Origin of the sequence: Rhizobium sp. BK112, assembly GCF_014193215.1 — a bacterium.
In the GTDB taxonomy this organism is placed as follows: domain Bacteria; phylum Pseudomonadota; class Alphaproteobacteria; order Rhizobiales; family Rhizobiaceae; genus Rhizobium; species Rhizobium anhuiense.
This window is the reverse complement of sequence record NZ_JACHYZ010000005.1, coordinates 334,026-389,206: the sequence shown is the minus strand read 5'-3', so window position 1 is coordinate 389,206 and position 55,181 is coordinate 334,026. Positions and strand designations below refer to the sequence as shown.

57 protein-coding genes, 1 tRNA gene and 1 pseudogene (2 of these 59 cut by a window edge) are annotated in these 55,181 nt (G+C 61.0%); 25 read left to right on the top strand and 34 right to left on the bottom strand.

Going from position 1 to position 55,181, the window contains the following annotated elements; genetic code table 11:
* Window positions 1-236 carry the start of a vitamin B12-dependent ribonucleotide reductase gene (locus FHT75_RS17400; RefSeq protein WP_183845020.1) on the bottom strand. The gene continues 3,583 nt to the left of window position 1, outside the view, so the window shows 236 of its 3,819 coding nt (coding positions 1-236); it begins with the start codon at window positions 234-236; its stop codon lies beyond the left edge, outside the window.
* Between the two features lie 122 nt (window positions 237-358).
* Between FHT75_RS17400 and FHT75_RS17395 the strand changes: the two genes are divergently transcribed.
* Window positions 359-640 (top strand): hypothetical protein, encoded by a 282-nt coding sequence (locus tag FHT75_RS17395; protein ID WP_029867964.1) that lies wholly within the window; start codon window positions 359-361, stop codon window positions 638-640.
* Window positions 641-826: 186 nt separating this feature from the next.
* Here the strand turns inward: FHT75_RS17395 and FHT75_RS17390 are convergent, their stop codons facing one another.
* The 4 genes from FHT75_RS17390 to FHT75_RS17375 all read right to left on the bottom strand — a co-directional run bounded on the left by FHT75_RS17390 (window position 827) and on the right by FHT75_RS17375 (window position 4,075).
* On the bottom strand, window positions 827-1,417 hold the full coding sequence (locus FHT75_RS17390) for a hypothetical protein (protein WP_029867965.1): 591 nt from the start codon (window positions 1,415-1,417) through the stop codon (window positions 827-829).
* Between the two features lie 193 nt (window positions 1,418-1,610).
* Window positions 1,611-2,105, bottom strand: a complete 495-nt coding sequence (gpt, locus tag FHT75_RS17385; protein ID WP_029867966.1) for a xanthine phosphoribosyltransferase — start codon at window positions 2,103-2,105, stop codon at window positions 1,611-1,613.
* Between the two features lie 243 nt (window positions 2,106-2,348).
* Window positions 2,349-3,191, bottom strand: a complete 843-nt coding sequence (locus tag FHT75_RS17380; RefSeq protein ID WP_029867968.1) for a universal stress protein — start codon at window positions 3,189-3,191, stop codon at window positions 2,349-2,351.
* A 107-nt stretch (window positions 3,192-3,298) separates the two neighbouring features.
* Window positions 3,299-4,075, bottom strand: coding sequence for a competence/damage-inducible protein A (locus FHT75_RS17375; protein ID WP_029867969.1), 777 nt, complete (start codon window positions 4,073-4,075; stop codon window positions 3,299-3,301).
* Window positions 4,076-4,334: 259 nt separating this feature from the next.
* On the opposite strand from FHT75_RS17375, the gene wrbA reads away from it, so the two are divergent.
* Window positions 4,335-4,931, top strand: a complete 597-nt coding sequence (gene wrbA, locus FHT75_RS17370) for an NAD(P)H:quinone oxidoreductase type IV (protein ID WP_029867970.1) — start codon at window positions 4,335-4,337, stop codon at window positions 4,929-4,931.
* 149 nt (window positions 4,932-5,080) lie between these two features.
* Window positions 5,081-5,165, top strand: a tRNA-Leu gene (locus FHT75_RS17365).
* 271 nt (window positions 5,166-5,436) lie between these two features.
* Here FHT75_RS17365 and FHT75_RS17360 read toward each other — a convergent pair.
* Complete coding sequence (locus FHT75_RS17360) at window positions 5,437-5,811, bottom strand: VanZ family protein (protein WP_097594657.1); 375 nt, start codon at window positions 5,809-5,811, stop codon at window positions 5,437-5,439.
* 180 nt (window positions 5,812-5,991) lie between these two features.
* On the opposite strand from FHT75_RS17360, the gene ilvA reads away from it, so the two are divergent.
* From ilvA to FHT75_RS17340, 4 genes are all read left to right on the top strand, one after another.
* Entirely contained in the window at window positions 5,992-7,242 is a 1,251-nt protein-coding gene (gene ilvA / locus FHT75_RS17355) for a threonine ammonia-lyase (RefSeq protein WP_183845021.1), read from the top strand.
* Window positions 7,243-7,279: 37 nt separating this feature from the next.
* Window positions 7,280-7,606, top strand: a complete 327-nt coding sequence (locus FHT75_RS17350; RefSeq protein WP_029867973.1) for an HlyU family transcriptional regulator — start codon at window positions 7,280-7,282, stop codon at window positions 7,604-7,606.
* A gap of 254 nt (window positions 7,607-7,860) precedes the next feature.
* Window positions 7,861-9,132, top strand: coding sequence for a sensor domain-containing diguanylate cyclase (locus FHT75_RS17345; protein ID WP_183845022.1), 1,272 nt, complete (start codon window positions 7,861-7,863; stop codon window positions 9,130-9,132).
* A 203-nt stretch (window positions 9,133-9,335) separates the two neighbouring features.
* A complete protein-coding gene (locus tag FHT75_RS17340; protein ID WP_183845023.1) occupies window positions 9,336-10,553 on the top strand; it encodes an MFS transporter in 1,218 nt (405 codons plus the stop codon).
* An 81-nt stretch (window positions 10,554-10,634) separates the two neighbouring features.
* Here FHT75_RS17340 and FHT75_RS17335 read toward each other — a convergent pair whose 3' ends face one another.
* Window positions 10,635-11,411, bottom strand: coding sequence for an SDR family oxidoreductase (locus FHT75_RS17335; protein WP_183845024.1), 777 nt, complete (start codon window positions 11,409-11,411; stop codon window positions 10,635-10,637).
* A 108-nt stretch (window positions 11,412-11,519) separates the two neighbouring features.
* On the opposite strand from FHT75_RS17335, the gene FHT75_RS17330 reads away from it, so the two are divergent.
* Window positions 11,520-12,095, top strand: a complete 576-nt coding sequence (locus FHT75_RS17330; protein WP_063475410.1) for a TetR/AcrR family transcriptional regulator — start codon at window positions 11,520-11,522, stop codon at window positions 12,093-12,095.
* A gap of 48 nt (window positions 12,096-12,143) precedes the next feature.
* Here FHT75_RS17330 and FHT75_RS17325 read toward each other — a convergent pair whose 3' ends face one another.
* A complete protein-coding gene (locus FHT75_RS17325; protein WP_183845025.1) occupies window positions 12,144-12,758 on the bottom strand; it encodes an FMN-dependent NADH-azoreductase in 615 nt (204 codons plus the stop codon).
* Window positions 12,759-12,897: 139 nt separating this feature from the next.
* Here FHT75_RS17325 and FHT75_RS17320 point away from each other — a divergent pair, with 139 nt between their 5' ends.
* The gene (locus tag FHT75_RS17320; RefSeq protein ID WP_183845026.1) at window positions 12,898-13,866 is read left to right on the top strand and encodes a LysR family transcriptional regulator; all 969 of its coding nucleotides are present in this window, start codon (window positions 12,898-12,900) and stop codon (window positions 13,864-13,866) included.
* Between the two features lie 98 nt (window positions 13,867-13,964).
* Here the strand turns inward: FHT75_RS17320 and FHT75_RS17315 are convergent, their stop codons facing one another.
* From FHT75_RS17315 to FHT75_RS17300, 4 genes are all read right to left on the bottom strand, one after another.
* Window positions 13,965-15,953: a bifunctional 2',3'-cyclic-nucleotide 2'-phosphodiesterase/3'-nucleotidase gene (locus FHT75_RS17315; RefSeq protein ID WP_183845027.1), complete on the bottom strand. Its 1,989-nt coding sequence runs from the start codon at window positions 15,951-15,953 to the stop codon at window positions 13,965-13,967.
* A gap of 341 nt (window positions 15,954-16,294) precedes the next feature.
* Complete coding sequence (locus FHT75_RS17310; RefSeq protein ID WP_028757386.1) at window positions 16,295-16,699, bottom strand: PilZ domain-containing protein; 405 nt, start codon at window positions 16,697-16,699, stop codon at window positions 16,295-16,297.
* A gap of 84 nt (window positions 16,700-16,783) precedes the next feature.
* Entirely contained in the window at window positions 16,784-17,665 is an 882-nt protein-coding gene (locus FHT75_RS17305; protein WP_029867983.1) for a DMT family transporter, read from the bottom strand.
* 72 nt (window positions 17,666-17,737) lie between these two features.
* Window positions 17,738-18,199 (bottom strand): Lrp/AsnC family transcriptional regulator, encoded by a 462-nt coding sequence (locus tag FHT75_RS17300; RefSeq protein ID WP_028757384.1) that lies wholly within the window; start codon window positions 18,197-18,199, stop codon window positions 17,738-17,740.
* Between the two features lie 155 nt (window positions 18,200-18,354).
* Between FHT75_RS17300 and ald the strand changes: the two genes are divergently transcribed.
* The 5 genes from ald (at window position 18,355) to FHT75_RS17275 (ending at window position 22,592) form a co-directional block, all read left to right on the top strand.
* Complete coding sequence (gene ald, locus FHT75_RS17295) at window positions 18,355-19,473, top strand: alanine dehydrogenase (RefSeq protein WP_028757383.1); 1,119 nt, start codon at window positions 18,355-18,357, stop codon at window positions 19,471-19,473.
* A 227-nt stretch (window positions 19,474-19,700) separates the two neighbouring features.
* Entirely contained in the window at window positions 19,701-20,630 is a 930-nt protein-coding gene (locus tag FHT75_RS17290; protein ID WP_183845028.1) for a helix-turn-helix domain-containing protein, read from the top strand.
* Between the two features lie 250 nt (window positions 20,631-20,880).
* Window positions 20,881-21,630 (top strand): SDR family oxidoreductase, encoded by a 750-nt coding sequence (locus FHT75_RS17285; protein WP_183845029.1) that lies wholly within the window; start codon window positions 20,881-20,883, stop codon window positions 21,628-21,630.
* A 67-nt stretch (window positions 21,631-21,697) separates the two neighbouring features.
* Window positions 21,698-22,246: a flavin reductase family protein gene (locus tag FHT75_RS17280; RefSeq protein ID WP_183845030.1), complete on the top strand. Its 549-nt coding sequence runs from the start codon at window positions 21,698-21,700 to the stop codon at window positions 22,244-22,246.
* 61 nt (window positions 22,247-22,307) lie between these two features.
* A complete protein-coding gene (locus FHT75_RS17275; RefSeq protein WP_028757378.1) occupies window positions 22,308-22,592 on the top strand; it encodes a DUF1330 domain-containing protein in 285 nt (94 codons plus the stop codon).
* A 122-nt stretch (window positions 22,593-22,714) separates the two neighbouring features.
* Here the strand turns inward: FHT75_RS17275 and FHT75_RS17270 are convergent, their stop codons facing one another.
* Window positions 22,715-23,218 (bottom strand): DUF1203 domain-containing protein, encoded by a 504-nt coding sequence (locus FHT75_RS17270; RefSeq protein ID WP_183845031.1) that lies wholly within the window; start codon window positions 23,216-23,218, stop codon window positions 22,715-22,717.
* 280 nt (window positions 23,219-23,498) lie between these two features.
* Between FHT75_RS17270 and FHT75_RS17265 the strand changes: the two genes are divergently transcribed.
* Together FHT75_RS17265 and FHT75_RS17260 are read left to right on the top strand one after the other, a co-directional pair.
* Window positions 23,499-24,287, top strand: coding sequence for a class I SAM-dependent methyltransferase (locus FHT75_RS17265; protein WP_183845054.1), 789 nt, complete (start codon window positions 23,499-23,501; stop codon window positions 24,285-24,287).
* A 48-nt stretch (window positions 24,288-24,335) separates the two neighbouring features.
* Entirely contained in the window at window positions 24,336-24,503 is a 168-nt protein-coding gene (locus tag FHT75_RS17260) for a hypothetical protein (protein ID WP_179869553.1), read from the top strand.
* Between the two features lie 30 nt (window positions 24,504-24,533).
* Here FHT75_RS17260 and FHT75_RS17255 read toward each other — a convergent pair whose 3' ends face one another.
* The 4 genes from FHT75_RS17255 to FHT75_RS17240 are packed head-to-tail and all read right to left on the bottom strand — an operon-like array spanning window position 24,534 to window position 27,769.
* Window positions 24,534-25,094 carry a GNAT family N-acetyltransferase gene (locus FHT75_RS17255; RefSeq protein ID WP_029867988.1) on the bottom strand — a complete coding sequence of 187 codons (561 nt, stop codon included), beginning with the start codon at window positions 25,092-25,094 and terminating at the stop codon, window positions 24,534-24,536.
* A 5-nt stretch (window positions 25,095-25,099) separates the two neighbouring features.
* Entirely contained in the window at window positions 25,100-25,969 is an 870-nt protein-coding gene (sseA, locus tag FHT75_RS17250; protein ID WP_183845032.1) for a 3-mercaptopyruvate sulfurtransferase, read from the bottom strand.
* Window positions 25,970-25,987: 18 nt separating this feature from the next.
* Window positions 25,988-26,725 carry an alanyl-tRNA editing protein gene (locus FHT75_RS17245; RefSeq protein WP_097631432.1) on the bottom strand — a complete coding sequence of 246 codons (738 nt, stop codon included), beginning with the start codon at window positions 26,723-26,725 and terminating at the stop codon, window positions 25,988-25,990.
* Window positions 26,726-26,731: 6 nt separating this feature from the next.
* Window positions 26,732-27,769, bottom strand: a complete 1,038-nt coding sequence (locus FHT75_RS17240) for a cysteine synthase A (protein ID WP_029867991.1) — start codon at window positions 27,767-27,769, stop codon at window positions 26,732-26,734.
* Between the two features lie 223 nt (window positions 27,770-27,992).
* On the opposite strand from FHT75_RS17240, the gene FHT75_RS17235 reads away from it, so the two are divergent.
* Together FHT75_RS17235 and FHT75_RS17230 are read left to right on the top strand one after the other, a co-directional pair.
* Complete coding sequence (locus FHT75_RS17235; protein ID WP_176707380.1) at window positions 27,993-28,652, top strand: ChrR family anti-sigma-E factor; 660 nt, start codon at window positions 27,993-27,995, stop codon at window positions 28,650-28,652.
* A gap of 98 nt (window positions 28,653-28,750) precedes the next feature.
* The gene (locus FHT75_RS17230; protein ID WP_063475421.1) at window positions 28,751-29,584 is read left to right on the top strand and encodes an SDR family NAD(P)-dependent oxidoreductase; all 834 of its coding nucleotides are present in this window, start codon (window positions 28,751-28,753) and stop codon (window positions 29,582-29,584) included.
* On the opposite strand, the gene FHT75_RS17225 is transcribed toward FHT75_RS17230, so the two are convergent.
* The 5 genes from FHT75_RS17225 to FHT75_RS17205 form a co-directional block, all read right to left on the bottom strand.
* Window positions 29,585-30,844: an SAM-dependent methyltransferase gene (locus FHT75_RS17225; protein ID WP_047614699.1), complete on the bottom strand. Its 1,260-nt coding sequence runs from the start codon at window positions 30,842-30,844 to the stop codon at window positions 29,585-29,587.
* Window positions 30,845-31,020: 176 nt separating this feature from the next.
* Window positions 31,021-31,872, bottom strand: a complete 852-nt coding sequence (locus FHT75_RS17220) for a DUF1365 domain-containing protein (protein ID WP_063475422.1) — start codon at window positions 31,870-31,872, stop codon at window positions 31,021-31,023.
* On the bottom strand, window positions 31,869-33,206 hold the full coding sequence (locus FHT75_RS17215; protein WP_063475423.1) for an NAD(P)/FAD-dependent oxidoreductase: 1,338 nt from the start codon (window positions 33,204-33,206) through the stop codon (window positions 31,869-31,871). Before FHT75_RS17215 ends, FHT75_RS17220 begins: the two co-directional genes overlap by 4 nt.
* The gene (locus tag FHT75_RS17210; protein ID WP_063475653.1) at window positions 33,203-34,654 is read right to left on the bottom strand and encodes a cryptochrome/photolyase family protein; all 1,452 of its coding nucleotides are present in this window, start codon (window positions 34,652-34,654) and stop codon (window positions 33,203-33,205) included. The genes FHT75_RS17215 and FHT75_RS17210 overlap by 4 nt, the downstream gene beginning before the upstream one ends.
* Before the next feature lie 177 nt (window positions 34,655-34,831).
* On the bottom strand, window positions 34,832-35,158 hold the full coding sequence (locus tag FHT75_RS17205; RefSeq protein ID WP_028757671.1) for a hypothetical protein: 327 nt from the start codon (window positions 35,156-35,158) through the stop codon (window positions 34,832-34,834).
* Window positions 35,159-35,371: 213 nt separating this feature from the next.
* Here FHT75_RS17205 and FHT75_RS17200 point away from each other — a divergent pair, with 213 nt between their 5' ends.
* Window positions 35,372-35,689: a hypothetical protein gene (locus FHT75_RS17200; protein WP_063475424.1), complete on the top strand. Its 318-nt coding sequence runs from the start codon at window positions 35,372-35,374 to the stop codon at window positions 35,687-35,689.
* Between the two features lie 58 nt (window positions 35,690-35,747).
* Here FHT75_RS17200 and FHT75_RS17195 read toward each other — a convergent pair whose 3' ends face one another.
* The gene (locus FHT75_RS17195; protein ID WP_028757669.1) at window positions 35,748-36,233 is read right to left on the bottom strand and encodes an Lrp/AsnC family transcriptional regulator; all 486 of its coding nucleotides are present in this window, start codon (window positions 36,231-36,233) and stop codon (window positions 35,748-35,750) included.
* A 136-nt stretch (window positions 36,234-36,369) separates the two neighbouring features.
* On the opposite strand from FHT75_RS17195, the gene FHT75_RS17190 reads away from it, so the two are divergent.
* Both FHT75_RS17190 and FHT75_RS17185 read left to right on the top strand, forming a co-directional pair.
* Window positions 36,370-36,789, top strand: coding sequence for a DUF2000 domain-containing protein (locus FHT75_RS17190; RefSeq protein ID WP_028757668.1), 420 nt, complete (start codon window positions 36,370-36,372; stop codon window positions 36,787-36,789).
* 119 nt (window positions 36,790-36,908) lie between these two features.
* The gene (locus tag FHT75_RS17185; RefSeq protein ID WP_047614706.1) at window positions 36,909-37,586 is read left to right on the top strand and encodes an HAD family hydrolase; all 678 of its coding nucleotides are present in this window, start codon (window positions 36,909-36,911) and stop codon (window positions 37,584-37,586) included.
* 36 nt (window positions 37,587-37,622) lie between these two features.
* Here the strand turns inward: FHT75_RS17185 and FHT75_RS17180 are convergent, their stop codons facing one another.
* The 6 genes from FHT75_RS17180 to FHT75_RS17155 form a co-directional block, all read right to left on the bottom strand.
* A complete protein-coding gene (locus FHT75_RS17180; RefSeq protein ID WP_063475425.1) occupies window positions 37,623-40,280 on the bottom strand; it encodes a nitrate reductase in 2,658 nt (885 codons plus the stop codon).
* A complete protein-coding gene (nirD, locus tag FHT75_RS17175) occupies window positions 40,281-40,631 on the bottom strand; it encodes a nitrite reductase small subunit NirD (RefSeq protein ID WP_047614709.1) in 351 nt (116 codons plus the stop codon). It lies immediately after the preceding gene.
* Between the two features lie 4 nt (window positions 40,632-40,635).
* Entirely contained in the window at window positions 40,636-43,086 is a 2,451-nt protein-coding gene (gene nirB / locus FHT75_RS17170; RefSeq protein ID WP_063475426.1) for a nitrite reductase large subunit NirB, read from the bottom strand.
* Window positions 43,087-43,103: 17 nt separating this feature from the next.
* Complete coding sequence (locus tag FHT75_RS17165; RefSeq protein WP_063475427.1) at window positions 43,104-44,345, bottom strand: MFS transporter; 1,242 nt, start codon at window positions 44,343-44,345, stop codon at window positions 43,104-43,106.
* Between the two features lie 488 nt (window positions 44,346-44,833).
* Window positions 44,834-46,114 carry a CmpA/NrtA family ABC transporter substrate-binding protein gene (locus FHT75_RS17160; protein ID WP_174824492.1) on the bottom strand — a complete coding sequence of 427 codons (1,281 nt, stop codon included), beginning with the start codon at window positions 46,112-46,114 and terminating at the stop codon, window positions 44,834-44,836.
* A 34-nt stretch (window positions 46,115-46,148) separates the two neighbouring features.
* Window positions 46,149-46,736 (bottom strand): ANTAR domain-containing response regulator, encoded by a 588-nt coding sequence (locus FHT75_RS17155; RefSeq protein WP_047614717.1) that lies wholly within the window; start codon window positions 46,734-46,736, stop codon window positions 46,149-46,151.
* Window positions 46,737-46,884: 148 nt separating this feature from the next.
* Between FHT75_RS17155 and FHT75_RS17150 the strand changes: the two are divergent.
* Window positions 46,885-47,102 (top strand): annotated as a pseudogene (locus tag FHT75_RS17150) (TRAP transporter substrate-binding protein); the annotation flags it as partial.
* Window positions 47,103-47,397: 295 nt separating this feature from the next.
* Window positions 47,398-48,057 (top strand): peroxiredoxin, encoded by a 660-nt coding sequence (locus FHT75_RS17145; RefSeq protein ID WP_017964008.1) that lies wholly within the window; start codon window positions 47,398-47,400, stop codon window positions 48,055-48,057.
* Window positions 48,058-48,157: 100 nt separating this feature from the next.
* Here the strand turns inward: FHT75_RS17145 and FHT75_RS17140 are convergent, their stop codons facing one another.
* Together FHT75_RS17140 and FHT75_RS17135 are read right to left on the bottom strand one after the other, a co-directional pair.
* Window positions 48,158-48,928: a gamma-glutamyl-gamma-aminobutyrate hydrolase family protein gene (locus FHT75_RS17140; RefSeq protein ID WP_047614721.1), complete on the bottom strand. Its 771-nt coding sequence runs from the start codon at window positions 48,926-48,928 to the stop codon at window positions 48,158-48,160.
* A gap of 160 nt (window positions 48,929-49,088) precedes the next feature.
* A complete protein-coding gene (locus FHT75_RS17135; protein WP_047615359.1) occupies window positions 49,089-49,811 on the bottom strand; it encodes a glutathione binding-like protein in 723 nt (240 codons plus the stop codon).
* A gap of 171 nt (window positions 49,812-49,982) precedes the next feature.
* On the opposite strand from FHT75_RS17135, the gene FHT75_RS17130 reads away from it, so the two are divergent.
* Both FHT75_RS17130 and FHT75_RS17125 read left to right on the top strand, forming a co-directional pair.
* Window positions 49,983-50,966 carry a lytic transglycosylase domain-containing protein gene (locus FHT75_RS17130; protein ID WP_174824493.1) on the top strand — a complete coding sequence of 328 codons (984 nt, stop codon included), beginning with the start codon at window positions 49,983-49,985 and terminating at the stop codon, window positions 50,964-50,966.
* Window positions 50,967-51,062: 96 nt separating this feature from the next.
* Window positions 51,063-52,016, top strand: a complete 954-nt coding sequence (locus tag FHT75_RS17125; protein WP_183845033.1) for an NAD-dependent epimerase/dehydratase family protein — start codon at window positions 51,063-51,065, stop codon at window positions 52,014-52,016.
* Window positions 52,017-52,030: 14 nt separating this feature from the next.
* Here the strand turns inward: FHT75_RS17125 and FHT75_RS17120 are convergent, their stop codons facing one another.
* The 3 genes from FHT75_RS17120 to FHT75_RS17110 all read right to left on the bottom strand — a co-directional run.
* Complete coding sequence (locus FHT75_RS17120) at window positions 52,031-53,296, bottom strand: glycerate kinase (protein WP_063475655.1); 1,266 nt, start codon at window positions 53,294-53,296, stop codon at window positions 52,031-52,033.
* 117 nt (window positions 53,297-53,413) lie between these two features.
* Window positions 53,414-54,811: a dipeptidase gene (locus tag FHT75_RS17115; protein ID WP_183845034.1), complete on the bottom strand. Its 1,398-nt coding sequence runs from the start codon at window positions 54,809-54,811 to the stop codon at window positions 53,414-53,416.
* A gap of 17 nt (window positions 54,812-54,828) precedes the next feature.
* Window positions 54,829-55,181, bottom strand: partial view of an ABC transporter ATP-binding protein gene (locus tag FHT75_RS17110; RefSeq protein WP_063475429.1) — the final stretch only. It continues 706 nt past the right edge of the window; the window shows 353 of its 1,059 coding nt (coding positions 707-1,059); its start codon lies beyond the right edge, outside the window; the stop codon is at window positions 54,829-54,831.

The following is a 55,181-nucleotide window of genomic DNA, read 5'->3' as shown; positions in this document are numbered from 1 at the left end:
GAGGGAACGTCGTTTTCCTCGACCTTCTTCAGGCGGGTGGGGACGCCAGCCTTGCGGAAATACTTCTGCGCCAGAACGTCGGTCGCGACCTGGGAGAACTGCGCGGGAACGTCGATATTCTCGAGGCGGAACACGATCGAACCGTCGGGGTTCTTGATCTCGCTCGTCGCCTTGCGGAATTCGATATCCGCATAGGCGCCTTGGCCGGCCTTCGTGAAACGACGTTCGATGCGCATGGTCTTGACCTCGTGTTGGCGCCCGATCCCCAGCGACCGGGGCGCAAAATTCCTATCCGGCGGCACTTTGTCGTCGTGCAGCCAGCCTCGTTTCCGTATCGTGACAGGGGTGTCATCCGGAGATGTCCTTCCTGTATCTTGTGGTGATGGTGGCTGCAAACGCTAAATATAGTATTAACAGCTTATTATCGCCAGTCCCGACGTCACTTTTTTTGGAGGCTGAAAACCGCGCAGAGAACCTGTCGGGCCTGAACCGCTCCCGGCGCATCACCCTGATTCTGCGTCCTGATTTTCAAAAGGGAACCGGGCTCGTTACCTCCGGTCCTGTCGCCGCCGCAACATCAAAAACAGTAAAGTTTGAAACAGCTGATTCCGTCAAGGGCTGGCTTTTAATTGATTGCTAACCACAACATGTTGTGGATGCGCCTGTGGAGATTGGGGAAAGCCGGGGAGCGCTGAAATTACAATGGCTTGCAGGCGTTGCCGGCTAAGGAAAAGGCCGGAACGATAAAAAAGCGCCCTGCGGCAAATCTTATGATGGAATTTCCGGCGCAAATGCGCATGGCGATTCGGCGAGAAAACGAGCGGTCTTAAAGCGCGTCGATGGCGATGGTAACGGTGGCCACGCCGATCGGCCTGTTCTCTTCGTCCATGACCACGAAGCTCGCCTGCGTCTCGAGTATCTGAGTGGATTCGTTGCGCTCGGCCCGGTCGATGAAGACCTCTCGCGAGCCGTTGGCGAAGGTTCTGAGATATTTCTCTTCGTCGCCCTGCCAGTAGTCGGCGGTAATGATGCTCTGCCCGACATTCAGTCCATGACTATCGGTGACGAAAAATTCGACGATCGCTCCCTGCGAGGCGTCCTGCCTGGCTTTCAGGTAATGCGACACGGATCTGTCGAGCAGCAGCTTGACCATATGCAGGTGATGCTGATCGACCTCAGATCGGTAAGTGTCATCGAGCACCCGCATATCCATTTCGCTGACGTTGCCGAACTCCGCGTTCTGCTCGGCAATGGCCTTCAGCACCAATGGCGTTTCCACCATTGGCCGGATCTGCTTCTCGACATAGTCGCGCACAAGGGGGATATAGGCAGGCTCGGCGCGGACAGGCGTGAGGGAAAACAGACATGCCGCCAGCCCGACGGTCACAACCGCTGCTCTACGCCCCCACCGCGCCATCTTGTTTCCCTATATCACATCGTTTGCTGCACGCTTTAAGCGCAATTTGATGCGATTCGCAGCTGTCGAGTTTATGCGAACACGATAAAATAGATGTGCTGCTCCCGATAGCGGATTCAGGAAACCCCGCAGACAAAAACTGGAACAATTTCAAGTGGTAAATACGAAGGCCGCGCGCTGTGATCGGTGGCGATCAGCCTGCGCCTTTGGCGATCGGCTCCTGATAGGTGAAGCCCATGTCCCAGGGGAAGTAGATCCAGGTGTCCTGGCTCACCTCGGTGACGAAGGTGTCGACCGTCGGCACGCCCTTCGGCTTGGCATAGACGCAAGCAAAATGCGCCCTCGGCAGCATGGCGCGCACCTGGGCGGCGGTCTTGCCGGTATCCGTCAGGTCGTCGACAACGAGCACGCCTTCGCCGCCATTTTCCTGAAGTTCGGGCGCGATCCCCTTGAGCAGCACCATGTCGCCCTGGTTGACATAATCATGATAGGAGGCGACGCAGACGGTCTCGATCAGCCGGATGTTCAGCTCGCGTGAGATGATCGCCGCCGGAACGAGGCCGCCGCGGGTGATGCAGACGATCGCCTTGAACGCCTGATTGAGGCCGGCTAGCCGCCAGGCAAGGGCGCGTGCATCGCGGTGGAACTGATCCCAGGAAACGGGAAAGGCTTTATCGGGAAGGGACATTCGGGCTGCTCCGCGGCATGAAAAACGATACGCCGTTTGCCGGCGACCGGATGGGCTTAGAACGGCGATCGGCAAAACGAGAAATCGCGTAGCCGAAACTGCGCGAAATCGCGAGCTGCAGCTGCGCGAGATCGCGAGCGGCACTGCGCGAGTTGTGGCCGAGGCTCGAAGCTCTCATCGGTCGCTGCAATTAGCGGGATTTGCCGGCAAAACGCAAGAGCAGCAATGATTGCGGCAAGAGGATCATCGCGACAACAGGGTCAGCGCCGTCATCGATTGCAGCAAGCTCTTCGTCGTGCCGCCGAAGATCATCTGCCAGAGCCAGGAATGCGTATAGGCGCCCATGACGAGAAGATCGATGCTGCTGTCCGAAAGCCGGTTCTCGATGACATGCGACGCGTTCTTGTCCACACTTTGGGCCGTCGAAAGCGTCGTCTTCACGCCATGACGGGCGAGTGTGGCGGCAATCTCGGCGCCGGCGGTGAGCGGCGATTGCAGCGCCGTGTCGGCCGGATCGACCGAAAAGATCTCCACCTCCTCGGCGGCTTTGAGGATCGGCAACGCGTCGAAGGTCGCGCGCGCCACCTCCTTCGAGCCGTTCCAGGCGATCAGCACGCGTTTGATCGGCTTCGGCTGGCGGATGATATAGGGGATCATCAGCACCGGCCGGCCGGTTTCGAAAAGGAAGCTGTCGACGTCGACTTGGCTGTCGGAAGGTTTGGCCGGATCGGCCTGCGAGGCGATCAGAAGGTCGGCGCTGCGTGCACTTTCGATCAGCGGCGCGGAGCCGTAGCCGGTTGAGGTCGCAAAGCTGCGCCACTCGTAGGAGGCGCCTGTCGCAGCCGCTTTTGCCCGGAAGATGCGCTCAACCGCGAGCGTTTCGCTATGCGCCATGTCCTGCAGCGCCTGCACGGCGACGGGATCGGGGATTTCCATCGGCGCCACCAGCGGCACGGCGGAGATGATTTCGGCATGCAGGCCGATCACATGGGCACCGCTTTCAGCGGCGATGGCAAAGGCGAAATCGGCAACCGCAGCACTATTATCGGATGTATCGAGTATGGCGAGAATGGTTTTGTAAGACATATCAATTCTCCTTGCGCTGAAATGGCGTGCGCGAGGGAAGGAATGCACCGGCCCCTTCTGCTGTTCCTTGACAGGGATCAAGGATGACCCCCGTTCCGGCGTTTCCTTCAAGCCTCGGCAGAATGGTTTTCTGTGATGTCCTTCCTCCGGCGGATGGCTTCGATCATCGCCTGCACCTCGGCGCCGGCCGCATCGATCACTGCCTGCGAGCGGCCGCGCACGACGATCTCGGTCGAGAATTTCTGGCCGATATAGCGCGGGTAGGAGCCGATGCTGGTTTCCGGATGCGCTTTCTGGATCGCGGTCAAGGGCGTGCCGATTTCACCTTCGCCGTAAGGGCAGGCGATGGCGAGCGACAGCACCGGCGTGCCGGTCCGAAGCGCCGGCAGCACATTGTCGACCATTGCCTGGAAGACCTGAGGGACGCCGGCCATGACATGGACATTGCCGATGATGAAGCCAGGCGCCGTCGAGACGGGATTGGCGATATGCACGGCCCCGCGCGGCATGCGCGCCATGCGCTGGCGGGCTTCGGTGAATTCCATCTCGCGGCGCCGATACATTTCGGCCAGCAGCGTCATTGCCGTTTCGTCGTATTCGCAGGGCAGGCCGAAAGCCTTGGAGATGGCGTCGGCGGTGATGTCGTCATGCGTCGGCCCGATGCCGCCTGAAGTGAAGACGTAGTCATATTTGCCGCGAAGCGCGTTCAGCGCCTCGACGATCGCCTCCTCGTCGTCGGCGACGATGCGCACCTCCTTGAGGTCGATGCCGGAAAGCGTGAGCAGATCGGCGAGATGGCCAATATTTTTGTCCTTGGTGCGGCCGGAAAGAAGTTCGTCGCCGATGGCGAGCATGGCGGCGGTGACGACGATGTCTTGGCTCATGGGATGTTCCGTAATGTGAATGGTGAATAGGTAGCGCCGTTCGATCTCTTTGCAAACAGCCGGAGCATTATGCCGCAAGTGCAAGCGGTTATCGGACGGCAGCATCTGCGTCCATTTTGCTGAAATGAAAAGGCAAGTGAATTTTCGTCTACGTCAGTTGAACACTGAGTTCTTCAGGCCGGGGCTTTGTTCAAGCAGGCGGGCTGATAGACATCCTCCGGTCACGAAATTCAACCCGATGTTTCAAGAAAGATAGAAGATGGCGAAGGTTCTCGTCCTTTATTATTCGGCTTACGGCCATATCGAAACCATGGCCTATGCCGTCGCCGAAGGCGCGAAGTCGGCCGGTGCCGAGGTCACCGTCAAGCGCGTTCCGGAACTGGTTCCGGAAGAGGTCGCCAAGGCTTCCTATTACAAGGTCGATCAGGCAGCTCCGATCGCCACCGTCGACGAACTGGCGGATTATGACGCGATCATCGTCGGCGCCGGCACCCGCTTCGGCACGGTCGCCTCGCAGATGCGCAATTTCTGGGATCAGACGGGCGGCCTCTGGTTCGCCGGCAAGCTCGTCGGCAAGATCGGTTCGGTCTTCACCTCTTCGGCCACCCAGCATGGCGGCCAGGAATCGACCATCCTCGGCTTCATCCCGACCTTCCTGCACCAGGGCATGGTCGTTGCCGGCCTTCCTTATGCCTTCCAGGGCCAGATGGGCACCGAGGAAGTCAAGGGCGGCTCGCCCTACGGCGCGTCCACCATCACCAACGGCGACGGCTCGCGCCAGCCCTCCGAGATCGAGCTGGAAGGCGCGAAATACCAGGGCGCCCATGTTGCCAAGCTGGCCGCCAAGCTCGCCTGATCGTTGATATTGACATGATGAAGGGTGCGGCGGGCGTGAGGCTCGCCGCGCCTTATCCGTTTTCGTTGGCGCAGCCGACAAAACGAGCAGAATTTACGCTTCGCGGCTCTTCCCATCGCCAATGACGCAAGATATTGAAAACGCAGCAAGCGGGCGTGGCGAAACTGGTAGACGCAAGGGACTTAAAATCCCTCGGCCTTGGCTGTACGGGTTCGACCCCCGTCGCCCGCACCATCTTCACAATCCTGTTTGAATATGCCTGTATTTTGTGCGTAAAAGCGCGTTGTTGCTTGACAATGACATTTTCGGTGCAAGGATTGCGCCGCGGCGGTTGAGTAAGTGTTGTCTTGTGGGAGTAAGACGATGGTTTACGATTGGAGTGGGGCGAGGGTTCGGCGCATCCGAATCTTCAAGACCAGTGTCGCACTTGTTCTGGGAACTGCGATGGCTGCAATACCACTGTTCTTTTGGGCAGTGCAGTTGCGCGCTTTCTAAGCTGGGACAATCAGCGTTCCGCTAGGGGAAGCGCGTTGGGCGCTTTCGTGTCGCGCCGCCTGTTGATCACCCAGCCGGCGAGCAGCCCGACGGCGGCACCCATGGCCTTGATACCCGCGTCATGCAGGCGCGGATGCCGCGTCGGCGAGAAGTACTGCAAATATTCGATGCCAACCGCACCGGCGATCAGCAGCACCGCCACCAATTTCCACTGTTTCGGATAGGCGAGCGCAAAGGCAAGGCCGAGGAGAACATAGGCGCTTGCGCGATCGGTATTGACCGTCGTCACTGTATCCGGCCTCAGCCCGATCGGTGAAACCGTGACGACGAGGATGAAGGCGAGTAGCAGCCAGGCGAGCGGTTTTGCGAGTTTGAATGTGATCATGGCTTCATATTAGTGGCTGGCCTTTTCATTGACAGTTAAAATCAGTTCATGTGCCGCTGATTTTGCGATTGGCTTAAGAAAAGCTTCCCAGGAGCGAACTGCAAATGGTCGAAGCGGGCTTTCTTTTGCCGGCCGGCCTGTGCCATAGCGGCGCTGCAATCATGAGAATGGATCACGCCCGTGACGAGACTTGATGTCGAAAGCGCCGAAGAGGCAATGCGCAGCCTGTTTCCGGCAACGCCACTGCAGCTGAACGACCATCTGTCGGCCCGCTACGGGGCCGACATCTGGCTGAAGCGCGAGGACCTGTCGCCGGTGCGCTCCTACAAGATCCGCGGCGCCTTCAATTTCTTCCGCAAGGCGATCGGGCAGGGTGCGGCCGGCAAGACTTTCGTCTGCGCCTCGGCCGGCAATCATGCCCAGGGCTTTGCCTTCGTCTGCCGCCATTTCGGCGTGCCGGGCGTCGTCTTCATGCCGGTGACGACACCGCAGCAGAAGATCGACAAGACCCGCATGTTCGGCGCCGAATTCATCACCATCCGGCTGTTCGGCGACTTCTTCGACCAGTGCTACCAGGCCGCCCGCGAACATGTCGAGGCGGTCGGCGGCGTCATGGTGCCGCCCTTCGACCATGAGGACATCATCGAGGGCCAGGCGACGGTCGCCGCGGAAATCATGCAGCAGCTGCCGGAAGGAACGGTGCCCGACATGGTCGTCCTGCCGGTCGGCGGCGGCGGGCTTGCCGCCGGCATCACCGGTTATCTCGACGGCACCGTGCCGAAATCGGCCTTCGTCTTCACTGAACCCGCCGGCGCACCGAGCCTCAGGCGCAGCATCGAGGCGGGCAAGGTGACGACGCTGGCCAAGGTCGACAATTTCGTCGATGGCGCCGCCGTCGCCCGTATCGGCGACCTGAATTTCGCCGCCCTTCGCGATTTCCCGGCGAGCCAAGTGCATCTGATGCCGGAGAACGCCATCTGCGTGACGATTCAGGAGATGCTGAATGTCGAAGGCGTCGTGCTGGAACCGGCCGGCGCCCTGTCGCTGACGGCGATCGCCGCGATGGACGGCCAAACGATCCGCGGCAAGACCGTCGTTGCCGTCGTCTCCGGCGGCAATTTCGATTTCGAGCGTCTGCCTGACGTAAAGGAAAGAGCCATGCGTTACGCGGGGCTGAAGAAATACTTCATCCTGCGGCTCGCCCAGCGCCCCGGCGCGCTCAGGGATTTCCTCAATCTGCTCGGTCCCGACGACGATATCGCCCGCTTCGAATATCTGAAGAAATCGGCGCGCAATTTCGGCTCGATCCTGATCGGCATCGAAACCAAGGCGCCTGAGAATTTCGCCCGGCTGATCGGAAATTTCGAAGCTGCCGGCATGGGTTACGAGGATATCACCGAAAACGAGATCCTCGCCAACCTGATCATTTGACTTGGCGACAGCGATGCCGTCGTGCTAAAGGCGGAGCATGGCTTCGTTCATTTCAAATATCTTTTCGATGTTCTCCGGCGGCGGCAAACCGGCCACGGAAGCGGCAGGCCCTTCCGGCGAGCCCCAGCTTTACGGCGATTGCACGATCTATGCCGAGCCGCGCAGGGAAGGCAGCCAGTATCGCCTTGCCGGCCGCATTGAAAAGAAGGTCGGCGACGAGGTTCTGGTGCGCAATTTCATTCGCGCCGATCTGTTTTCCTCCTCCGACGACGCGATCGAATGCACGGTGCGCAAGGCGCATCAGATCATCGATCAGCATGGTTCGTCACTCTTTGGCGACGGCGAAAAAATTCGCCAGGTCTGAAATCGGGATCCGCCGGATCAGCACGCGATGCCGGCCCGCAATTACTCTTGTTTATCAATCGGGTGACCCCGGGCCCCCGCCGGCGAACGCGATCTCACTCACGCAATCTTAAAGGATTGGGGTGAAAGGTATCTCCTGCAGGATTTGCAGGACGCCCTCGTGTTTGACTTTTTCCGACGATCGACCAAAGGATTCGCTGTCGCGATCGCCGCGCCGGCAGGAGACCGAGGGCGGATGTCCGGAGCCGAGCTATCGTGATGGAGACACTCAACCTCCTTCTCTTCGTCGTCGAAGCCATCGCCTATTTCGCGCTGATGGTGACGCTTCTGCATTTCCGTCATCGGCTCGGTCTCGGGGTTTTCCTGACGGCGCTCGGCGTCATGCATTTCATGGAGACCTATCTGGCGGCGGTCTTCTACGTCTCGCTGCCGTTCGGGGACGTATCGCCGGGTTCATCCGTCTTCTTCTCCGGCAAGCTGATGATGATCCTGATGCTTTATCTGCAGGAGGATGCCGCGACGGTGCGCCAGCCGATCTATGGCCTGTTCCTCGGTAACCTGCTCACCGTCGGCATCGCCGGGGTGCTGCAGCTGCACCAGCCCCTGCAGATGTCGCCGGACCACACCCCCGACGTCGATTTCCTCAAGGAGATGGGCTGGCTGATGGTCTGGGGCACGGCGCTGCTCTATGTCGATTCGCTCGGCATCATCCTGCTGTACGAAAAACTCGGCGACTTCTTCCGCCGCCGCGTCGTCCTGCGCTTCCTGATTTCAGGCTTCGTGCTGCTGACTTTCGACCAGATCGGCTTCTTTTCCGCGCTGCATTATTTCTTGGGAGTGCCGATCGCCGCCTTCTGGGGCGGCTGGAAGGCAAAGATGTTTGCCGTCTGCCTCTATGCGGCGATGTTCGCCATCTATGAGTATTACATTCGCCGCGGTCGGGCGGCCGTGTCTGCACGCTCGATCAGCGACGTGTTCGGCGACCTGACATTCCGCGAGCGCTACAACGATCTTCTGGAGCGCACCGGCCGCGATATGCTCACCGGCCTCTACGATCGGACGCGCATGGAGATGGAAGCGCCGCTGATGCTGCGCGAGGCTCTGAAGCAAGGCCTGTTCGCCACCGTCCTCATTCTCGATGCCGATCACTTCAAGGATGTCAATGACGGCTACGGCCATCTCCAGGGCGACGAAGTGCTGAAGGCGATCGCCGCCCGATTGGGCACGACGCTGCGGTCCAGCGACCGCGTCTTCCGCTTCGGCGGCGAGGAATTCGTTGCCGTCTGCCCAGGCACTGACCACGAGGAGGGGCTGCGGCTCGCCGAGCGCCTGCGTTGGACGATCGCGACCAGCGTCAAGACGCCGGATGACAGGCCGGTCACCGTCAGTATCGGCGTTGCGACCGCCGATGAGGACGGCGTCGATTTCACCGCCGTGCTGACGGCTGCCGACGGCAGGCTCTACGCGGCCAAGAAGAGCGGACGCAACTGCGTCGTCGGCCGCTCAGGCGTGGTGAAACTCAATTAGTCGGGCTGGCCTTAATTTTGAAACTCTTCCCACTTGACTGAACTCGATGTTGAGGATGTTGCTTAAACCGCAACATTTGTCATTGGATTTCAGTATTTTCAATATGTTAGTGGAAACATAAAAACGGCTTGTTCGTAAAATCCAAACGTGATCTCCATTGCCGCAATATCCCGGATGAGTTTTCCTGCGAAGGGCGTGGAGACATGAGTGATTTAATGGCACGGAAGAAAGTCGATGGCGGCGAGTTCGCCGTTTTGTGTATCGGAGGGTTTCTTCTTTCGATCGCTTATGGCGTGACCTTTCTGATCCCGGTGCTGGTGGGTCAGCGTGGCGGCGACGAGGCGCTGGCCGGTCTGATCATTTCGGCCGCCACTGTCAGCACCGTCATTCTGGTGATCCTCTCCGGCCACATCGCGGATGCCATCGGCTCGGCGCGGGCGGTGGCTGTTTCGGGACTGTTTCTTGCGGCATCGGCGCTGGCATTCGCCATCATCCCATCGGCGGGATTGAGCCTGATGATTGTCGGTTTCATCCTCGGCATCGGTTGGGGCGCGTTTTATACGCTCGGACCCATTCTGGTCGCCGCGATCGTCGAGCCCGTGCACCGCATCAGGTTTTTTGCCCTGCTTTCGGGATCGATGATGTCGGGCATCGGCGCTGGACCGATCATTGGCCGCATTGCCACCGGCTGGTCGATGCCGATCGAGACAGCCTTCGTATTTGCCTTCCTCTCCAGTCTCGCCGGCGGTGCGCTTTACTTTTTGCTCCACATCAGGCTGACCAAGGCCGGCAAGATCTTGCCGCATGTCAACAAGATCTCGTTTGGCGCGACGCGGGAGGTGATTGCTTCGCCGGCCATCTATTCCATCGTCATGGTCGGCATCGGCGGTGCGATGTTCGGCGGGCTGTCCAGCTTTCAGACCAGCTACGCGAAGGCGCACGGGTTCGACTACTCCCTGTTCTTCATCGGCTTCATGTCCGCCGCGATTCTGAGCCGGCTGTTCGTGGCGGGCTATGTGGTCAAGAAGGACCCACTCTATTCGCTCTTGATCCTGACCAGCCTGACGCTGGCATCGATCCTGCTGTTCCTGATGCTGACATCGAGTCAGCTTGCCTATCTCGGAGGCGCAGCGATGCTGGGGCTGGGCTATGGGCTGACCTATTCCGTCATCAACGGCCTGGCTGCCAATGAGGCTCCCGCCGGCCTTATGCCGCAATCACTTCTGTTGTTCTCGCTGGCCTATATCATCGGCGTCTTCGGCTTTCCGCTGATCGCCGGCAATCTGATCGTTTCCTCCGGCGTACAGACCATGCTGTACGTCGTGCTCCTGCTTGCCGTCCTGAATTTCGCACTTGTCCTGTTTCGTATTGCCCTGCGCGCGACAGGCGCAAACGAAGCAAGCGTCCTCAGGAGAAAATAGCAGCGCTCGAGGACGGCGGACCGGGTCGGCGAGGAGATTGACGGCGGGGCCGGGCAAGGTCACTTGCCCGGCCCGGCAGGTTCAGGCGGCGCGAAAAATCTTGGCGCCGGAGGGGGCGCTCGTCATGCCGCCATCGACGGTGATCTCGATGCCGGTGACGTTGGCCGAATCATCCGAAGCCAGATAGAGCGCCGCCTTGGCGATTTCGTCGGCTTCGCTCATGCGGCCGAGCGGGCTCATGCCGCCGATGCGGGCCTCGAGCGCCGACATTGCATCTTCCGTCTGGGCCATCGGCGACCAGATCGGCGTCTTCGTGCCGCCTGGCGTTACCTGATTGACGCGGATGCCGCGCGGCGCAAGTTCGGACGCCATATTGCGCGTCATGGCGCGGACCGCCGCCTTGGTCGCTGCATAGGCCGACCAGCCGGGAGCGCCGAGCACGGCATGCACCGAACCGTTGAGGATCACTGAAGCGCCGTCATTGAGATGCGGCAGGGCCGATTGCACCGTGAAGAAAACCGCCGTCAGATTGGTGCTGATGATCTGGTTGAACTGCTCCGGCGAAGTTTCGCCGAGTGGCGTCGCGCCGCCGATGCCGGCATTGGCAAAGACGATGTCGAATTTGCCGACCTTTCCGGCAGCTTCCGCAAAGGCCTTTTCGGTGGCGGCGGCATCGGTGATATCGACCTTCAGCGCCAGCACGCCTGCCCCGAGCGCTTTTTCGGCAGCGGCGAGCGTTTCCGGGTTGCGGCCGGTGATGACGACCCTGGCGCCCTCATCGATGAAGACTCGGGCGGTCGCAAGACCGATGCCGCTGTTCCCGCCGGTGATCAGGGCGATCTTGTTTCTTAGACGCATGATTCATGCTCCTCTTGGAATTGGCAACGATCTAGATTATGATCGCTATCTATCAGGATTACGACAGTAATCCATATGAGTCAAGAAGCAGTACTGGAGAGATTTCGGATGGGCCGTTCGCAGCTGGAGAAACAGAAGACGCACGAGAAGATTGTCGAGACCGCGTCGAAGCGGCTGCGCGAGGAAGGGCTTGACGGTATCGGTGTCGCCGACCTGATGAAGGAAGCCGGACTGACCGTCGGCGGCTTCTACAAGCATTTCGCCTCCCGCGACGATTTGGTCGCCGAGGCGATCCAGTCCGCTTTCGATTCATGGGGACGCAAGCTGGAGGCCGAAGGCATCAACCCCGCGGAGATGACGGCCGCCGATGTCGCCGATCGTTATGTCAGCGCCTATCACCGTGACAATCCGGGTGAGGGCTGCCCTTTTGCCGCGCTGACCTCCGACATATCCCGCAGCGGCGAGAAGGCGCGGGGGATCGCGACGGACGGGCTCCGGCGAAACTTCGCGTCATTGGCGGGCAAGGCTGCGGGAGCGGACGATGGGGAAAGGCGGCGCAAGGCGATCATGGCCTTCGCGATGATGGCCGGCGGCGTCGGCCTTGCCAGAATTTCGTCCGATGAGGAACTCTCGGCCGAAATCCTCGCGACGGTCCGGGATTTTGTCGCCGGTATCGACAAATGAAAAACGGCCGGCAAAGCCGGCCGTTCCATGGAGCGTTTTAGGCGCCGATCAGGCGGCCAGCGCGATTTCCTGGACGCGCGACTTGGCGGCGTCGATGGCCTTTTCGGCAGCTTCCGGTCCGAAGGCCAGGCCTTCGACATAGATGGTCTCGATGTCGGTGATGCCGAGGAAGCCGAGAACCGACTTCAGGTACGGCACGGCATGGTTCAGGGGAGCAGCCGGTCCCTGCGAGTAGACCCCACCGGAAGCAAGTACCACGTAAACCTTCTTACCGGTCAGGAGGCCGACCGGGCCGCTTTCCGTATACTTGAAGGTCACGCCGGCGCGAGCGACGTTGTCGATCCAGGTCTTCAGCGATGAATAGATGTTGAAGTTGATCAGGCCGGTGCTGATGACGATCGTGTCGGCGGCAAACAACTCGTTGACCAGTTCGTCGGAGGTTTTGATGGCCGCGATTTCTTCGGCGGTACGGGCTTCAGCCGGCTTGCGGATCGCGCCGGTAAAGAGGTCATCGATATGCGGCAGCGGGTTGGTGGCCAGATCGCGGCGGACGATGGCGCTGCCCGGGTTCTGGCTCTTCAGCTTTTCGGCGAGATCGACGGCGATCGGCGTCGAGAGGGATTCGGCACGCGGGCTGGACGTCAGAAGAAGGATGGACGACATGGTGCATTTCCTTTCGAATTGAATTTGACGGCCCGTTGCTGGGAGGTGAGCCGCAGTCTCGACGAGGAAAATAGGTCTGGCCTGCTATCGAAAAAACGGTGATAATGTCGATCGAAACTATCGATGGAATGGATGGAAGATGCTTCCGAACCCAACTTTGGACCAATTGCAGGTGTTTTTGACCGTTGCCGAGACCGGCAGCTTCTCGGCCGCTTCGCGGGCGCTGAACCGGGCGCAATCGGTCGTGAGCTATACGATCGCCAATCTGGAGGCGCAGCTTGAAGTGCCGCTTTTCGAGCGCTCCGGCGCGCGCCAGCCGAAGCTGACGGAGGCGGGCAAGGCGATGCTGGAGGATGCGCGGCGCATTCTCGGCGACCTGCAGGTCATGCGGGCGCGGGTCAAGAGCCTGAGGGAAGGGCTCGAAGCGGAGGTGTCCGTCGCCATCAGCGTCATGGTGCCGTCACGGGCCATGGTGGATGTCCTGCGCGAATTCCGCGAGATGTTTCCCTCCGTTTCGTTGAGCCTTAACGTCGGCGAGCTCGGAATGGTCATGGATCTCGTCCTCAGCGGCAAGGCGACGATCGGCATTGGCGGCGCAGTCGTCAAGCAGGACGATTCGATCGTTACAGAGCGGATCGGTCATTCCTTCATGTTGCCGGTTGCCGCGCGCAACCACCCGCTGGCCGGGATTGGCCGGCCGCTGACGCTGGGCGATGTTCGAGAGGAAGTGCAGCTCGTCGTTACCGATGCGTCGGGCCGGACGAAGGGCCGCGATTTCAACGTTCTGTCCTACAAGACCTGGCGCGTCAGCGATATTGCAACGAAGCACCAGCTCATCAAAGCCGGTCTTGGCTGGGGCGGCCTCCCGGCTTCCCTGATCCATGACGATCTCGTGAGCGGCACGCTCGTCCATCTCGATCTGGATGCCTATGAACAGGGGGAGTATCCGATATATTCGGTGCGCCAGCTCGCCAACCCGCCCGGACCTGCCGCCACCTGGATGATTGACGCCTTCCGCACGCGGCTTTCCCATTGCCCGAGCCAGGCCGATTTCCATGCGCAGATGGCCGAACTCCAGGAACCCGCGACACCGCTCGCGGCAGAATGACGAAGGCGCGGGTGCCGCGCCTTCGTCTACATATCCTTCGATGCGTAGATTCAAGGTGTTAGAGCGTCCTTTGTGCGTCCGAAAGGACGCACGGAGCTCTAGAGAACCAGCCTGAATTTCGAGAAACCGTCGGCGCCTTCGCCGGCATCCTCGATCTTGACGCTCTTTACCTCGCCGAGGAACTGCTTCGCCTTCGGGCCACTTTCGAAGGTCGCGGTCGTACCGGGAAGCGGTTTGAAGGTCCAGTTTGCGTCGGCCGACGGATTGATCGTGCCCTGGTCATGGATATAGCGGACGATGACGTCGCGGTTGGTATCCGGCGCCTGGAAGATCACCTTGTCTGCGGTGATCTCCGGGAAATTGCCGCCGCCGCCGGCGCGGTAATTGTTCGAGACGACGACGAACTTTTGGGCCGGATCGATCGGCTTGCCATCGAAGGCGAGGTTCTGGATGCGGTTGGCGTCTGGATTGATCGCCTTGCCGGATGAATCATATTTCGGCGGCTGCGACAGGTCGATCTGGTAGGTGACCCCGTCGATCACGTCGAAATTATAGGACGGGAAGTCGCTGTTGAGCAGCGGCGCGTCCTTCGAGCCCGCTTCGATGTGATTGAACATGCCGGCCGACATTTCGAGCCAGTTCTTCACCTGTGCGCCGGTGATGGCGACAGCCTGCACCGTGTTCGGGTAGAGATAGAGATCGGCGACGTTCTTGATGGCGATATTGCCGGCTGGAACGTCGGTATAATAGTCGGCGCCGCCACGCCCGCCGGCCTTGAAGGGAGCCGCCGCCGAAAGCACCGGCAGGTCCTTGAAAGCGGTGTCGGCGAGCATCTGCCTGATGTACCAGGTCTGCGCCTGTGAGACGACCTGCACCGAGGGGTCGTCGGCGACCAGCGCGAAGTAGGAGTAGAGCGGTGCGGACGTCTTGCCGACCGGGGTGCGGACATAGGCAAGGGTCGCTTCGTGTTCGGCCTTGGCGGCCTCGACCACTTCCTTCTTGTCGGCGTAATCGGCCACCACCTTCTTCTTGTCGTCGCGATGATAGATCGGCCGCGCTTCCGCGGTGAAATCGACGATCTTCCAGCTATTGCCGTCCTTTTCGAGCAGCAGGTCGATCAGGCCGAGATGCGAGCCCCAGAAGCCGGCCATCACGGTGGGCTTGCCATGGAGGGTGCCCTTGACCGGATCGGTATTGGCGATGCCGTCCCAGCTCTTCGGGCCGGGGAAGACGAGATGCTGGTGACCAGTGAAGATCGCGTCGATCCCGTCGACGGCGGCCAGATGCAGTGAGGCGTTTTCCATCTTTTCGGACGGTGCGCTGCCGTCGATGCCGGAATGGGAGAGTGCGATGATGATATCGGCGCCGGCCTCCTTCATGGCGGGAACCCAGGCCTTGGCGGCCTCGACGATATCGCGCGTCTGCGCCTTGCCTTCGAGGTTCTTGATGTCCCAGAGCATGATCTGCGGCGGGACGAAGCCGATGAAGCCGATCTTGACCGGGCTCTCATTGCCGGCGCCGTCCTTGATCTGTTTTTCCAAGATGACGTAGGGCTTGAAGAAGAGGTCGTCCTGCTTCGGGTCCGAGGCAAGCTGGCCCTTGGTCAGGTTGGCGCAGACGAAGGGGAAGTTCGCGCCCGAGAGTACCTTGAACATGAAGTCGAGGCCGTAGTTGAACTCGTGATTCCCGAGCGTTCCCACGGTATAGCCGAGCGTGTTCATCGCCTTGATCACCGGATGGACGTCGCCCTCCTTCATGCCGTGCTGATAGGCCATGTAGTCGCCCATCGGATTGCCCTGCAGCACGTCTCCATTGTCGATCAGCAGCGAGTTGACGGCCTCGGCGCGGATGCCGTCGATGATCGTCCCGGTGCGCGCAAGACCCATCGTGTCGTTCGGCTTGTCGGCATAATAGTCATAGGGGAAGACGTTGACGTGAATATCCGTCGTTTCCATCAGCCTCAGATGCGCCTGGTTTGCGCTGGCCCGCGCGCTGAAGGGGTGCAGCAGCACCAGGGCGGAAGTGGCGGCGAGGCCGCCGAGCAGGGAACGGCGGCTCATTACGCCAACATCGAAAATAGAAGACATGGAAACTCTCCTTCAAGGATCATGCATCGTCCGGCCCGTCAGAATTAGGACGATTTGCCGTGGAGTACACTGCGAAAATGACAGGACGTCAAAACAATCCGCCGGGAAAGCAGCGTGGCTCCGAAATACAATTTATGGTGCAGTGGCCCGGCTGAAATTTCATCGGGGACGGATCATCGGCAGGATCGATCCTGCTCCGCCGTCAACGCCAAGAGCGCCCCCATCGACTTCGGGGGCGTCAGGCTGTCGTAGACGCAAGGGGCGGTCACCCTCGACGTCAACGTCAACCGCAGCTACTGGAACGATCTTAGCCGCTCCTTCAGGGCAAAGGCGGTGCAGCCTTACGATTTCAGTGTCGATGCCGCCAAGTGAGGCGTCCGATCGCCATTGGCGCCTGATATGGTCAACGGGCGGGTCGCCAATACCGGCCGCAGTTCCTTATGGAAGAAGCGGAAATAGGAGGAGACCTGTGCCCGCGCATTCGAATTCACGTCGAACTGGATGCCGACGCGGCCGTTGTGCTTCCAGCGGATGACGCCTTCGAGCAGCCCGAGGTTTTCGGCCTCGATCCGCACCTTGCTGCCGGAGGCGGCATGGAACGGCCCTTTCATCTCCAGGGCGGCGCCGGTTACCGATAGGTTGAGAATGCGGGCATCCACCTGGCTGTTCAGATATTTGACATGGCCGAAAACGCGGCAGCTTTTCCGGTCGGCCTTTCGGGCCGTGATTTTCAAATTACGAGTCATACTGTCTCCCTTCTACAGCGAGGGAACATAGCGCCCGAAAATTGAAATGGTTTTAGGGGCTTGGCTAAAATTGCAGTGAAACCGTCAGTTTGCCGCGGCGGCTCTGCGTCCCACCACATGTTCGCGCCAGACCGTGAAGATGCCGGCGGCGACCACGATCGCCGAGCCGACGATCATGTTGATGCTGAGCGTTTCGTCATAGATCACCATGCCGATGATCGAGGCGTAGACAAGTGACAGATAGGTCAGCGGCTGGACGGCGGCAGCATCGAGAATATCGTAGGCGCGAATGAGGAAATAATGGCTGGAGATGCTGGTCATGCAGACGAGCGCCATCCAGCCCCAGTCGCCCGGCGACATCCAACTCCAGTAGAATGGTCCGACCAGCGTCATCGTGACGCCGCCGACGACGCCGGTATAGAAGAAGCTGGTCATCGACGAATCGTCGCGGCTGACCAGGCGGGTGGCGATGACATAGAAGGCGAAGTTGAAGCAGGAAATGACGGCCAGAAGCAGCTTGAGGTCGAAAAATTCGCCTTCCGGCTTCAGGATCAGCAACACCCCGAATAGTCCGGCGCCGATCGCCGCCCACCGCCGCCACCCGACCCGCTCGCCGAGGATCGGCATTGCCAGCAGCGCGATCAGGATCGGCGTCGCGGAAAAGATCGCCTGTGAACGGGCAAGGCCGATCATGGCAAAACAGGTGATGGCGAGAACCACCTGAATCGCAAGCAGAACGCCGCGCGTCACCTGCAAGAAAGGCCGTTTGGTGCGGGCCGTCGCCTTGAGACCGCCGCGCATCTTCGAGGCGAGAATGATCGTGAAGAGCGCGAAAGCCCAGTAGCGGATCATCGTCACGAAGATCGGCGGATAGGTCGATGCCAGATGTTTCGAGATCGCGTCCTGCAAGGAGAAGATGGTGATTGCCAGCAGGGCGAAAATATAGCCGTGGGTCTTCGATGTCATGACATGCCGTTGAGCGGGAAACGCCCGCGCGCACCGAAAGTCTGGGCAGGCTTTCAATGAATATGCAAGGCCTCAAAGGCCGACATTCGGCCTGTCGATGATTTCTCTGAGCGCGAAACTGGAATTGATCTTGACGACGTGGGGCAGGGCAGACAGCCAGTCGCGGTGGATGCGCTCATAATCCTCGAGATCGCGCGCGGCGACACGCAGGATATAATCGTATTCGCCCGACATCAGGTAGCAAACGAGCACGTTGGGGCAGAGCTTCACCGCCGCTTCGAATTCGGCCAGCGTCTTGGCGAACTGGCCGGAGAGCGAGATATGCACGATGGCGATCATCTTGTAGTCGAGCGCCTTGTGTGAAAGGCGGGCATGGTAGCCGTCGATGACGCCGCTTCTTTCCAAGATATCGAGCCGGCGTGAACAGGCCGAAGGCGACAGTCCGATCCTTTCGGCAAGCTCGGCATTGGTGATGCGGGCATCGGCCTGCAGCACCTTTAGAATCGCAAGATCGATGGTGTCGAGATCGGCCATTCGAAGAACCTTCGAAAAAGGAGGGGTATTGCACAATAATCACCGAAAAAACGCATCTGTGCAAATCGTCTTTGCAAGGACATTTCGTGCCCTTGATGATTGGATTCATCGTCTGAGGAGATCCGCGACTGCGGAGTGACATGAGAGGAACGCCAATGCGTGTCGGTTGCCCGAAGGAAATCAAGAATCATGAATATCGCGTCGGCCTGACGCCGGCTTCGGTGCGCGAATATGTCGCCCACGGGCACGAAGTCTGGGTCGAGACCAAGGCGGGCACCGGCATCGGCGCCGATGATGCAGCCTATGCCGCGGCTGGCGCCAAGATCGCCGCCTCCGCCAAGGATATCTTCGAAAAGTGCGACATGATCGTCAAGGTGAAGGAGCCGCAGCCCTCCGAATGGGCGCAACTCCGCGACGGTCAGCTTCTCTACACCTATCTGCATCTGGCGCCGGATCCCGAACAGACCAAGGGTCTGATCGCCTCCGGGGTGACCGCGATTGCCTATGAGACGGTGACCGATGAGCGCGGCGGCCTGCCGCTGCTGGCGCCGATGTCGGAAGTGGCAGGACGCCTGTCGATCCAGGCAGGAGCGACCGCGCTGCAGAAAGCCAACGGCGGCCTCGGCGTCCTGCTCGGCGGCGTACCCGGCGTGCTGCCGGCCAAGGTCGCGGTGATCGGCGGCGGCGTCGTCGGCCTGCATGCGGCCCGGATGGCCGCCGGTCTCGGCGCCGATGTCAGCATCCTCGACAAGTCGCTGCCGCGCCTACGCCAGCTCGACGATATCTTTTCCGGCCGCATCCACACCCGTTATTCCAGCATCCAGGCGCTGGAGGAGGAAGTCTTTTCGGCCGACCTGATTATCGGCGCGGTGCTGATCCCCGGCGCTGCCGCTCCGAAGCTCGTCACCCGGGAAATGCTTTCCGGCATGAAGAAGGGCTCCGTCATTGTCGATGTCGCCATCGACCAGGGCGGCTGCTTCGAGACCTCGCATGCGACGACCCATTCCGATCCGACCTATGAGGTTGACGGCGTCGTGCATTATTGCGTCGCCAACATGCCGGGCGCCGTGCCGGTCACCTCGGCGCATGCGCTGAACAATGCCACGCTGGTTCATGGTCTGGCGCTTGCCGATCGCGGCCTGCGCGCCATCGCCGAAGACAAGCATCTGAGGAATGGTCTCAACGTCCACAAGGGCCGCATCACCAGCAAGCCGGTCGCCGACGCACTGGGTTACGAAGCCTTCGCGCCGGAGAGCGTACTGAACGTAGCGTAAGCTATCTCACTCAAGGTGATGGCTTACAGCATTATTCTTCGATCGGCAGGGCGGTATCCGAAGGGATGCCGCCTTCTTTGTATGACGGCGCACCTGTAATCGAACCGCGACCGTCGGCGGCGTTGGAGCTATGGTTTTCCTCGTCAGGCAGCGCGATGAGTTGTGTCCCTCCCGAACAGTTGCCATCGTATCATGCCGATGTGCAGTCGCCATCCAACGGAGCAGCAATGACGGTTGAGAGTCGAGAGCAAACATCGCCGGTTCCGCTTCGAACGTCACCTACCGGGCTCGAAACATATATTGCCGGCAGAACACTCGTCAGCGGGGATGGCCCAGCCTGGACCGACATATTCGTGCAGGTGTTTTCCCGCCTGAAGGTGCAACACCCCTTTCTTGTTCCGGCAGTCGCCGAGCCTCTCGTTGTTTGGGTGATCTCAGGTCAAGCATGTGTCGAGGAACGCGATCTGGGTGGGGAGTGGGAGGCCAATACAGTCAGAGTTGGGGACTTTTTTCTGACGCGGTCGCCCACGCCATACGAAATGCGCTGGCATGCCGAGGGAGACGAACCTTTCCAGGTAATGCATCTCTATCTCTCCGTTCCGTTGTTCGACCGGGTGGCGGAAGGGGTTCTCGGCAAGGCTGCCAGCGCCATGCGCCTGCGCGACGTATCTGGCGGCCGCGACCAGCATCTTTCCACCATGCTGGAACTGATCCATGCTGAATTGACGGCAGAAGGGCAGGGAAGTCGGCTCTTCGTGCAGGGATTGGCGCAGACGCTCGCTGTTCATCTTATTCGACAATATGCAACATTTGATGCAGAGACACGGCCGTCAAATGCCCTCCCGGGCGCCAAGCTACGGCGGGCCATCGCATTCATGGAAGCCAACCTTCAAGAGCCGTTTGATCTGGCACGTCTGGCGCAAACGGCCGGCATGAGCGCTTTTCACTTCAGCCGCCTCTTCAAGAAAGCCACCGGCCTTTCCCCATCCCATTATTTCATTCGCCAACGCATAGCCAAAGCCCAGCAACTTCTGCAGGAAACCAGCACGAGCATCATCGAGATCGGCATGTCCGTGGGGTATTCGAGCCCCAGCCATTTTGCTCAGATTTTCCGCCGGGAGGCCGGCGTCTCCCCCAGCGACTACCGTCGCAGTTAAAACGCGTCGCGATCTTTCAAATTCGCTCCTTGCGCTTTTAGGTCTTTGTTTTTGCGCATGTCTCGCAAAATCGCTGCACAGTTTTGCGTGGCATGCTTTAGGAATTCAGCTTGGTCCTTGCGGTTTTGAGCAAGATCCCGACAGGTCCCGCAAGGTCCCGAGAGAGGGATCATGCCCGCTTCCTTATGTTCCTCCTTGTCGAACACGACCGTCCTTTCGGTTGGAAGGGCGCCAGGCAAGGAGATAAACCATGACGAATATCAATGGAAAAATCGCGCTGGTCACCGGCGCCTCGAGCGGCATCGGCGCCGCTACCGCGTTGAAGCTCGCCGAGGCCGGCGCAAAGGTTGGGATCGCCGCCCGTCGCACCGGCAAACTTGAAGGCCTCCAAAAGGAGATCGCCTCTAGGGGCGGTGAAGCCCTTGTGATCGAAATGGACGTGGTCGATCCAGCCTCCGTCGAAGCCGGCGTCAAAAAGCTGGTGGGTGCCTATGGTTCGATCGACATTCTCGTCAACAATGCCGGTCTGATGCCGCTTTCGGATGTCGATCAGTTCAAGGTCGACGAATGGCACCGGATGGTCGACGTCAATGTGAAGGGCCTGCTGAATACCACGGCTGCCGTTCTGCCGCAGATGATCAATCAGCATTCCGGCCACATCTTCAACATGTCGTCGATCGCTGGCCGCAAGGTCTTCAAAGGCCTGTCGGTCTATTGCGCCACCAAGCACGCGGTGGCCGCGTTCTCCGACGGCCTGCGCATGGAAGTGGGCCAGAAGCACAATATTCGGGTGACCTGCATCCAGCCGGGTGCCGTGGCGACCGAGCTGTACGATCACATCACCCAACCCGGCTATATCAAGCAGATGGACGACCTTGCCAAGCAAATGACGTTCCTGCAGGGCGAGGACATCGGCGACACCATCGTCTTTGCCGCGCAGGCGCCCGCACATGTGAATGTCGCGGAACTCTTCGTTCTGCCGGTCGAACAGGGCTGGTAACCACGCCAGAAGGTCTTTCAGCTTCCCTGCATACGTGCGGGGAAGAAACTCGCGAAGGAACCGCACGATGAAAGAGATTTCCGCTTCCCAGGCCTATCGCCTGCTCGAACCGGGCCCGATCGTTCTTGTGACGACGAGCCTTGAGGGAACGCCCAATGTGATGACAATGGGTTTTCACATGATGGTCCAGCACGCACCGCCGCTGATCGGTTGCGTCATCGGCCCCTGGGACTTCAGCCACCAGACTTTGAAAAAGACCGGCGAATGCGTGATTGCGATTCCAGCCACCGATCTTGCCGAAACCGTGGTGGACATCGGCAATTGCTCCGGTGACACGGTGGACAAGTTCGAGCGGTTCAGCTTGGGGACTCGTCCAGCAAAGGATGTCGCGGCGCCGTTGCTGGTGGACTGCCTTGCCAATATCGAATGCCGTGTTGCCGATCCGAGCCTCGTCGATCGATACAATCTCTTCATCCTCGAAGCGAAGAGGATCTGGATCGACGAGACCCGCAAGGAACGGCGGACCATGCATCATCGTGGCGACGGCAGCTTCACCGTGGATGGCGGCACACTCGATCTCCGGAAGCGCATGGTTAAGTGGCGGCACTTGCCATAAGGCGCGCCGCCGCACGCAAAATACACATCCCAAACTTCACATTGATTGAAAGGATATCATCATGTCCGCCTATCTCGTCGTCGATCTCGATATCCACGACCCCGAAGCCATTGCCGATTACCGCTCGAAGGCCCTGCCTCTGGTGGCAAAGGCCGGCGGCCGTCTCATCGCTCTCGATGACGCCCCCCTCGAACTCGAAGGCTGGCAGGCGACAAATATGCTGATCATCGAGTTTCTCGATATGGATGCCATCCGTGGTCTCTTTGCATCGCCCGAATATGCGCCGCTCGCACACCAACGGCAGGCTGCCGCAGGTTCGCGGATCATTGCTTTACGCGGCGTTTAATAACGTTCGAGGGCGCGATCCTGGCAGCATTCGTCAGGGGAAACCGAAACGGCCCGCCGATTACAGCAGAAGGAGCGTGCCGGCGAATTGACGACTTCTTGTTGCGCCTCGACGGCCGCCGATCAGGCGCCAGCCTCCGCCAGGGCCGGCGCCTTTACCTTGTCGATCCGGCACTGGAAGCAGTTGTTGCGCGCGGAGCGCACATGCACATAGGCGATATCAGATCGTCCCAGCAGCTCTTCGCCATAGGCCGGAATATCGCCGATCTCAGTCACCGTGCCGGTACCGTAGACGATGCGGTCGTTCTCGCTGTAGCCGCGGACGATGAAGTCGCGGCTCGTCGTCAGCACCGGCGGCATGATCTCTTCGGCGGCATAACGTGCGCAAGGCTGCTTGTGCAGGAAGACCGGGCCGGTTTCGGCATAGGGCTGCAAGTCCGGAAAGGGCCGGTAGGCGAAAACCAGCAACGCCTCGCCGGCATCGATATTCTGAAGGCAGTGGCGGCAGGGATGGCCGGGACCATCGGAAACGGTCGTCTCGGGCAGCCTGTCATAGGCGTCGCGCCCGCCGTTCCAGAGGTGTTCGGCGTCGGTCGTCGGCATGGCGACAAAACGAATGGCGGTCATGGCAGATCTCCTTTGTGATTGCCATGAAATGCACCCGGACGAGCGTGCAAGCCACCCGTTTCTTGCGCGCCGCAGGCAATGGGCGATCGTGGGCCAGCTTGCCTCTGCGGTATAATGCTATCGTCGCGTCAATCGTGTCTCTCGTCGCCGCGCCGGGTATGTCTGGCGTCTTCATCCCGTGATACACGATCGGGATGGTACATGTACGGCCCATGCTCGGTTTGAGAGGCTGCGCGGGCCGGGCGGCTAACTCCTCACGAATTTCGGTTTCTAGGGATAGATCATGGCTGACGAAACGGCATTGAATTTCGCGCACTTCTATGATGCCGAGCTTGCTCTTCATAACGCGCATTTTCGGGTCGCCGCCGCGGTTGGGCAGTCTGATTGTGTGCTCGATATCGGTTGCGGCGCCGGACAAACCACTCGTGATGCCGCTCGTGTTACAGAAACAGGACGAGCGCATGGAATCGACCTGTCCGTGACGATGCTGGATATCGCCCGTCGCCGCAGCGCCGAGGAGGGGTTGTCCAATGTTACGTTCGAAGTGGCGGATGCACAGAACCATTTCTTCGCACAAGGGGGGGTCGACCTTTGCATCAGCCGATTTGGCGTCATGTTCTTTGCCGATCCGGCGGCCGCCTTCGCCAATATCGCCAACGCCGTACGGCCGGGCGGGCGTTTCGTTTTCATGGTCTGGCAGGGCAGAGATCGCAATGAGTGGGCGACCGCTATACATGAGGCGCTCGACCCGGATTCAACCGGTCCGGTTGCGGCCAGCAAAGCCTTTTCACTGAGCGAACCCTCGGTGACGTCTCGATTGCTCGAGACGGCCGGGTTCACTGCCGTCGAGTTTCGTGAAATCAGCGAGCCTGTGTTCTACGGTCCGGATCCTGAGACTGCATTGGCGACTATTCAGACATTTGAAAATGTCGAGACGGCTCTCAATCATCCCACTGCTGCGTCCGAAATACGGGCGCGTCTACTCGACATGCTGCGAGCGCACCAGACATCCCATGGAATTCAGTTCGATTCGCGCGCATGGCTGATCACCGGCCACCGGCACGGCTAGAGCCTTTCCGGGTCCGCCGCAACACTGCATGACGAAAAGGAGAAACCCTTGGTCGACGTCGATCTCGCGCTGCTGGCGCAACAGAATGCCGAAATACTGGAAGAGCTCAGGGCTCTGCGCCGGGAGGTGGCGGAGCTCAAGGAACAGTCGGGCCGCACGCTCGATTTCGAGCGCCGCAACGATCCGCGCCGCCCGAACAGCCTTACACAGCGTTAGTCATCTCCACCTATGTCGGGGAGGAGGCCGTCAACTTTTCCGCGCGAGCTCCAGAAGCTCCTTGTCGCTCAGCGGCCGGACGATTCCGGTGCCGGTGGAGACGGGGGAGAAGCCGTACATCTGATAGAGCTGCAGCGCGCGCGGGTGGTCGAGATTGTTGGTGGTGGTGGTGACCCGCTTCGGATTGAGCGACCAGATGGCATAGAGCGCCTGCAGCAGGAACCATTTGCCGATGCCGAGACCGAGCGCATGTTCGATCAGGCCGAAATGGCTGAGCTCGATCACATCCTCGTCTTCGCAGAAATATTCGTAGAATCCGGCGGGTGCGCCGTTCACATAGAGAACGCTGATATTGTTGCGCTTGTCGTTCAATGTCTCGGCAAGCTGCTCGTCGCTCATGCGCAACCGGTCCACCCATTGCCAGCGCGCGCCCACCTGCCGGTAGAGATAGCGGTAGAAGGGTAGCGGAATCTGGGGAGCGCGCATGATCGCCGTCTGGATATTGACAGGCACCGGCATGCTTGCCTTCGGCGGCGACGTCATTTCGAGCCGGGTGATGTGAGCTTTTAGCGAAGCAGGTGTCTTCCCCATGGCGATCAGGCTTTGACCGGTGTCGGCGGACCGGTGACGATGGGCGTATCGTCACGGCTGCCCCATTCGCTCCACGAGCCGTCATAAAGCTTGTTGTCGTGATGGCCGAGCGATTCCAGCGCCAGCGTGATGATCGCTGCGGTGATCCCCGAGCCGCAAGAGGTGACGACGGGCTTCGAAAGATCGATGCCGGCATCCTCGATCGTCTGCCTGAGTTCGGGCAGCGATTTGAACCGGCCCTGGTTGGCAAAGACGCCGGAAGGCAGGCTGCGGGCGCCCGGCATATGGCCGGAGCGCATGCCGGCACGCGGCTCGGGCTCGGCGGCGGCGAAGCGGCCGGCGCTGCGGGCATCGGCGATTTGCATGGCACCGCTGGAGACGATGTCGCGCATTCTATCGAGCGTCACCACGCGGCTTTCGTCGAAGTCAGGCGTGAAACTCGCCGGCGCATGCTTGGGTGCTGCGGTTTCCAGCGGACGGCCTTCTGCCTTCCAGCCATCGAGGCCGCCGTCGAGCACGAAGACATTCTTTGCCCCCATCACCCGGAACAGCCACCAGACACGTGGCGAGGCGAACAGGCCGATGCCGTCATAGACGACGATCCGATCCTTCTCGCTGATGCCGAGCCGCCCGACTTCGGCAGCGAAATAGTCGGGCGAGGGGATCGTGTGCGGCAGCGATGTCGAGTGGTCGGCGATCTTGTCCTGGTCAAAGCGGATGGCGCCGGGAATATGGCCGGCCGCATATTCGGCATCGGCATCGCGTTTTTGCGCCGGCAGATAGAAGGAGGCGTCCAGCACGCGCAGATCGGCTTTCCCGAGCTCGGACTGCAGCCAGTCGGCCGAAACGACGAAACGGCTCTTGGTCTCACTCATGATGGTCTCCCTTGATGGTCAGGCTTCGTCGCCGGGCGTGCCGAAGCGGATGCGGAAGCGCCGATTCTCTTTGCCCTTTTTTTCGATCTTGGCGATATGGATCCGTCCGACTTCCTGGGTCTCGGAGACATGTGTGCCGCCGCAGGGTTGGCTGTCAATCGAGGAGTTCTCGCCGATGCAGACGAGGCTGACGCGCCCGAGCCCCAACGGTGGGCGCACATTCTTCGATTTGACGATGTCAGGATTGGCCACAAGCTCCTCGTCGGTGATCCACTGCAGATAGACCGGATGGTTCTCACCGACCAGTTCCATCAGCTTGGCCGTCACCTCATCCTTGTCGATCGTCTCGGCCATGTCGAAATCGACGCGGCTCTCCTCCTCGCCGACGGCAGCCCCGGTGATCGGATAGGAGCAGACGACGGAAAGCAGGTGGCAGGCCGTGTGCATGCGCATCAGCCTGTAGCGGCGCGGCCAGTCGACATGCAGCACCAGCGTTTCGCCGATCACAGGCCTCGGCTCGTTTTCGAGCGGCACATGGATGATGATATCCTTGCTCGGACCATGCTTCGTCTGGCCGAGCGCGATCTTGCTGCCGTCGGCGCGTTCGAACTCACCTGTATCACCAGGCTGGCCACCTGATGTTGCATAGAAACAGGTCTGATCCAGTTCGATGCCCCCGTCTTCGTGAACGGCCGTGACGACCGCTTCGCACGTCGAGAGATAGAAGTCGTCACGATAGAGGGCATTAACGGGCATGGGGTCTCACGCGGGCTCGTAGGGAACGTGGATATCGGGCGACTTGGCCATCCAGCCCGGAACGGGCAGTCCCTTCGATGTCAGGAAATCCGGGTTGAAGAGCTTCGACTGATAGCGGTTGCCGTAGTCGCAGAGGATTGTCACCACCGTGTGACCGGGGCCGAGATCCCGAGCGAGATTGACCGCGCCGGCAATGTTTATGGCTGTCGAGCCGCCGAGGCACAGGCCCTCGTTCTCGACGAGATCGAAAAGATAGGGAAGCGCTTCGGCATCGGAGACCCGATAGGAGAAATCGGGCGTGAAGCCTTCGAGATTTGCGGTGATACGGCCCTGGCCGATGCCCTCGGTGATCGAGGATCCTTCGGATTTCAGCGTGCCGTTCTGGTAGAATTCATAGAGTGCAGCGCCGTCGGGGTCGGCGATGCCGATCTTGACGTCTGATTTGAAAGCCTTGAGGCCGGCCGCCACGCCAGCCAGCGTGCCGCCGGAGCCGACGGAGCAGATGAAGCCGTCGACCTTGCCGTCGGTGTCTTTCCAGATTTCCTTGGCGGTCGTTTCGACATGCGCCTGACGGTTGGCGACGTTGTCGAACTGGTTTGCCCAGATTGCGCCGTTCGGCTCGGTCTTCGCCAGCTGTTCTGCCAGCCGCCCGGATACCTTCACATAGTTGTTCGGGTTTTTGTAGGGAACGGCGGGCACTTCGACCAGTTCGGCGCCGAGCAGCTTCAGCGCGTCTTTCTTTTCCTGGCTCTGCGTTTCCGGGATGACGATGACGGTGCGATAACCGAGCGCCTTGGCGACCAGCGTCAGGCCGATACCGGTATTGCCGGCCGTGCCTTCGACGATGACGCCGCCCGGACGAAGCAGTCCCTTCCGCTCTGCGTCGCGGATGATGTAAAGCGCGGCGCGATCCTTCACCGACTGGCCGGGGTTCAGGAACTCCGCCTTGCCGAGAATGGTGCAGCCGGTCACCTCTGAGGCGCCCTTGAGTTTGATCAAGGGCGTGTTGCCGATGGCTTCGAGGACGGAGGGGTGGAAGGTCATGGAATCTGCCTCTATTCGAACTCTTACTTTAGGAACGGTCTTTTCCCTTCACAAGGCTGGGTTGGCAAGAAAAGCTATTCCACGCCTCTGTTGGACACGATAAAATTTCGCTTTCCTCACCGAAATTGTGTACGGCCCGCGTTCCCGCCCTGTGAGGGTGATCCGAAGATTGACTTTCCCCGTACGGATGACGACAAAGCGAAACGGAGCGCGGCAACAGGGCGTGACCGAAACAGACATGGTTCACGAGCAGATCGACACGATCGATGCATTGATGGCGCATTATGTTGCCGGCTCCTTGCCCGAGCCGGCGCGCGTGCTGGTACAGTCTCATCTCGAAATGAAACCGGACAATCGCATCCTGGTGAACAGCCTCGAGCTGCTGGCCGGCGAAGCGTTGGAAAACGTGCCTGAAGCGGCTATTGCCGATCGCAACGGGCGGCTTGCGGCGATCTTTTCCTCTGCATCTCCCGGAACGCCGCCACCGGCGGCGGCGCGGCCGGAAAACGCGCTGTTTCCCCAAGCCTTGCGCGATCTCGTCGGCTTCGAGGCCGAGGATGTGCCCTGGCGCACGCGGCTGCCGGGCTTCAGGGAATATCCGCTCGACATGGACGGCTGCGAGGTCAACCTGATGTGGATCCGTCCGGGTCGCGCCTTGCCGGCGCACACCCACAAAGGCATGGAACTGATCCTCATTCTCGACGGCGCCTTCAACGATGAACGCGGCCGCTTCGGCCCCGGCGACATCTCTATTGCCGACGAGACGGTCGACCATCGGCCGGTCGCCGAAAAGGACAGGCCTTGCATCGCCTTTGCCGTTTCCGACGGGCCGGTCAGGCTCACGGGATCCTTTCGTCAGCTGATCGGCGACCTGATCGGCTGAAAGCAGCCACAATGGTGTGATAGAGCCATAAATCCGGGAGAGGTGAGGAACTTCCGGACCTGTTTTCACATTGATCAGGCAGCCCGGAGGAACATGTCATGCGTGATTTCATCGCCCGTCCCGAACATGGAATCGTCTGGATCTCGGGCGCGAGTTCCGGCATCGGCCGGGCGCTGGCGCTGAAGCTGGCCGGCGAAGGATACAAGGTCGCCGTCACTGCCAGAAGCCATGAAAAGCTGGTCGAGCTGCAGACCGAGGCCAGCGGCCTTTCCGGCAGTATTGTCGTTCTCGACGGCGACGTCACCGATGCCGAGGACATGGAACATATCATGGCTTCCATCGAATATGAGCACGGCACGCTCGCCATGGCGATCCTCAATGCCGGCGTCTACCTGCCTGTTCATGCCGAGGATCTGAACCGCGCCGATTTCGAGAAGAGCTTCGCCGTCAATCTTTCCGGCGTCGTCAACTGCCTGTTGCCGGCAATCCGCCATATGAAGGAAAAGGGGCAGGGGCAGATCGCCATCGTCTCCTCCGTCACCGGCTATGGCGGCCTGCCGACAGGGGCTGCCTACGGCGCCACCAAGGCGGCGTTGATCAATATGACCGAGAGCCTGAAATTCGATCTCGACAAGATGGGCATCCGCATCCAGCTCGTCAGCCCGGGCTTCGTCGATACGCCGGCGACGCGGAAGAACGCCTTTCCGATGCCGGCCCTGGTATCGGTCGAGGAGGCGGCCCGGCAGATTGCTGCCGGGTTGAAATCGCAGGTCTTCGAGATCACCTTCCCGAAGCGCTTCACCACCATGCTGAAGCTCGGACGCCTGTTGCCTTACAGCGCCTATTTCGCGCTGGTGAACCGCGCGACCGGCTGGCGGGAGCGGCCGCCCTTGGCTGGTCACCATCCGGCGACGCCGCATCCGGCGGAATGATCAACGGCGCGAGAACACGACCTGGCGCACATCGATGTTGCGGGCGCGGAAGCCGGCTTCGCAATAGAACAGGTAGAATTCCCAGAGCCGCTTGAAACGCTCGTCGAAGCCCATCGGACGGATGCGCTCCCAGACCGACCAGAAGCGTTCGCGCCATTCGGCCAGCGTGCGGGCATAGTCGAGCCCGAAGCCGAAATCCTTGACCAGCGACAGATCGACCTTGCCGGCAAGCTCGGCCAGATGATTGCGCGTCGGCAGCATGCCGCCGGGAAAGACGTATTTCTGGATGAAGTCGGGGTTGCTGCGATACTGGTCGAAGGATTCCGGCCGGATGGTGATGATCTGCAGGCCGGCCTTGCCGCCCGGCTTCAGACATTGCCTGAGCTTTGAAAAATAGGATGGCCAGTACCTCTCGCCGACCGCTTCGAACATCTCGATCGAGACGATCCGGTCGTAGAGGCCTGTTTCATCGCGGTAATCCTGGAAGCGGAATTTCACGCGGTCGTCGAGGCCGGCCTTTTGGATGCGCTCCTCGGCAAAGGCGAGTTGCTCGCGGCTGATCGTCAGGCCTGTTACCTTGCAGTTCAGCTCGCTTGCGGCAAACTCGGCAAAACCGCCCCAACCGCAGCCGATCTCAAGCACGTGGTCGCCGGGGCCGATGCCGGTCGCTTCGGCAAGCGCCCGGTATTTGGCATTCTGGGCCGATTGCAGGTCGTTGGCGCCTGTGGAATAGAGCGCTGAGGAATAGGTCATGCTCGGATCGAGCCATTGCCTGTAGAAATCGTTGCCGAGATCGTAATGGGCGGAGATGTTGCGTTTCGAGCCCGTCTTGGTATTGGCGTTCATCCAATGGCGGACGCGCTCGAAAAGGCGGCCGAGGCCGCCCTTGCCATGCGCATAGCTGTGCGCGGCCTCGCCGTTGACGAGGAAGAGCTCGAGGAAGGCGGCGATGTCGGGGCTGTCCCAGTCGCCATCCATATAGGTTTCGGCGACACCGATCGTGCCGCTCGTCAGCGCCCTATAGGCAAGGTTCCAGTTGCGGAGGTGGAGTGCCGCCTTCGGTCCCGCCTTTTTGCCCTCGACCAGCAGCCTGCGGCCGTCGGGGAGTGTGACGGCAAGCGAACCGTGCTGCATGTGCAGAAGTCCGCGCAGGGCTAGCCTTGCCTTGAAGGGCAGACCCTTCACTATGCGGGACATATTTTCGGCCGTCAGCGTCACCGCATCACGAGCCAGCAGGTTCCAATCCTGCGCCTTGCTCATCTTTTCTCCTCCAGCATTTCCGTGCCGGTTAGGGACGACGATACACCCATTATGATATGCGTGGCCGCCCCCTCGGCCATTGCATCGAACGCTACCGCATAATTCCCGAAATCGGAATAGATTTAGCAGTTCAAAAAGTTACGGCTCCTTTGCGCGGGGCAGGCGAGGCTCTCATGTCATTCCGCCGCTTCCGGAAGCGGGCGGGGCTGTCGGACGCTTACTTCAGGGGGCGGTGCCGGACGCCTGATGTAGCGCGCGCCCTTCAGCCACAATTTCAGCGCCTCCCAATGGATCCCGGCGACGATCTTGAAGGTGAGGAAGGGGATGCGCGCCGTGAGCGTGAGCAGCGAGGCACTGGTCAACGGCACCTGTCGTCCGGAAAATGTCGCCGAGAGAAGCGGGCCTTCATGATCGTTTTCCAGGATGCGCCAGCGGATTTCGGCACCGGGCGGCAGCATGCGGAAATGATAACGCGCCGCCATGTCGATAAAGGGCGAAACGTGAAAGCGCTTGTCGCAGCTCTGGCGAAGCCCGCTTTCCGACATCTCACCGGGGCCGACGGGACAGACATAGCTGTGCCGCTCGCCAAACGTATTGCGCACCTCATAGATCATCGCGACGAGTGCGCCGCCGCCATCATAGGCGTGATAGACAGAGAGCGGGTTGAAGACATAGCCGAGAATTCGGGGGTAACAGACGAGCAGGATCCTGTCCGCGCGGTCGAGCCCCGTCTCGGCGAACAGCCGGTCGACATAGGCGCGCAGCGTCGCGCTCCCGGCACTGGCATGGTCCTTCTCGTGGAACGAGACAAGATTGCGCCGATTGACGGAAAACAGCGACGATAGCCTGCCAGCCTCATCCAGCCTGTCGAGGTCTACGAGCAGCGAGAAGACGCGGTAGCGGAAGCGATGACCGAACGGTTTCATCCGTTGATGCATGATGTCGCCGACATAGAGCGTTGCCGCGGCATCTGGTGGAGGGCCGTTGGTCATCGTATTCATGCCGTGTTTTTCGCCGCGCCCTGTCATGCCGCCACGTCCGGTTGAGGCTTGAGGATGGCGGTTCGGGTAGTTCGCCAGGGTATGATCCCGCCCAAGGCTTCCGCCGCCGCCAGACCGGAAACGAGGCCATCCTCGTGGAATCCGTAGCCCGTCCAGGCGCCGGCGAAATAGCAATGGCTTTGTCCCTGAATGGTGACAAGCGCCTGTTGTGCAGCCATGGCGTCCGCCGAGAATTGCGGATGGTCGTAGGTGAATTCGGCAAACACTTTGTCACGTTCCGGCTCCCGGTCGGGATTGAGAGTGACGAACAACGGAAAATTGTCGTCGATGCCTTGCAGCCGGTTCATCCAGTAGGTGACGGCAACGCCGGCATTTCCCTCTTCACGGCTGGAGCGCAAATAGTTCCACGAGGCCCAAAGCTTGCGCCGCTGCGGCATCAACGATTGGTCGCGGTGCAGGACGACGCGGTTCGGCTGGTAGGGAATGGCGGCAAAGAGCCTGCTTTCCCTATCGCTGGCATCGGCGAGCAGGCGTGCCGTCTGATCGCTATGGCAGGCGAAGATCACCTTGTCGAACAGGTGTTCGCCGCCCGTTTCGTCGATGAGCGTCACGCCGTGCTCGGAGCGGATGACGGCGCGAACGCCGCAGGAAAGTTTCACCCGTTCGCCGAGGGGTCGAAGCAGCCGGTCGAGATAGGTGCGGCTGCCGCCGGTGACCGTCCGCCACTGGTGCTGCCGGCGGTAGATCAGCCGGTGATTGTCGAAGAAATTGACGAAGTGCTCGGCCGGAAACTGCAGCATGCGGGCGGACGGCGTCGACCAGATCGCCGCCGCCATCGGCACCAGATAATTGTTGGTGAAACCGGGCGAGAAGCCGCGCCAGTCGAGATAATCGCCGATCGAGCGTGAGGCGAGATGGCCAGCGGCCCGATCTTCGAGGCAACTGCGGTTGAAGCGCAGGATCTCGCGGATCATCCACAGAAATGACGGCCGCAGCAGGTTGCGCTTCTGCGCGAAGACCGAGGACAGTCCGCCGCCGCTCCATTCCAGCCTGCCGTGGTCGAGCGAGAGCGAAAAGCTCATGTCGCTGGCATGCGTCGCAATGCCGAGCTCGGCAAACAGCGCCGTCAGATTGGGGTAATTCTGTTCGTTATAGACGATGAAGCCGGTGTCGACCGCAATCCGAAAGCCGTTGTAATCGACGTCGACGGTCGCCGTATGGCCACCGGCCCGCGCCTGGCTCTCGTAGAGCGTGACGTCGTGCACGGTGTTCAGCGCCCAGGCAGCGGAGGCGCCCGATATGCCGGAGCCGATGACGGCGATCTTCAGCCGGCGCGATGCGGGACGGACATGCGCGTTCATGCGGCATCCCTCATGGCGTTGTAGGCGGCGAGCGCTCGGTTGCGCGCGTTCGCATGATCGACGATCGGTTTCGGATAGGTTTGGCCCAGCGTGATGCCGGCCTCGTCGAGCACGCCTTGCGGCGCCTCGAATGGCCGGTGGATGTATTTTGCCCCGAGCCCTCGAAGCTCCGGCACATGAGCTCTGACATAGTCGCCGCCGGGATCGAAGGTTTCTCCCTGCAGCACCGGATTGAAGATGCGGAAGAACGGCGAGGCGTCGGCTCCCGAGCCTGCCACCCACTGCCAGCTTGCCGCATTGTTGGCGGGATCGGCATCAACAAGCGTGTCACGGAACCAGGCCTCGCCGCGTCGCCAATCGATCATCAGATCCTTGATAAGGAAGGAGGCGACGATCATGCGCACGCGATTGTGCATCCAGCCGTGGCGCCACAGTTGGCGCATGCCGGCATCGACGATCGGATAACCGGTCAGCCCTCTGCACCACGCCTTGAAATCTTCGCCGTCGTTGCACCATTCGAAGCCGTCGAAACGATCGTTCCAGTTGGCCGAGGCAAGACGCGGGAAATGGAAGAGCAGGTGATAGGAAAATTCGCGCCAGGCGATCTCCTTGCGGAAATGCACGATATCGGTTGCCGGCACCCGTTTTGACAGGCCGCGTGTCGCGTGCCAGATGCGGGCAGGGGATATCTCGCCGAGAGCCAGATGCGGCGACAGCATCGATGTTGCCGGTCTTGCCGGATAATCGCGGTTTTGCTTGTAGCCGTCGAGTGCGTCCTCGACGAAAGCATGGAGCTTCTTTCGGGCGCCTTCTTCGCCAGGTGTCCAGAGATCGGCGAAATCGCCCGCCCAAACCGGTTTCACCGGCAGCAGCTTCCAGCTCTCCAGCCTTTCCGACTTCGGACGTTGCGATGCGAGAAGCAGTTTCGCCGGCGCATCCAGCGGCGGCTCCGGTTCGCAGCCGCCCTCCAGCGCGCGCCAGAATGGCGTATAGACGCGATAGGGCGTGCCATTGCCGGTCATCAGCCGGGAAGGTTCGTGCAGCAACTGACCGCCGAAGCTTCTCGCTTCGACCGCCTGCTTCTCCAGTTCATGCTTGATCCGGATGTCGATCGACATTCCGGATGGATCGTAGCGGCGGTTCCAGAAGACGGCTTCCGCGCCGCTTTCCCGGATCAGGGCACAGAGCACCGCAAGCGCATCGCCGCTGGCCAGCACCAGCCGCGCCTGCCGCTTGCGCAGCGAGCCGTCCAGCGCTGCCAGCGAATGGTGCAGCCACCATGCCTGCGCGGCACCCAGTGGACCGGTGCCTGCCGCCTGCGGCTCTCTGATATAGAGAGGGATGACCGGCCGTCCGGAGTGATGGGCGGCGTTGAGAGCCTGGTTGTCGTCAAGGCGCAAGTCCTTGCGAAACCAGAGGATAACAGGTGTTGCCGTGTCCTTTGCCAATGAAGCCATTCCCGTTCGTGTTCTTTCAAGCTGTTACGGAGGTACGGAACACGCGGATCAAAAGTTTCATCCGAAAGAAAAGCTTTCATGGCTGTCATGAAAAAGGCCGGTGTGAACCGGCCTTTTTCAAGCATGGCGCACGTTTGTGCGACATGCTCAGAGCGAGGGACTGTCCGCTCAGTTGTCGTATTCGCGGCAGGCTTCGCTGATCGATGCACCGCTCTGGCCGCCGCGCGTGTCGACGCCGGACATCTGTTGCGGCATTCCGGGGCATTCCATCGTCTGCGGCCGCCCGATGCTCTGGGTCGTCATCGGATCGACCGGCGAGACGGGGACCGGGCGTATGCCATTGTCATCGTTGGTGTAATCGGACGAATAGGTACCCGAGCTCGGATCGGTCGAGCCGCCATTCGTCGGCCCGATCGGATCCGGGTTCGACTGGGCAAAGGCCGACGACGCCATGCCGATCGCGAGTAACGAAGCGGCGATAAGGGATCTAGACATGGGATATCCTCCTTGGATTTTCATCTTGGATGACCCTGATGTAACTGCCGGGCTGAATCATTGTTCCGAAATTTGCCGAAAACCTGCATTCAAGTCGCACGGCGTAGCCGACATGGTTATGCGTAAACCTTAACGGGCGATGTCGCTGGATCGGTGCCAGCGCATGCCCTACTTGCATGCGGAGATACTAAAAAACCGTGGCATGAGGCCGCAATGTTCATCTCCTTTCGCGAAGCCGCAGATCTCGGTCTCCAGATCGCACTTGCACTCACCTTGACGGTGAGCGGCATGGCGGTCGCCTCTTACGCCGTCAGGAATGACAAGACTAAAATTTCCGCGATCAACGTCAGCCGTCCCTCGCTCTGGACCGCCGTTCCGGTGCGCGTCGACTTGACCACACAGACCTACCTGCGTGCCGACGCTCCAGCCGGACTGGAACTCGCCGGCGCCGCGGATGATCTTTGCCACGATCCGATCGGCCTCCGGCTCTCCTGCGACCTGATCACCACGACCGCCAGCACAGCCTTTTAGGCGAAGCCTCTCCGCAGCCTCCAGCCCGCAGGCATAGGCAGCGAGGCAGGCGATGACTTCAGCGCGAACGGCTGGCGGCCGCCGTCTGAACGGGCAGGATCGTCGATGCCTTGATGTCCTTCAGCACAAACATCGTATGCATCTCCTTGATGCCGGGCAGGCGGCGGATCACCGTCATGGCGAATTCGGCATAGCTGTCGAGATCGGCCGCGACCACCTGCAAAAGGAAATCGGCCTCGCCGGCGACGGAATAACAGGCGACCACCGCTTCCAGTGCGCCGACCTCGCGTTCGAACCGTTCGGCCTCGTCATGGGAATGCGTGTCGATCTGGACGCGGACGAAAGCGAGGACGCCGAGGCCGACGGCGCGGCGATCGACAACAGCCTGATAGCCGCGGATGACGCCGGCCTCTTCAAGCCTTTTCACCCTGCGCCAACAAGGCGAGGTCGACATCCCCACGCGTTCGGCAAGCTCCTGGTTCGTCAGCCGCCCCTCGCTTTGCAGCGCCTTCAATATGCGGATATCTCCCGGCTCGAATTCCATGATCGGTATGCCCTTTCGAATTTTTTCGGTCGCCGGGAAAATCCTACCTGATTTGGATGTGAGACGTCAGGAATAGGCAGGATATTTCTCTGCCTTTCGATAGGGTGAGGACGTCGAACCGAGAAGGAGCGGACGAATGATGGTTGAGGACTGGCGTGTCGCCGTGATCGTCGAGCCGGGGCTGCCGGCCGGCGAACTCGCCAATACGGTTGCGGTGCTGTCGATCGGCCTCGGTGCCGCGGCACCCGCACTTGCCGGGGCACGGCTGAGCGATCATGCCGGTCGGGCATTTCATGTCAGTGCCAATAAGCCGGTTCCGGTGCTGCAGGCGGCAGCGGCCGATCTGAGATCGCTCTTGCTGAAGGCACTGCCGGCGCCCGAAGGGGCGCTGGTGGTGCCGTTCCCGCGTTTTGCTCGAGCGCTGCACGTCTATGCCGATTATGAGGCTTCGATGCCCGAACGCGACCTCTCTTCGGAGGTCATCGACGGCGTCGGACTCGCCGGCCCGACGAAATGGATCCGCTCGCTGACGGGCTCGCTAAAGCTGCTTCGTTGATCCGAGTGGCCGGGCGTGTGGATAGGCTCGTCTCGCGAAAGCTTGCAAAAGGCCATGATTTGCCGTTTGATCGAGCGATACGACGACCATCCGACACTCTTCCTTAAAAGGATCCGCCTTTGTCCCTGCCGATGCCCCGCGGCTTCGAGAAGCCTTATGCCGCCTTCCTGTTCGATATGGACGGCACCATCCTCAATTCGATCCGTGCGGCCGAGCGTGCATGGAGTGACTGGGCAAGGCGCCACGGGCTCGATGTCGCAACCTTTTTGCCGAAGATGCACGGATCGCGCGGCATCGACACGATCACCCGGCTGAACCTGCCCGGCGTCGATCCCGAACATGAATCCAGGCTGGTGACCGAGGCCGAGATCGCCGATGTCAGCGATGTCGTTGCCATCCCGGGTGCTGCGGCATTTTTGAGTTCACTGCCGCCGGATCGCTGGGCGATCGTCACCTCCTCGCCTCTGCGCCTTGCCCACAGGCGGCTGGAGGCGGCGGGGCTGCCGCTGCCGAAATTCATGGTGACGGCGGAGGACGTGAAGGTCGGAAAACCCGATCCGCAATGTTACATTCTCGGCGCCGAACGCCTCGGCGTCGGCACGCGGGACTGCCTGGTATTCGAGGATGTCGCAGCCGGCATCACCGCCGGCGAAGCGGCGGGCGCCGATGTCATGGTCGTCACCGCAACCCATCACGACAAGATGGAAACGCCCCATCCGACGCTCTCATCCTATGACGAGATCGCGGTTCGCATCTCTGCCGAGCGTAAGATGCTGATCGTCCCCGCCACGGCCTGACATCAGTCCGGCCGCGTTACAGCATCCTTTGCGCTTTCACTCCGCGGCTGCGGCAAGACATCGATCGATGATCCTGCCGATTTCGCTGCGGCAGGAGCCGCAATTGGTTCCGGCGCTCGTTTCCTTGCCGACCGCCTCGACGCTGTGGCATCCGCCGCGCACGGCGGCAGCGATCTGATTGACTCCGACGCTGAAGCAGGAGCAGACGGTGGCGCCCGGATCCGGCCTGCCGGCTCCGGGACGGCCAGCGACCAGCGCAAAGCGCTTCCTGAGGTCGCCATGCGAGGCAGTAAGCTGCGAGATCGCCCAATTGCGCGCGACGGCGACCGGCTCGCGGGCGAGAAACAGCGCGGCAAGCAGGACCTCGCCATCGAAAAAGGCTAGCCTGAGGTCGCCGGATTGCCGGTCGGCATAACCCAGTGGTTCGACCTCGGCCGGAATGGCGAAAACCGCCCGGCACCAGGCTGTCCAGTCTTCGACAGCTTCACCGAAGGCAAGCTCCAGCCGCCAGCCGCCGGAGGCTTTCGCCAGCGCCCAATAGGCCGCGTTGGGCGTGGCCGGTTTTGTAGCAGAGACGGCGAAGCCATAATGGGTGGCGCGGAAGGGCCGGATGGCGACAGCAACATTCTTCGACGCCGGCTGACCGGAAACGGGATCGGTGATCGGCGCGACCACGGCATCGATCCGCGCTTTCGCGGCGAACTGATCGTTCCAGTGCATCGGCGCAAAGACGCCGCTGCGAGCCTGACGATCGGTCACCAGCGCCCGGACGATCGCCTTGCCATGGGGGCTTTCGATCTCGACCAGACCGGCGCTTGATATACCGGTCTCGATCGCGTCACGCGGATGGATCTCGGCAAAGGGTTCGGCGATGTGGGCGGAAAGGCGTGCGCTCTTTCCGGTTCGCGTCATCGTGTGCCACTGGTCGCGGATGCGCCCGGTATTCAGCGTGAAGGGGAAATCGGCACTGGTGCGATCCGTGGCCGGCGGTTTGACCGCGACAAAACGTGCCTTGCCATCCGGATGGAAGAATCCACCCTCGGCGAAGAAGCGGGTGACGCCGGGTGCGGTCCCTGCCGGCTGCGGCCACTGGAAGGGCGACAGCTCGTCATAGGCGTCGCCGCTGATATCGGCGCGCGCGCCGATGTCGAAATCGCGGCTGCCGTTATTTTCGAAGGCGGAAAGCGCGGCGTGCTCCGCAAAGATTGCGTCTGGCGCATCAAAATCGAAGGCGGCGGCAAATCCCATGCGGCGCCCGACCTCGGCAAGCTGCCACCAGTCGGCTCTTGCATCGCCGGGGAGGCTTAGAAACGGCCGCTGCCGGGAAATGCGCCGTTCGGAATTGGTGACGGTCCCGTCCTTCTCGCCCCAGCCGAGCGAGGGCAAAAGCACGTCTGCGTGCCGGGTCGTATCCGTCTCTTTGAGGATGTCCGACACGACGACGAAGGGACAGGCGGCGATCGCGCTTTCGACGCTATCGGCATCCGGCATCGAGACGACGGGATTGGTGGCCATGATCCAGAGCGCCTTGATGCGTCCGTCGGCCACGGCGCGGAACATGTCGACCGCCTTCAGGCCGGGTTTTGCGGCGATGACGGGCGAATTCCAGAAGCGCTGCACGCGGTCCCGGTCATCGGTATTCTCGATCGCCATATGGGCGGCAAGCATATTGGCAAGGCCGCCGACCTCGCGCCCGCCCATGGCGTTCGGCTGGCCGGTCAGCGAGAACGGTCCCATGCCGGGACGGCCGATGCGGCCGGTCGCCAGGTGGCAGTTGAGGATGGCATTGACCTTGTCGGTGCCGGAGGCGGATTGATTGACGCCCTGGCTGTAGCAGGTGACGACTTTCGGCGTCGTCTCGAACAGGCGGAAGAACTCCCTGATCTGCATGGCCGGCAGGCCGGTGCGTTCCAGGAGTTCGTTGATATCAAGTGCTGCGGCCGCCGCAAAAGCCTCGCCGAAACCTTCCGTATGGGCGCCGATATAGTTCTGATCGATGGCCGGGCTTGTCGCGAGATGGGCAAGCAGTCCCATGAACAGCGCGACGTCGCCGTCGGGGCGGATCGCCAGGTGCAGGTCGGCGATATCGCATGTCATCGTCCGGCGCGGATCGATGACGACGATCCGCATGTTGGGCCGCGCCGTCTTGGCGGCGGCAAGCCGCTGGTAGATGACGGGATGACACCAGGCAAGGTTGGAGCCGGTCAGGATCACCAGATCGGCGAGTTCGATATCCTCATAGGTTCCGGGCACCGTGTCGGCGCCGAAGGCGCGGCGATGCCCCGCCACGGAGGAGGACATGCAGAGCCTTGAATTGGTATCGATATTGGCCGAGCCGATGAAGCCCTTCATCAGCTTGTTGGCGACGTAGTAATCCTCGGTCAGCAACTGGCCCGAGACGTAGAAGGCGACAGCGTCAGGCCCGTGTTCGGCGATCGTTTCAGAAAAACGCCGGGCGACCAGGTCAAGTGCTTCGTCCCAACCGCTCCGTTCGCCTGCGATTTCGGGATAGAGAATCCGGCCATCGAGATCGATGGTTTCGGCAAGGGCGGACCCCTTCGAGCAGAGCCGGCCGAAATTCGACGGATGCTCGGGATCTCCCTTGACGCTGACGGTTCCGGCCTCATCGACCGTGGCGAGGACGCCGCAGCCGACGCCGCAATAGGGACAGGTGGTCTTGACCTCAGCCGCCATCTATTCCGCCGCCATCATCAGGCTTTCGAGCGCGATGAAGAGGGCGCCGTCCTCATTGCGGACCGGGATGGTCCGCACCTGGCCCTCGTCGGCGCCGAGCGCCTTGCCGGTTTCGAGGGAGATCACCCAGTTGTGCAACGGGCAGGTGACCGCCTTGGCATGCACGATGCCCTGGGAGAGCGGGCCGCCCTTGTGCGGGCAGTGGTCTTCGATGGCGAAGACCTCGTTTTCAGCCGTGCGGAAGACGGCGATCTTGCCCTGCGGTGTTTTCACACAGCGCGCGCCGCGTAAGGGGATGTCGGAGATGTCACCGATTGGATGCCAGTTTTCATTGGGCCAGTTCATGTCCATCTCCTTACTCGGCTGCCTGCGGATAGCCGATCGTCGCCATCGGCTTGAACTCGTGCTTGTCCTTGCCGGAAACACGCTCCGACCAGGGATCGACCTGGGCAAATTTCTGGCTGAAGACGAAGCGGTCGTAATAGGCCTGGCGCTTTTCGGCATCGCCCATGATCTGGCGGCGGATTTCCTCCAGGCCGATGCGCTTGGCCCACTTGTAGATGCGCTCGAGATAGCGGGCCTGCTCGCGGTACATCTGCGTCAGCGCCACGATATGCTCCAGCGCCTCGTCCTCGGTCCGGACAAGCCCAAGAACCTCCGTGCCCTTGATGTCGAGACCGGCCGCACCGGCAAAATGGATCTCGAAACCGGAATCGACGGAGATCACGCCGATGTCCTTGCAGGTCGCTTCCGCGCAGTTGCGCGGGCAGCCGGAGACGGCCATCTTCAGCTTGGCCGGCGTCCAGGAGCCCCACATGAATTTCTCGATGCGAATGCCGAGACCGGTGGAGTCCTGCGTACCGAAGCGGCACCAGTCCGAGCCGACGCAGGTCTTCACGGTACGCAGACCCTTGGCATAGGCCTGGCCGGAGACGAAGCCGGCCTTGCCGAGATCGGCCCAGACGGCGGGCAGGTCTTCCTTCTCGATGCCGAGCAGGTCGATGCGCTGGCCGCCGGTCACCTTGACCATCGGGATCTCGAATTTGTCGACGACATCGGCGATGGCGCGCAGCTCGTTCGAATTGGTGACGCCGCCCCACATGCGCGGAACGACGGAGTAGGTGCCGTCCTTCTGGATATTGGCATGCACGCGCTCATTGATGAAACGCGACTGGTAGTCGTCGGCATATTCGTCCGGCCAGTCGCAGACGAGGTAATAGTTGAGCGCCGGCCGACATTTGGCGCAGCCGCAGGAAGTCTTCCATTCCAGCTCCTGCATGACGGCAGGTATGCTCTTCAGGCCCTTGGCCTTGATCAGACGGCGGACATCGTCATGGCCGAGTTCGGTACAGGTGCACATCGGCTGGACGGCGGCCGGATTGTAGCTGTCGCCGAGCGTCAGTGCCATGAGTTGCTCGACGAGGCCGGTACAGGAGCCGCACGAGGCGGATGCCTTCGTGTGGGCACGGACGTCGTCGAGCGACGTCAGCCCCTTGCCTGAAATCGTCGAAGTGATTTTGCCCTTGCATACGCCGTTGCAGCCACAGATCTCCGCGTCATCCGGCAAGGCTGCAACGGCCGCCATAGGGTCCAGCGGCGACCCTCCCTGATAGGCCTGTCCGAAGATCAGCGTCTCGCGCATCTCCGAAATATCGGTGGCCTTCTTCTTCAGATCGTTGAACCATGCCCCGTCGGCGGTCTCGCCGTAAAGCACAGTGCCGATGATCTTGTTGTCCTTCAGCACCAGGCGCTTATAGACGCCGGCGCTGGCATCGCGCAGCACGATCTCCTCGCGGTCGTCGCCGTCGGCGAAGTCACCGAGTGAATAAAGCTCGATGCCGGTGACCTTGAGCTTGGTCGGCGTATCGGCGTGAACGAAGGCGGGCGAGCGATCGCCAGAGAGATGCGCGGCAGCGATTCGGGCCATTTCATAGAGCGGCGCAACGAGGCCATAGACCATGCCGCCCACTTCGGCGCATTCGCCGAGCGCGAGAATATCGCCATCCGAGGTCTGCATGCCGGAATCGACGACGATGCCGCGATTGACCGCAATGCCGGCGTCCTTCGCAAGGCCGACACTGGGACGAATGCCGACGGCCATCACAACAAGCGTTGCCGGGATGATGCGGCCGTCGTCAAGCTCGATGCCTTCGACCTTGCCGTTGCCGATGATCGCCTTGGTATTGGCCTTGCAGATGACCTTGATGCCGCGCTCCTCGACCGCCTTCTGCAATAGATAGCCCGCGGCGGGATCGAGCTGGCGCTCCATCAGCGTCGGCATGACGTGCAGCACGGTGACGTCCATGCCGCGCTGGGCAAGACCGGCGGCTGCTTCCAGGCCAAGCAGGCCGCCGCCGATCACGACAGCCTTTTCGCGCGACTGGGCGGCAAGCAGCATGGCCTGCACGTCGTCGAGATCGCGATAGGTGATGACGCCGGGCAGATCCTTGCCGGGAACGGGGATGATGAAGGGCACGGAACCGGTTGCGATCACCAGCTTGTCGTAGCTTTCGGTGACGCCGTGGTCGGAGGTGACGGTCTTGGCGACCCGATCGATATTGACGATCTTGTGGCCCTTGTAGAGCATGATGCCGTGCTTGATATACCAGCCGTCACCGTGAATGATGATCTGCTCGTAGTCCTTTTCGCCGGAGAGAACCGGCGACAGCATGATGCGGTCGTAGTTGACGCGCGGCTCGGCATTGAAGATCGTAACTTCATAGCGTCCGGGTGCCTGTTCGAAGAGGTGCTCCAGCATGCGCCCGGGCGCCATGCCATTGCCGATGATGACGAGTTTTTCGGTCATATTTCCAAGTCCTTAGATCAGGTTGCAGCCACGGGCGCCGAGTGCCCTTGGCGCGACAGTTGCTTGACGGACAGGTGCATCCAGATGAGTGAGGTGACGACGATCGCAAAGAGCAGCAGGAAACAGCTGGACCAGAGGCCGGTCATGTCCTTGAGGAGTCCGAAGGCGATCGGAAGGATGAAGCCGCCAAGGCCGCCCATCATCCCGACGACGCCGCCGACTGCGCCGACGTTTTCCGGATAGTAGGCCGGAATGTGCTTGTAGACGGCGGCCTTGCCGAGGCTCATGAAGAAGCCGAGCACGAAGATCACCACGATGAAGATGACCGGCGTGATGGTAGTAGCCGGTAGCGACAGGATGAGGGTGGCGACGGCCGACACGGCAAACATCGTATACATGACGCTGCGCGCGCCCTTCTTGTCCGACAGCACGCCGCCGAAGGCGCGGAAGATGCTGCCGGGAATGGAATAGGCGGCCGCGATCATGCCGGCAGTTTCGAGGTTGAAGCCGTAGACGCCGACGAGGTAGCGCGGCAGCCACAGCGACAGGGCGACGAAGCCGCCGAAAGCGAAGAAATAGTAGAGCGAGAAGCGCCAGACCTGAACGTTCTGCAGCGGCGCAAATTCCTGGGCAAAACTCTTGGACGCGACGTTGCGCTCGCGGCGGAGACGGTAGGCCGGATCATCGGTCGTGGTGAACCAGAAGACGATTGCCATCAGCGCCAGACAGACGGCCCAGATCTCGGCAACCGCCTGCCAGCCCCAGGCGAGCAGCACGAAAGGAGCGGCGAATTTGGTCACGGCTGCGCCGACATTGCCGGCGCCGAAGATGCCGAGCGCGGTTCCCTGCTTCTCCGCCGGAAAGAAAGGCGAGACATAGGCGACACCGACCGCAAACGAGCCGCCGGCAAGGCCGACACCGAGGCCGGCGATCAGCATTTGCGTATAAGTCTGGGCATAGGAGAGCAGGAAGGTCGCCAATGCGGCGGCCAGCATGGTGAGCGTGTAAACGAGACGGCCGCCGTAACGCCCCGTCCAGATGCCGAGGACGATGCGCACGAGCGAACCGGTCAGCACCGGAGTGCCGACCAGCAGGCCGAACTCGGCCTCGTTCAGCCCGAGATCCTGCTTGATGCGAATGCCGATGATCGCGAAGATCGTCCAGACGGCAAAACAGAGGGTGAAGGCGACCGTGGAAATCCACAATGCTTTGGCTGGTTCGCCGGCGGACATGGGTGGCACTTTCTCGATGACAGACATAACTTCTCCGGGGCCCGACAAGGTCGTGCCGATCCATCGCTGAGGGTTAAAACAAAAAGCCGCTGGTCAGGACGCGCATACACGAGGTGCGCGAAATATCCTGATCAGCGGCTTTGCTGGTGGCGCCCGCCGTTGGACGCCGAATTCTTGGGCCTTCCGGCCGGTTACCCGGAGACAATCGACATGATCGCCCAGGTATTTGATTTCAAATCACCGAGATCTGCTTCTTCCATTTGAAGAGGATCTCCGTGTCTTCCGTGAACGCCTGCTGGCGCTCTTTCTGCGCAGATCGCCTTTGACCGGTGCGGTAATATCCTTGCAAGCTGCGTGCCAGTTTGTCGCTTTTTGTGTAATGTATTGATTTATTTACATTTCTCGAAATCGGCCGTTTGCTTGTTTTTCGAGCTGTCGACAGTTGTGCTAATCTTTTGTGCGCTTGCCATGTGGGGCGCAGATCCTTGCTGGCGTTTTGGGCAGGCGGGCGTGGATCAGATTTCGTCGCCGGTAACGAAGGGCAGGGCGCTTTTGACGGCAAAGCCTGCGACATAATCAGGCAGCCTCGCCGGGTCGAAGACATGGCCGTCCATGAAACGGTCGCCCTCGTCGCCGCCTTCGATGCGGATATCGGCATCATCGGGTGCGTTGCCGTCGCCGAGCGCTGTCCGATAGAGATCCGGGCGGTAGGCGGACGCGGCAGCCCTTGCCATGTTGAGGCTGGCCTCGGCCTGCCCCCAGCGGATCATCTGGCTGTATATCCACAGCGCCTGGCTTGGCCGAGGATAATTGGCGAATCCGGAATGGAACATGAAATAATCGGCGATGATGCGCCGGTTGCCCTTTGCGTCGAGGCTGAATTCGCCGGCGAGCACGCGGCGGATGATCTCGACGGGGGCAGCGATATAGCGGGGGTCGGCAAGAGCGGCCGCCAGCGCATCGTGATTGTCCGGCTGGTCGCACCAGCGGGCTGCCGCATCGAGCGCCACGATCAGCCTGGAAACGGTTTCCGGATGGGTTTCCGCCCAATCCGGCCGCATGCCGATCACCTTTTCCGGGGCGGACGGCCAGATATCCTGCTTGGCGGCGACGATGCGGCCGACGCCGCGCTCCGAAGCGACCATATTCCACGGCGCGCCGACGCAGAAACCGTCGATCGCACCGGCGGCCAGCGCATCCGAAGTCATCGGCGGCGGCACCACGACGAGCTTGACGTCCTTATCGGGATCGATGCCGCCGGCGGCCAGCCAGTAGCGGAATTCGTAATTATGCGAGGAGAAGGGATAGGTGACCCCGAAGGTCGGCAGCGGTTCGCCGCGCACCTTCATCGCCGCCAGTGTTTTTGCCAGGGCGCGGGCATTGTCGAGCGCGCCTGCCGTTTCCGGCAGTCCCGCGTCATTGCGCATCCTGTCGAAGAGCCGCGTCGACAGGGTGATCGCATTGCCGCCGCGCCCCAGCGAAAACGGTGTGATCGTCGGTGAGGGATTGGAGCCGAGGCCGAGCATGGAGGCGACGGGCATTGGCGACAGCATGTGGGCGATATCGAACTGGCGGAATGCCAGACGGTCACGCACATTCGCCCAGGAGACATCCTTGACGAGATCGAGCGTCAGGCCTTCCTTCTGCGCGAAACCGAATTCCGCCGCTGCAATCAGCACTGACGCATCGACGAGCGGAATGAAACCGGCCCTGAGCACTTTCGGTCCTTCGGCATTCAGGCGCATGGGCGAGGGCAACTCGCCGCCTGATTTGGCGGTCTTCGTCATCATATCCACTCCGGTTTCCTCCGGAAATTCATCAGGTCGGCCATTACATCAACAGCCCCGCGGCGGTGACGACGCTCTGGGCGATTTCCGACATCTTCTTCTTTTCGTTCATCGCCGTCTGCCGCAGCAGGGCGAAGGCCTCTTCCTCAGACAGGCCGCGCATCTTCATCAATATGCCCTTGGCGCGCTCGATGAGCTTGCGTTCTTCCAGCGCTGAGCGGGCATCGGCAAGCTCGCGCCGCAGCCGGCTGAAGGCGTTGAAGCGGCTGACGGCCATGTCGAGGATCGGCTTGACGCGTTCCTTCTTCAGGCCATCGACGATATAGGCCGAGACGCCGGCATCGACGGCGGCCTCGATCGAGGCGGTGTCGGAGCGATCGACGAACATGGCGATCGGACGGCTGACCGTGCGCGTCAGCTGGAAGAGATGCTCCATCATGTCGCGATTGGGATTTTCGATATCGATGATGATCACGTCGGGCATCAGCGTTTCGATGATTCGCGCAATGCCGTTGACCTCATGGACCACGGTGACGTGCGCATGCCCTGCCTCGCGCAGCCCCTCTTCGATGATGGAGGCGCGAATGGCATTTTCGTCGATCACCAGAATTGTCAGATCGCGATGCGTCATTGCTATATTTATGACGCGCTGCAGCAATTTTGGCAAGGTGTCGCCTGAAAACTGTGCAAAAATAGATATGCGCAAAAAATAATCAAATTGCCGCATTTTCGGGCGAGGACATTCCGTCGGCCAGCAGCGCATGACCGCACTGCATGGCGCGGTGTTCCAGCAGGCCTTCAGCGAAGGAGCCGCCTATTTCAACCAGCTGATCGTCGATGGTGAAGCCAAATCCGTCGAGACGGCGCTTGGCCATGGCAGAAGCTCCTGAAGCCGGAAGCCTTCGACGAATGGCAGAAGGGCGCCCAGGGCGTATGGGACGATTTCGCGCCTGTTGTCGGCGGCATCGACAGGATCAAATCCATCCAGGCCGCCTGAAGCAAGGGGCAAGGCAGTTGTGCCTGCCGCTTTTGACGGGACCGATGGAAAACCATCGGTCTCTTCGTCGCGCGCACATGCCGGAAAAATAATGCCGGAGCAGGCCGGAAATCGAAAGAGCATGCCTTCGGTAATCGTGGTATATGACTTACTTAAAATCCTGGAATGGGAAGTCTTTTACCTTCGGCCGGTGCGATCCTGTTGACCGCAATCTCGCGACCGCTCCCGGCGGACGGATCCCATGGCCTCGATTTGAGAAGAACAACATTGAACACAAGGCTTTGGAGGGCCGACCATGAGCTTACGCATCAACGATATTGCCCCCGATTTTACCGCCGACACCACCCAGGGACCGATCAGCTTCCATGATTGGATCGGCAATGGCTGGGCCGTCCTGTTCTCGCATCCGAAGAATTTCACGCCTGTCTGCACCACCGAGCTCGGCGCCATGGCCGGCTTGGCGGGGGAGTTTTCCAAGCGTGGTGCCAAGATCATCGGCATCTCCGTCGATCCTGTGGAAAGCCATGCCAAGTGGAAGAACGACATCAAGACCGCCACCGGTTTCGACGTCGAATATCCCCTGATCGGTGACAAGGACCTCAAGGTCGCCAAGCTCTATGACATGCTGCCGGCCGGCGCCGGCGAGAGCTCGGAAGGCCGCACGCCTGCCGACAATGCGACGGTGCGTTCGGTTTTCATCATCGGTCCCGACAAGAAGATCAAACTGATCCTGACCTATCCGATGACGACGGGCCGCAATTTCAATGAGATCCTGCGCGCCATCGATTCCATCCAGCTGACGGCCAAGCACCAGGTGGCGACGCCGGCGAACTGGAACCAGGGCGAGGACGTCATCATCACCGCCGCGGTTTCCAACGAAGACGCGATCACGCGTTTCGGTTCCTTCGATACGGTTCTGCCCTATCTGAGGAAGACCAAGCAGCCGACCGCCTGATCGCTGCTGCTTCCCAACTGCTACAAAGCCGCCGCGAAAGCAGTTTCGCGGCGGCTTTTTGTTGATGCGGAAGGCGGTGATGATCGCCGTAGTTGTCAGATTAAGCGGTGGCTTTTCGTGCCCGAACCGCATCGCCGAATGCCTGAAACAACGCACGGTTCACGGGGTTGGTCTGCGGATCGTATTCGGCATGCCATTGCACGCCGAGCGCAAATCCCGGCGCATCCTTGAACCGTATCGCCTCGATCGTCCCGTCCTCTGCAATGCCTTCGGCAACGACCCTGTCGCCAAGCTCGAGAATGCCCTGTCCATGCAGGGAGTTCACCCGGATCGTCTCCCGGCCGAGGATGCGTGCAAACATCCCATCCTGTATAAGTTGAACATCGTGCCGATCGCCGAAAACGATGGCGAGGTCGGGATGGATCTCGCCGGTTTCCAGGCGCGGCATGCGGTGGTTCATGCGTCCGGGCAATTCCCGGATTTCGGGATGCAGCGAGCCGCCCGCCGCGACGTTCATTTCCTGGAAACCGCGGCATATGCCGAAAATAGGAACGCCGCGCGCTACACAGGCTTCGATCAATGGCAGCGCCAGCCCGTCACGATCCTCGTCATAAGGTTCATGCTTGGGATCCGGCACCGTGTTGAAACGGCTGGGATGGACATTGGCTCTGGCGCCTGTCAGCAGAATGCCGTCGACGACAGCCAGCAGATCGGCGATATCGGCCAGTTTGGGATTGCCGGCAAACATCAGCGGCAAGGCTTCGGCGACATCGGCCACGGCCCGCAGATTGTTTTCTCCGACATGCTGAGCCGGAAATCGGCTTTCGACGATGCGGGCATTCCCGATGATGCCGATTACAGGTCTTGTCATTGCCGGTTACACCCCCAAGTCACACCCAAGTCGCAACGCCAGCTGCTGTCCAAGCCCCCTGGCTCCCCGGCAGGTGATTTAAAGCGCCTGGAAACCGGGACCGGCCGGTGCTGGCTGCCGGCTCGGTTGTGGCTATGGTTATCTCCAGCCGGGCCGAAGCTCAATCCGGAACGGGAAGGGCGCGCTGGTTGTAGAGGATCTTGCGGATGCGCGACTGTTCCTCTTCGGAGAGCTTGCTGTTGTCGGTGCCAAGGTCGGCGCCGACCGCAAGGCCGCGCTGGACGCCGGGCCGTGCGCCGACCTCCTCGAACCATCGCTTGAAATGCTTGAATTCGTCGATGTCCTGGCCCTGCGCCTGCCAGTTGACGGTCCAGGGATAGCTGATGATGTCGGCGATGGTGAATTCGTCGCCGGCGAGATAACGCCGGTCACGAAGCCGCATGTTGAGAACACCGTAGAGGCGGTTGGCTTCGTCGGTGAAACGCCGCACCGCATAGGACTGATCGCCCTCGCGATCGCCGAGACGGCGGAAGTGACCGGCTTCGCCGAGTTTCGGTCCCTGGTTGGCCATCTGCCAGATCACCCATTGCGTCACGTCGTATTTGCCGCGCAGATCCTGCGGCCAGAATCTTCCAGTCTTTTCGGCGAGGTAGAAGAGGATTGCACCGGATTCGAAGACGCTGAGCGGCCCGCCGCCGTCGGCAGGCGTGTGGTCGACGATAGCAGGCATGCGGTGATTGGGATTGAGCCTGAGATAATCGGGTTTGAACTGGTCGCCCCGGCCGATATTGACCGGCACCAGCCGGTAGGGCGTGCCGGTTTCCTCCAGGAAGATCGAAACCTTCTTGCCGTTCGGCGTCGGCCAGTAGTGGAGATCAATCATCTGCGCGTCCTCGTTCGCTCGGGATTTCCTGGCGGTCAGGATGACGCTGCGACCTTGGCAGGTCGAATATATCTGTTCCAAAATTGATGGCGAAATTAGAAACCTGGTGCAGAGATGGAAATGGGGGAAGCTTCCTACCCGTATCGATGGTATTGAGAATTCCGCGTCGCGATGGAAGTTCGAACCCGCCGAGATCCGATGATAGGCCGGAAATGTCAGTCCGACATGGGGAGGAGATCGGCGAAGGCCATGCTTTCGCTTTGCCTTCTGTTTTCCCACGTGGATGCGGTCACGGCTCAGCCGGAAGGAAGCGCGGGACCGCCGGCCTGTCTCTATTCAGGTCCTTCAGCGTCGGGATCGGGTGAAGCGCTCTGCATCCGTAAGGACAGTTTCAATCGTGACCTTTGCGTCGCGATCGAGCATTTCGCCAGCGCCAATCAATTGCCGCCGGATTATTTCGCCCGTCTCATCTGGCGCGAGAGCACCTTTCGCCCCGATGCCGTCAGCTTCAAAGGAGCGCAGGGGATTGCGCAGTTCATGCCCGGAACGGCGAAACTGCGCGGTCTTGAAGACAGCTACCAGGTGTTGGAAGCCCTGCGGAAATCGGCGCAGTATCTCGACGAACTGCGCAATCGCTTCGGCAATCTCGGCCTTGCCGCTGCCGCCTATAATGCCGGCGAAAACGGCCTAGCATCTTACCTTACGTCAGGAAGATTACCCTACGAAACGCGCAGCTATGTCACGGCGATCACTGCCCATACGGTCGAGGAATGGAAGGATAACCCACCGCAAGATGCGGCCGCCCCGCTCGACAAGGACAAGTCCTTCATCGATGGTTGCGTGGCGCTCGCGGAGAGACGGACGTTGAAGGACACGCCCTGGCGTCAGGAGGGCGAATGGGCCCCCTGGGGCGTCCAGCTTGCGGCGAATGCGAATGTCGCGGTGGCCCGACGCATGTTTCTCGATGCCGTGCAGGATCTGCCTGCGCCCCTGAATGCCGAGCAGCCGCTGATCCTGCGCCAGCGCGATCGCAGCTTCGGTTTTCGCCCGCGCTACGCTGCCCGCATCGGTCGGCAGACGCGTATGGAAGCCAATGATCTCTGCAACCAGATCCGCAAACACGGCGGCACCTGCCTTGTTTTCAAGAACCGGTAGCGGGCCTGACCCAGCCGCCTGGATCATGAAAAGTCTGCTTGCAGGATCGCCTGAGCGCAGCATATTCGACACGGAAATGCCAAAGGAGGAATGACGATGCGGGTTTTGGTAATCGGGGCAACGGGCCATGTCGGAACCTATCTCGTTCCCCGCCTGGTGGAGGCAGGTCATGACGTCGTCACGATCAGCCGCGGCACGGCGAAGCCTTATACGGAAAACCATGCCTGGGCTTCTGTCGATCAGCGTCAGATGGATCGGGCGGCGATGGAGCGGGTGGGTGATTTCGGCCCGGCCGTCCGTGAAGTGAAAGCCGATATCGTCATCGACATGATCTGCTTCACGCTGGAAAGTGCCGAGCAGCTGGTGACGGCGCTGTCGGGGCATGTCGGCCATTTCCTGCATACCGGCACGATCTGGACGCATGGCCATGCCAGCGCCGTGCCGACGCTGGAAGAGGCGCCGAAATCTCCCTTCGGCGATTACGGCACGCAGAAGGCTGATATCGAAACCTACCTGCTACAGCAGGCAAGGCTTCGCGGATTTCCGGCCACCATCATCCATCCCGGTCATATTGTCGGTCCGGGCTGGGCGCCGCTCAATCCAGCCGGCAATTTCAACCTGCAGGTCTTTTCAACCCTTGCCCGCGGAGAGACCCTGGCGCTGCCCAATTTCGGTCTGGAGACCGTTCATCACGTCCATGCCGATGATGTGGCGGCGATGTTCATGGATGCGATCGCCAACTGGAATGCCTCGATCGGCGAAAGTTTCCACGCGGTCTCTCAGCAGGCGCTGACGCTTCGCGGCTACGCCGAATCCATGTCGCGGTGGTTCGGGCATGAGCCGAAGCTCACCTTCGCGCCGTTCGATGCCTGGGCCCAACACCAGACGGCCGAGGATGCGGAGGCGACCTGGGAGCATATCGCCCGCAGCCCGAATTGCTCGATCGCCAAATCCGGACGCCTGCTGGGGTTTACCCCGAGATATCAGTCGCTGCAGGCGGTGCAGGAATCGGTCGGCTGGCTGGTCGGGCGGGGGCGAATCAAGACCTGATCCACCGCTAGATACTAGCGGATCAGGATAGCCCTGAAATCATTGACATTGGTTCCGGTCGGGCCGGTTTCGAACAGATCGCCGCTGGCGGCAAAGCCTGAATAGCTGTCATTGCCGTCGAGCAGGCGGCGCGGATCGAGCCCGGCGGCGCGCAGGCGCTTCACCGTGCCGCCATCGGCAAAGGCGCCGGCATTATCCTCCGAGCCGTCGATCCCGTCCGTGTCGGCAGCAAGGACATGGATGCCCTCCTGTCCGTCGATCGCAAGCCCCATGGCGAGCGCGAATTCGCCGTTGCGTCCGCCCTTGCCGCCCTTGGCTCTGAGCGTCACCGTCGTCTCGCCGCCCGAAAGGATGACGACCGGCTTCGAAAACGGCCTGTTCCGGCCCAATACTTCGCGGGCGATCGCCGCATGCACCAGCGCCACGTCGCGCGATTCCCCCTCGATCGCATCCGAAAGGATCGCCGGCTCGATCCCCTGCGATTTTGCCAGTGCCGCAGCGGCCTCCAGAGAAACGCCGGCGGAGGCGATGATGTGATACGCGTGCCTTAAGAAGACCGGATCGTCCGGCCGCGGTGCATCGGCCTTCGGCGAGTTCAGATGATCGAGCGCTGCCTGCGGCAGCTGCAATCCGTATTGCCGGATGATCTCGAGCGCATCGTGTCGTGTCGAACCATCCGGCACCGTCGGCCCGGAGGCGACATGGGCCGGGTTATCGCCGGGAATGTCGGAGACAACAAGACTGACGACCCTTGCTCTGGTCGCTGCCGCAAGTCTTCCGCCCTTGATGGTGGAGAGATGCTTGCGCACGACATTCATCGCCGAGATCGGCGCGCCAGAGGCAAGCAGCATTTCGTTGAGCGCGATCTCGTCTTCGAGGGTCAGCCCTTCCGGCGGAGCGGGCAGCAGCGCCGAGCCGCCGCCGCAGATCAGTGCGATCACCAGATCATCTTCCGCCAGTCCGTTCACCGTCTCCATCAGCCGCTTTGCTCCGGCGAGCCCCGCGGCATCGGGCACCGGATGAGCGGCCTCGATGATTTCGATGCCGCGCGTCTCGCAGCCATAGCCGTAGCGCGTGACCACCAGGCCTTCGAGCGCTCCGTCCCAGACGCTTTCGAGCGCCCGCGCCATCTGCGCTGCGCCCTTGCCGGCGCCGATCACCACGGTCCTTCCCTTCGGCCTGTCGGGCAGATGCGCCTTGATGCCGGTCAGCGGATCGGCGGCGCGAACCGCCGCGTCGAACAGGCTTTTCAGGAAGTCGCGGGGAGCTGATATCGTCATCGTGGTCTCTGCTGCCTCGGTATCGATGGAGTGCGTCAATTCTCGGCCCCGAAGGTCCGCAAGGCATTGGCCGCACCATAGCCTATTGCATCATTCAAACTGTTACAGCGCCGCGCGTCAGTCAGCGAGGGCCGCCAGGATACGAACCCAGGATCGTATGCCTTTGTGGAAGCTGGAGAGATCGTATTTTTCGTTCGGGCTGTGGACGCGGTTGTCGAAGCGGGCGAAGCCGACCAGGAGGGCATCGCATCCGAGCCGGCGTTTGAAGTCGCCGACGATGGGGATCGAGCCTCCGGTGCCGGCAAGGGCGGCTTCGCATTGCCATTCCGTCGAAAGCGCCTGAAGCGTCTTGGTGAGAAACGGACTATCGATCGGCATGACGGTGGCCGGCGAAAGCCCATAATCCCTGAAGTTGACCGAACAATCCCTGGGGATATGTGCGCGCACATGCCGCTGGAAGGCATCGCGGATCGCCTGGGGATCCTGTCCTTCAACCAGGCGAAATGAAATCTTGGCGCTTGCCTTCGCCGGGATGACCGTCTTGAAGCCTTCGCCCGTATAGCCGCCGCTCATGCCGTTGATCTCGCAGCTCGGCCGCGCCCAGATCTGTTCGAGGACGGAACGACCTGCCTCGCCGGCCGGATCACTCAGGCCGATATCACCGAGAAAGGCCTCCTCGTCGAAGGGCAGTCTTTTCCACAGCGCCTTGATGACGTCGGGGAGCTCTTTCACGCCATCATAGAAGCCCTCGACCGCGACGCCGCCGTCGGCTCGCCGCAGGCTTGAAACGATGTCTGACAGCAGCTGCAGCGGATTGCGTGCGGCATTGCCGAACATGCCGGAATGCAGGTCCTGATCGGCGCAGGTGACCTCGATTTCCGTGGTGTAGATACCGCGCAGCATCGTGGTGACGGCAGGCGTTTCACGATCCCACATATCCGTGTCGCAGACGAATACAGCGTCGGCCTTCAACTCGTCTGCCGTGGCATCCAGAAAGGGTGCGAGACTCGGACTGCCGGCCTCTTCCTCACCCTCGAACAGCATGCTCACCTGCACCGGCAGTTTCCCGGTAACGCTCTTCCAGGCGCGGCAGGCTTCGACGAAGGTCATCAGCTGTCCCTTGTCGTCGGACGCGCCGCGCGCCACGATCGCGGTATCGCCGTTCGGCAAGGCTTCCATGCGCGGCTCGAACGGATCGCTGGTCCACAGCGCCAGCGGATCGACCGGCTGGACATCGTAATGGCCGTAAAACAGCAGATGCGGTGCTGATGCCGCCTTTTCATGGGCGACCACCATCGGATGGCCGGTCGTTTTGCGCACCGATGCTTCGAAGCCCATGGCGGCCAGATCCCGGCTCAGCCATTCGGCGGCGGCGCGGCATTGATCGCGATAGGCCGGGTCGGTCGAGACGCTCGGAATGCGGATCAGCTCGAAAAGCCGCACCAGGCTGTCATCGAGGCTCCGGTCCACATGGGCAAGAACGGCGTCGATATCCTGATTGCTGATACTGGCCATGGTTTCTCCTCAGCGGCTCAATCTTCCGGGTCGAGAATGCAGCACTGCTCGGCAAGCGGTATCAGCACGGCGGACGCCCCTGTTTCCAGCGGGTCGGACAAAGCCCCATTGGCGGTAATCTCCCCCGCCGATGTCGCGCATTTATACTGATAGGCCCGGCCGAGATAGGTGCGGGTGCCGAGCACGGCGGCGATGCCATCGCCGTCACGGCTGACGGCAAGGCCGTCTGCGCGGCAGGCCAGCACGAAGTCGTCCTTGATCGGCCCGAACGCATCCTGAGACAGATGCAGCCGTGCGCCGCCCGTCGCTTCGGCGGTCACGATCGCTCCGTTGCGCGCGGTTACCTTCATCCGGATCAGGTTCTCGAAGC

Excerpts from the sequence above, each read along its gene's own strand:
- FHT75_RS17390 (WP_029867965.1), bottom strand. The coding sequence starts at position 1,417 with ATGGCGCGGTGGGGGCGTAGAGCAGCGGTTGTGACCGTCGGGCTGGCG.
- FHT75_RS17120 (WP_063475655.1), bottom strand. The coding sequence starts at position 53,296 with ATGACGATATCAGCTCCCCGCGACTTCCTGAAAAGCCTGTTCGACGCG.
- FHT75_RS17305 (WP_029867983.1), bottom strand. The coding sequence starts at position 17,665 with ATGACATCGAAGACCCACGGCTATATTTTCGCCCTGCTGGCAATCACC.
- ald (WP_028757383.1), top strand. The coding sequence starts at position 18,355 with ATGCGTGTCGGTTGCCCGAAGGAAATCAAGAATCATGAATATCGCGTC.
- FHT75_RS17230 (WP_063475421.1), top strand. The coding sequence starts at position 28,751 with ATGCGTGATTTCATCGCCCGTCCCGAACATGGAATCGTCTGGATCTCG.
- FHT75_RS17275 (WP_028757378.1), top strand. The coding sequence starts at position 22,308 with ATGTCCGCCTATCTCGTCGTCGATCTCGATATCCACGACCCCGAAGCC.
- FHT75_RS17115 (WP_183845034.1), bottom strand. The coding sequence starts at position 54,811 with ATGGCCAGTATCAGCAATCAGGATATCGACGCCGTTCTTGCCCATGTG.
- FHT75_RS17300 (WP_028757384.1), bottom strand. The coding sequence starts at position 18,199 with ATGGCCGATCTCGACACCATCGATCTTGCGATTCTAAAGGTGCTGCAG.
- FHT75_RS17135 (WP_047615359.1), bottom strand. The coding sequence starts at position 49,811 with ATGATTGATCTCCACTACTGGCCGACGCCGAACGGCAAGAAGGTTTCG.
- sseA (WP_183845032.1), bottom strand. The coding sequence starts at position 25,969 with ATGAGTGAGACCAAGAGCCGTTTCGTCGTTTCGGCCGACTGGCTGCAG.
- FHT75_RS17190 (WP_028757668.1), top strand. The coding sequence starts at position 36,370 with ATGATGGTTGAGGACTGGCGTGTCGCCGTGATCGTCGAGCCGGGGCTG.
- FHT75_RS17280 (WP_183845030.1), top strand. The coding sequence starts at position 21,698 with ATGAAAGAGATTTCCGCTTCCCAGGCCTATCGCCTGCTCGAACCGGGC.
- FHT75_RS17240 (WP_029867991.1), bottom strand. The coding sequence starts at position 27,769 with ATGACCTTCCACCCCTCCGTCCTCGAAGCCATCGGCAACACGCCCTTG.
- FHT75_RS17375 (WP_029867969.1), bottom strand. The coding sequence starts at position 4,075 with ATGAGCCAAGACATCGTCGTCACCGCCGCCATGCTCGCCATCGGCGAC.
- FHT75_RS17220 (WP_063475422.1), bottom strand. The coding sequence starts at position 31,872 with ATGACAGGGCGCGGCGAAAAACACGGCATGAATACGATGACCAACGGC.
- FHT75_RS17130 (WP_174824493.1), top strand. The coding sequence starts at position 49,983 with ATGGAAGTTCGAACCCGCCGAGATCCGATGATAGGCCGGAAATGTCAG.
- FHT75_RS17205 (WP_028757671.1), bottom strand. The coding sequence starts at position 35,158 with ATGTCTAGATCCCTTATCGCCGCTTCGTTACTCGCGATCGGCATGGCG.
- FHT75_RS17285 (WP_183845029.1), top strand. The coding sequence starts at position 20,881 with ATGACGAATATCAATGGAAAAATCGCGCTGGTCACCGGCGCCTCGAGC.
- FHT75_RS17165 (WP_063475427.1), bottom strand. The coding sequence starts at position 44,345 with ATGTCTGTCATCGAGAAAGTGCCACCCATGTCCGCCGGCGAACCAGCC.
- FHT75_RS17350 (WP_029867973.1), top strand. The coding sequence starts at position 7,280 with ATGGCTTCGTTCATTTCAAATATCTTTTCGATGTTCTCCGGCGGCGGC.
- FHT75_RS17380 (WP_029867968.1), bottom strand. The coding sequence starts at position 3,191 with ATGTCTTACAAAACCATTCTCGCCATACTCGATACATCCGATAATAGT.
- FHT75_RS17270 (WP_183845031.1), bottom strand. The coding sequence starts at position 23,218 with ATGACCGCCATTCGTTTTGTCGCCATGCCGACGACCGACGCCGAACAC.
- nirB (WP_063475426.1), bottom strand. The coding sequence starts at position 43,086 with ATGACCGAAAAACTCGTCATCATCGGCAATGGCATGGCGCCCGGGCGC.
- FHT75_RS17145 (WP_017964008.1), top strand. The coding sequence starts at position 47,398 with ATGAGCTTACGCATCAACGATATTGCCCCCGATTTTACCGCCGACACC.
- FHT75_RS17360 (WP_097594657.1), bottom strand. The coding sequence starts at position 5,811 with ATGATCACATTCAAACTCGCAAAACCGCTCGCCTGGCTGCTACTCGCC.
- gpt (WP_029867966.1), bottom strand. The coding sequence starts at position 2,105 with ATGTCCCTTCCCGATAAAGCCTTTCCCGTTTCCTGGGATCAGTTCCAC.
- FHT75_RS17340 (WP_183845023.1), top strand. The coding sequence starts at position 9,336 with ATGAGTGATTTAATGGCACGGAAGAAAGTCGATGGCGGCGAGTTCGCC.
- wrbA (WP_029867970.1), top strand. The coding sequence starts at position 4,335 with ATGGCGAAGGTTCTCGTCCTTTATTATTCGGCTTACGGCCATATCGAA.
- FHT75_RS17200 (WP_063475424.1), top strand. The coding sequence starts at position 35,372 with ATGTTCATCTCCTTTCGCGAAGCCGCAGATCTCGGTCTCCAGATCGCA.
- FHT75_RS17140 (WP_047614721.1), bottom strand. The coding sequence starts at position 48,928 with ATGACAAGACCTGTAATCGGCATCATCGGGAATGCCCGCATCGTCGAA.
- FHT75_RS17320 (WP_183845026.1), top strand. The coding sequence starts at position 12,898 with ATGCTTCCGAACCCAACTTTGGACCAATTGCAGGTGTTTTTGACCGTT.
- FHT75_RS17310 (WP_028757386.1), bottom strand. The coding sequence starts at position 16,699 with ATGACTCGTAATTTGAAAATCACGGCCCGAAAGGCCGACCGGAAAAGC.
- FHT75_RS17315 (WP_183845027.1), bottom strand. The coding sequence starts at position 15,953 with ATGTCTTCTATTTTCGATGTTGGCGTAATGAGCCGCCGTTCCCTGCTC.
- FHT75_RS17245 (WP_097631432.1), bottom strand. The coding sequence starts at position 26,725 with ATGCCCGTTAATGCCCTCTATCGTGACGACTTCTATCTCTCGACGTGC.
- FHT75_RS17215 (WP_063475423.1), bottom strand. The coding sequence starts at position 33,206 with ATGAACGCGCATGTCCGTCCCGCATCGCGCCGGCTGAAGATCGCCGTC.
- FHT75_RS17290 (WP_183845028.1), top strand. The coding sequence starts at position 19,701 with ATGACGGTTGAGAGTCGAGAGCAAACATCGCCGGTTCCGCTTCGAACG.
- FHT75_RS17330 (WP_063475410.1), top strand. The coding sequence starts at position 11,520 with ATGGGCCGTTCGCAGCTGGAGAAACAGAAGACGCACGAGAAGATTGTC.
- FHT75_RS17155 (WP_047614717.1), bottom strand. The coding sequence starts at position 46,736 with ATGACGCATCGCGATCTGACAATTCTGGTGATCGACGAAAATGCCATT.
- FHT75_RS17325 (WP_183845025.1), bottom strand. The coding sequence starts at position 12,758 with ATGTCGTCCATCCTTCTTCTGACGTCCAGCCCGCGTGCCGAATCCCTC.
- FHT75_RS17255 (WP_029867988.1), bottom strand. The coding sequence starts at position 25,094 with ATGGGGAAGACACCTGCTTCGCTAAAAGCTCACATCACCCGGCTCGAA.
- FHT75_RS17225 (WP_047614699.1), bottom strand. The coding sequence starts at position 30,844 with ATGAGCAAGGCGCAGGATTGGAACCTGCTGGCTCGTGATGCGGTGACG.
- nirD (WP_047614709.1), bottom strand. The coding sequence starts at position 40,631 with ATGGACATGAACTGGCCCAATGAAAACTGGCATCCAATCGGTGACATC.
- FHT75_RS17180 (WP_063475425.1), bottom strand. The coding sequence starts at position 40,280 with ATGGCGGCTGAGGTCAAGACCACCTGTCCCTATTGCGGCGTCGGCTGC.
- FHT75_RS17335 (WP_183845024.1), bottom strand. The coding sequence starts at position 11,411 with ATGCGTCTAAGAAACAAGATCGCCCTGATCACCGGCGGGAACAGCGGC.
- FHT75_RS17125 (WP_183845033.1), top strand. The coding sequence starts at position 51,063 with ATGCGGGTTTTGGTAATCGGGGCAACGGGCCATGTCGGAACCTATCTC.
- FHT75_RS17395 (WP_029867964.1), top strand. The coding sequence starts at position 359 with ATGTCCTTCCTGTATCTTGTGGTGATGGTGGCTGCAAACGCTAAATAT.
- FHT75_RS17195 (WP_028757669.1), bottom strand. The coding sequence starts at position 36,233 with ATGGAATTCGAGCCGGGAGATATCCGCATATTGAAGGCGCTGCAAAGC.